Origin of the sequence: Xanthomonas sp. WHRI 10207, assembly GCF_040202975.1 — a bacterium.
Classification (GTDB): domain Bacteria; phylum Pseudomonadota; class Gammaproteobacteria; order Xanthomonadales; family Xanthomonadaceae; genus Xanthomonas.
Window position 1 is genome coordinate 25017 of the sequence record NZ_JBEGDX010000010.1, and the last position, 57671, is coordinate 82687.

Below are 57671 nucleotides of genomic sequence, written 5' to 3' on the forward strand. Positions count from 1 at the left end.
CCCTCATCCGGCGCTGCGCTCCACCTTCTCCGGACGGGAGAAGGATCTGCTACCTCCGCGACCTCCGCGGGTCTTGTTTGCTTGGAGGAAAAGGCTGCCAAACCTGCCTGTGCATGTCCCGCTAAACTAGCGCCCCCAAACCGCTGCACCGCCACGCCTTGAAGAAGTCCGATTTCAACTATTCGCTCCCCGACGAGCTGATCGCCCAGGCGCCGCTGGCCGAGCGTGCGGCCAGCCGTCTGCTGGTGGTACCCAAAGCGCCTGCAGACTTCAGCGACCGCCAGGTGCGCGATCTGCCCGAGCTGTTGCAGCCGGGCGATCTGCTGATCTTCAACGACACCCGCGTCATCCCGGCACGGCTGTTCGGGCAGAAGGCCAGCGGCGGAAGGGTGGAAATCCTGATCGAGCGCCTGCTGGGCGAACGCGAGGCGCGGGTGCAGATCGGCGCGAGCAAGTCGCCCAAGGCCGGCAGCCTGATCGCGCTCGACGCGGGTGGCCAGGCCGAAGTGTTGGGGCGCGATGGCGAGTTTTATCTGCTGCGCTTCGACATCCCGTTGCCGCTGGAGCAGTGGCTGCCCGAGGCCGGCCGCCTGCCGCTGCCGCCCTACATCCGCCGTGAGCCGGGGCTGGAAGATCGCGAGCGCTACCAGACCGTATTCGCGCGCGAGGTCGGTGCGGTCGCCGCGCCCACCGCCGGCCTGCATTTCGACGAGCAACTGCTGGCGCGCTTGCGCGAGCGCGGGGTCGAGTTCGGCCACGTCACGCTGCATGTCGGCGCCGGCACGTTTCAGCCGGTGCGGGTGGATGCGCTCGACCAGCACGTGATGCATAAAGAGTGGCTCAACGTCGGTGCCGCGCTGGTGGAGCAGGTGCGTCGCACGCGTGCCCGTGGCGGCCGCGTCATTGCCGTGGGCACCACGGTGGTGCGCTCGCTGGAAAGCGCCTGGCGCACCACCGACGCCGCACCCGATGGCGAACTGCTGCCGTTCGCCGGCGAAACCCAGATCTTCATCCTGCCCGGCTACCGCATCCGCAGCGTCGATGCGATGGTCACCAACTTCCATCTGCCCGAAAGCACGCTGCTGATGATGGTCTCCGCCTTCGCCGGCCGCGAGCGCATCTTCGCCGCCTACGCGCACGCCATCGCACAGCGCTATCGCTTTTTCTCGTACGGCGATGCGATGTTGTTGTGGGGCAGGGACTGGGGAATCGGGAATGGGGAATCGTAAGGCGGTATCCGCCGAACGATCAGCCACCTGCCAACCGCTCTTCCCATTCCCGATTCCCGACTCCCCATTCCCGGCCTTTCAATGTCCCGACTTCAGTTCCAGCTCCAGACCACCGACGGCCACGCGCGCCGTGGCCGCCTGACCTTTCCGCGCGGCACGGTGGAAACCCCGGCGTTCATGCCGGTGGGCACCTATGGCTCGGTCAAGGGCATCCTGCCCGAGCAGATCCGCGCGCTGGGGGCGGAGATCATCCTGGGCAACACCTTTCATCTGTATCTGCGCCCGGGGCTGGATGTGATCGGCGACCACGGCGGCTTGCACGGGTTTGCGCGCTGGGATGGGCCGATCCTCACAGACTCCGGCGGGTTTCAGGTGTTTTCCCTGGCCCACCGTCGCAAGATCACCGAGCAGGGCGTGACCTTTTCCTCGCCCACCGATGGTGCGCGGGTGTTCCTGGGTCCGGAAGAGAGCATGCAGATCCAGAAGGTGCTCGATTCGGACATCGTGATGATCTTCGACGAGTGCACGCCTTACCCGGCCACCGAAGAGGTCGCGCGGCGTTCGATGGAGCTGAGCCTGCGCTGGGCGCAGCGCTCGCGCGATGCGCATGACGGGTTGGGCAACGACGCGGCGCTGTTCGGCATCGTGCAGGGCGGGGTGCACCCGGACCTGCGCAGCCGCTCGCTGGAGGGCCTGCACGCCATAGGCTTCGATGGCTACGCCATCGGCGGTTTGGCGGTGGGCGAGCCCGAGCACGAGCGCAACGCCATGCTCGAACACCTGCATCCGCAGCTGCCGGCCGACCGCCCGCGTTACCTGATGGGCGTGGGCCGGCCAGAAGACCTGGTGGAAGGCGTGGCGCGCGGCGTGGACATGTTCGACTGCGTCATGCCCACCCGCAACGCGCGCAACGGCCACTATTTCACCTCGTTCGGCACGGTACGCATCCGCAATGCCAGATACGAACGCGACCTGGACACCATCGAGCCGGGCTGCGGTTGCCATGCCTGCAGCAGCGGCTACACGCGCTCCTACCTGCGTCACCTGGACCGCTGCAACGAAATGCTGGCCCCGATGCTGGGCACCATGCACAACCTCTGGTACTACGAAAAACTGATGGCAGACATGCGTGCGGCGATCGCGGCGGGAACCTTTGTGCAGTTCCGGCGGTCCTTCTATGCGGCACGCGGCGCCACCACGCCGCCGTTGCCGGGGGAAACCAGCTGAGCCCTGCCGTCCGTGCCCTTGGCGCGGACGGGGTGGAACCCGCGTGGCATAATTCCCGGCTGTTCCGCTCTGGCGGTACCTGAATAGCGAGTGGGCCCGTGGGGCGCGCTGGCACCAAACTAGGATGCACTGAATGAATTTGCTCGATTTCCTGATCCCGGTCGCCCAGGCGCAAGCCACCGGTGGCGCGCCGGCCGCCGGCCCGATGGGGAGCCTGTCCACCTTCGCGCTGCCGATCATCCTGATTGCGGTCATGTATTTTTTGATGATTCGTCCGCAGATGAAGCGTCAGAAGGAGCACAAGTCGCTGCTGGACAAGCTGGCACGCGGCGATGAAGTCATCACCTCCGGCGGCGTCGCTGGCGTGATCGCCGACATCGGCGACAACTTCATCACCGTGGAAGTGGCCGACAACGTCCGCATCCGCGTGCAGAAGAGCGCGGTGGGCCATGTGCTGCCGAAGGGCACGCTGAAGTCCGCCAGCTGAGTCGGGCTATCGGCATCGAGCACCGTCTGGCGCTGCCGGCCGGTGCTCGAAAACGCCAGGGGCCGCTCGTACACTCCGCTGTCGTCGCGCTGCCGATGCCTGCGTTGGGCTGCTCAAGACGTCGCTGCAATTGAAGGCCTGCAATACCACCGCTGCGCGCACCGTCAGGCGGGCGCAGTCGGTGCACGGAGTCGGAATGCGCCACTTGGCGTTTTCGCTCCGCGCACTGCCCGTATCCACCGGATGACCGCTCGCGACGTTGTATTGGCCGCTTGAAGTCGTTCTCACTGCTAGGCGCGGCGCCGGGATGGTGCTGTGCGGGACTGTCGCAATGCTCGAATTTCCTCGCTGGAAGTATTTCCTGATCCTGCTGGTGCTGGCGGTCAGCGCGTTGTATGCGCTGCCTAACATCTATCAGAAAGACCCGTCCGTGCAGATCACCGCCAGCCGCGGTGCACAGCTCGACGACGCATTGCGCAGCCGCATCGACGGCGAGCTCAAGGGCGCGGGCATCACGCCCAAAGCCGTCACCAAGGAAGGCGACAGCCTGATGGTGCGCCTGTCCTCGTTGCAGGCGCAGACCCGCGCCAACGATGTGCTGCGTCAGCAGCTTGGCGAGAACTACACGGTGGCGCTGAATCTGGCCTCCACCGTGCCGGAGTGGCTGGCCAAGCTGGGCGGCAAGCCGATGGTGCTGGGCCTGGACCTGGTCGGCGGCGTGCACTTCGCCATGCAGGTCGATCAGAAGGCTGCAGTGGAAAAGCGGATCGAAGGCTTTGCCGAAGACATCCGCACCACCTTGCGTGACGGCCGCATCGCCTATCGGGCGGTCGAGCGTCGCGGCGACAACAGCATCCAGATCAGCCTGGGCGAGGGCGCCAGCGCCGATGCGGCGCGCACCGCGCTGGCCAAGGCGCAGCCGTTGCTGACCTACGACGTCAGCGGCCAGAACATCGCAGTGAAGGTGCCGGAGGCCGAGCTCAAGCAGATCGCCAGCGGCGCGATCGAGCAGAACCTCACCACCTTGCGCAATCGCGTCAACGCGCTGGGCGTGTCCGAGCCGACCATCCAGCGCCAGGGCGAAGACCGCATCGTGGTCGAATTGCCCGGTTTGCAGGACACCGCCGAGGCCAAGCGCCTGATCGGCGCCACCGCCTCGCTGGAATTCCGCGCGGTGGTCGACGGCAATGCCGAAGACGCAGTGCGCAGCGGCAGCATCCCGCCCGAAGCCAAGGTCTACCGCGTGCGCGATACCGGCGCGCCGGTGTTGCTCAACAAGCGCGCGCTGGTGACCGGCGACCAGATGGTCAGTGCCAGCGTCAGCAACGACCAGAACGGCATGCCTGCAGTGTCGGTGACGCTCAACAACGTCGCCGGCCAGCGCATGCTCGACTACACCAGCGCCAACGTCGGCAAGCTGATGTCGGTGGTGTACATCGAGCGCATCCCCACCGTGACCATGGTCGACGGCAAGGAAGTGCGCAGCGTTCGGGTCAAGGAAGAAGCCTTGTCGCCGACCCGCATTGCCGGCGTGTTCGGCAAGAACTTCCAGACCACCGGTCTGGAGAAGGTGGAAGCGGAGAACCTGGCCAAGTTGCTGAAGTCCGGCTCGCTGGCTGCGCCGATGGATTTTGTCGAGGAATACGTGATCGGCCCGAGTCTGGGTGCGGAAAACGTGGAGCGCGGCGTCACTGCGGTGGTGTACTCGTTCCTGTTCACGCTGGTGTTCTTCACCATCTACTACCGCGTGTTCGGCGCGATCACCTCGGTGGCGCTGCTGTTCAATCTGCTGATCGTGGTGGCGGTGATGTCGCTGTTCGGCGCCACCATGACGCTGCCGGGTTTTGCTGGCCTTGCGCTGTCGGTCGGTCTGTCGGTGGACGCCAACGTGCTGATCAACGAGCGTATCCGCGAAGAATTGCGGCTGGGCGTGCCGGCCAAGTCGGCGATTGCCGCGGGTTATGAAAAGGCCGGCGGCACCATCCTGGACGCCAACCTCACCGGTTTGATCGTGGCGGTGGCCTTGTATGCGTTCGGTACCGGCCCGTTGAAGGGCTTCGCGCTGACCATGATGATCGGTATTTTCGCCTCGATGTTCACCGCGATCACCGTGTCGCGTGCGCTGGCGGTGCTGATCTACGGCAGCCGCAAGAAGCTGAAGACCGTCGCTATTTGAGATGCGAGTCCGGCCTCGACCCCTGCAGCAGAGCTGTAGCGGGCGAGGGATGAATCCCTTCGCAAGCGTTGCGCATCCCGAGGGTGTGCAACGTCTAAACGGAAGATCTTTTCCATGAAATTGTTCCCGCTCCATCTCATTCCCAACGACACCAAGATCGATTTCATGCGCCCGCGCAAGCCGGTGCTGATCCTGATGCTGATCCTGGCAGTCGCTTCGGTCGGCATCATCGTCGGCAAGGGCTTCAATTACGCGCTGGAATTCACCGGCGGCACGTTGGTGCAAACCAGCTTCCAGAAAACGGTGGATGTGGACCAGGTGCGCGAGCAGCTGTCCAAGGCCGGCTTCGAAAACGCACAGGTGCAAAACGCCCGCGGCGGCAACGAGGTGATGATCCGTCTGCAGGCGCGTGAGCAGCACAACAACCGGGACGATGCTGCGCGCACCGTTGCCGAAGAAGTGCGCAAGGCGGTCAGCACCGAGCAGAACCCGGCCACCGTGCAGCCCGGCGAGTTCGTCGGCCCGCAGGTCGGCAAGGACCTGGCCTTGAACGGCGTGTACGCCACGGTGTTCATGCTGGTGGGCTTTTTGATCTACATCGCCTTCCGCTTCGAGTGGAAGTTTGCGGTGGTGGCCAGCGTGACGGCGTTGTTCGACTTGCTGGTCACGGTGGCCTTCGTGTCGCTGACCGGTCGCGAGTTCGATCTGACCGTGCTGGCCGGTCTGTTGTCGGTGATGGGCTTTGCGATCAACGACATCATCGTGGTGTTCGACCGTGTGCGCGAAAACTTCCGCGGGTTGCGTGTGGAACCGCTGGAAGTGTTGAACCGGTCGATCAACCAGACGCTGTCGCGCACGATCATCACCGCGGTGATGTTCTTCCTGTCGGCCTTGGCGCTGTACATCTACGGCGGCGAATCGATGGAAGGTCTGGCCGAGACCCACATGATCGGTGCGGTGATCGTAGTGATCTCATCGGTGATCGTGGCGGTGCCGATGCTGAGCATCGGGCCGTTTGCGGTGACCAAGCAGGATCTGCTGCCCAAGGCCAAGGATGTGGAGGCGCTGGCGCGCCGCCCCTGATCGGTTGGCAAAAGGTGTGACGAAAAAACCGCGCATTGCGCGGTTTTTTCGTTTCTGGCGGTGGACGCCTGGTTCACGGTTGTGCACTGTGATGTCACGACTCAAGATTGTGAAAACCAGGGATTTCGTCGGACACGTGATGCCGATCGATACGCAATACGTTGCGGTAGAGAACCGTTGGCCAGGACGAAGCGCCGCATCCAACTGAGATACGTCTGCTCAGTGCAAAGGCTGTAGTGCCTAACGCGCAAGCGGTCGCGCACTCGATCAAGCAACTGCGTCGGCGGACGTGCTGTTACGCCATTGTTTTTGGGGGTGTATTTCATACGCCCGCGTCTTTGCTGGATAAGGCTGGATACCTCGCAATAGTAGAGTCCGTTTACCATCATGTAATCCCGTGATCGCGGCTAGAGATTTTCCCCCATTCACAAAGCGCCAGCGATCGAAGATACTCCATGCAACACCGCATTTCGGCGGGCCAATAGTAGTTAGGCCGCATGGACAGCATCGCATCGCGTCAGACATTAGTGCTCTCCCTAGTCCGCGCCCTCTGTGGCGAGGTCCACCCGGAATTGCGTCAAGCCTCGATCGAGGCCGATGAAAACGCCTTCATCGTTCGCCTCCGCTTCGAGTACGACGGTTTAGCTGCGGGTCTCGCGCAAGAGAACTGTTCTTGCGCAGCCACAGAGGTCATTGCGGACTTGGCTGCACCCTGGGACCTCGATGAGCAACATGTGTCTGTTCCCGCCCCTAGTGCCCTAAAGCCGCTGAGACATGTGGTCTACCGACGTTGGGAGCCTGAGGGTGCGGCCTAACAATTCATTCAATCCGACGCCGCTTCGCGGCGCGGCTTAATTCAGGCGTTAGGCCGCTCAGGCACATCTATGCAAACGTTCAAGTCTTGGCGTCCGATCGAACACGTCCCTGAATATCTTTCGGGTGTGTTTATCCTCCAGCACTTCGCCGGCTCCATGACTGTTGTGTGTGGTGGAGACTTTGGCAATGGTCAGTTGCTTGTCTTGCGCTTCGAGGGTTTCGAGGCCGTGGCAACGCACGAGGAGTTCGCCCATCAGTGGCCTGGCGAATCGGGAGTTCCGAAGCTACCAAAGTCACCCGGCGGCAACTGGACTTTCCCTTTCTTGCAAGTTGAGAACTCGGAGTGGGCGGCGGACTCTGTGCAGGCGGTTACTTTCGGACGGACGCCTTGCCACTACTCCATAGTCTCAGGAAGCGACATCGTCGATATCCTTTCTTTGGAACCACCTGACGTGGCCTGGACTTCTGTTGAGGCAGTAGAATTGGTCATGCAGGCCGCAGCCAACCTAGGTGCGGCCTAACAATTCGTCCAAGCCGACGCCGCTTCACGGCGAGATTTAACTCATTTGTTAGGTGTCGAATATCCGTTCACACCCTTTCACGGCTAGCATCAATCTATCTCGTATAGGACGCCTTCATGTATTTTCAAGTGGTCATCGAAACGAACGAAAAGGTCGGTAAGCAAAGCAAAAACAAGCAGTACTTCGAACTGGATAAAGCTGATCTCTCAGACATTGAGGCAAGAGTCTTAGTCCCGTTCTTTAAAGGTGAAGACTTTCAGTTCGATGGCTACTTCCTCAGCAAAGCAGAGGTCAAACGACTCGCCATTAAGCAGACTGAAAAGACGGTGGCCGAGCTTTCGAAATACGAGAACGATCACATGCCATCCAACGTGAGTATGTTCGTTTCGCCGAGCGATATTCTTAGGTACGAAAAGTACACCAAGGACATCACTAACGAAGTTTTCGACCGCGTCAAAGGCACGCTATCAAAGGCGGCCCCAGCCACATCTTCGGTAGCCGAGAAGACAAAGTCGGAAGTCCTTGATCAATCGAAGGTCTTCATAGTTCACGGCCGAGACGACTTAGCCAAGATATCGGCCGCAAGATTTGTGGAAAAGCTCGGGCTTAAAGCAATAATTCTTCACGAGCAAGTCAGTGGCGGCAAAACCATCATTGAGAAAATTGAGGAGCACACCAACGTTGGTTTTGCTTTGGTACTGTACACGCCTTGTGACTCAGGTGGCTTGGTGGGTGACCAGCCAAAGTCTCGCGCTCGGCAGAACGTAGTCTTTGAACACGGCTATCTGATTTCAAAGCTAGGTAGGCGCCACGTTTGCGCTCTTGTGAAAGACGGTACGGAAGTTCCCAACGACATTAGTGGCGTGGTCTACGTGCCACTAGACGACCATGGCGCTTGGCACCTTGCCGTTGCCAAGGAACTTAGGAATGCCGGCTACGGCGTAGACATGAACAAGGTTACTTAATGGCCACCGCCGCCGACATGCCCGCGACGCCTAACCCCTCCTTCAATTGGGTGCCTAACGCGCCGCTTAAGTCAAACGCTAGGCCGCAAGAGGAAGCTCATGGGCTACATTCCAAAACACGCTGATTTGCAGTCACTGTCAGATGACGACCTGATCGATCGTTACGACGCCGCCGCACACAACACCGTCGTGGGCACCGGCTTCTACCGTGACGAGATTGTCCGGAGACAAGTGGCTAGGGAGAGCGCTCGCATGCTGCAGCTAACTCAAACAATGCGCACCCTTACTTGGGTCATCCTCGCAGTCACAGCGGTTAACGCTGTGCTAGTGGGTTGGCAGATATGGGGCCAAAAGTGACCGGCTTTCGGCCTAACATTTCATTCAAGCCGATGCCGCTTCGCGGCTCGGCTTAATTCAGGCGTTAGGCAGTGGTGGGTAATAACAGCTTCGGTATCCGCTGTCGCGTGATCTTGCGTGGCCAGCGCTGGCTGCGCGCGACCGGATCGGCCGATAAAGCCTCATCGCGTGCGATCGCGCAGCGATGCGGCTCATCAAACTCGTCGGCCATATCCGGCAAATGCCCAGGCCAACCGAGTCGACGCAATGCGTTGCACTGCAGTCAGATGCAACGCACCCGCCACTCACTTCAGGCAGTGGTGCCCGCCAAGCATGCGCGCAATGCGCGCAGCTTCTCCACGGGTCACAAATTCCAATCGATCCGCATGCCCGCAATCAGCGCATTCTTCAGATCGTTGGTGCGGGTGGGTTCGTTGAACTGGTCCGGGTTGATCACGTAATGTAGGTTCGGCGCGATGCGCAGGCGCTTGGTGACCTGGATGCCGTAGCTCAGCTCCATCATGATCTGGTTGTCGGCGGGGGTGCCGGTGCCGCCGGCCGAGGCGCGGGCCAAACGCAGGTTTTCCAGCGCTTCGTCGCTGTATTTCTGTTGGGTGATCACGAAGGCGATGTTGTCCTGCGGGCGGCTGGCGAAGGTGCCTTTTTGCACCAGGCCCAGTTGCACGAAGTGATCTTCGATGGCCTGGCCGCCGGTGCTTTGCAGAATCGCGCCGAAGACGGTGAGGCCGCGGGTGCCGGACGGGTCGGGGTTGGTGACCTGCTGCTCGAAGCGACCGAACAGGCCCGAGCGGCCCTGCTTGTTTTCATAGCCCAGCCCACTGAGTACGGCGGGGTTGCCGTTGCGGTCGCGCAGCGGGTCGGTGTAGTCGGAGTTGTCCTGCCAGCCGCCGAGTTCGTACATCGCGGCCATGCTGCCGTCGCCGCCCTTGTTCTTGTAGCCCACCGCATAGGGCACCACCACGCCGGTGGTGTCGTCGGTGCTCCACTTCAAGCCGTGCTGGCCGTCCTGCGCCTGCACCGGGTTCACTTCATACGCGCCGACATGCACATAGACCTTGGGCGTGACCCAGGCGGTGGCGTGCGCGGCCCAGCTGGAGACCGGCCAATAGGTGAAGTTGCTGGTGCGGAATACGAAGGTGGGGTTGCCGCAGGCCGAGTTGCCCTGGAAGTACTGGCACAGGTCAGAGCCGAGGAAATGGATGTTGGCGACGCTGCGGCCGGCTTCCAGTTCCAGGCGGTCGTTGAAGAGTTTTTGCAGCAGGGTGAAGTTGGCCAGACGCGTGCCCTGGCCGCCGTAGATTTCCTGCACCGAGGTGCTGTTGCCGATGCTGCTGTTGGACAGATTGGTGCCGTGACGATTGGAGACGTAGAGCTTGATGGTGGCGCCGTTCCATCCGAACAGGCGGTCCATGTCGACATCGCTGCCGACCATCAGCTGGCCGGCGTAGGCATCGCCACTCTTGCGGCCGCCGTCGATCATCGAGGCGGCTTCGCCGGTGTAGCCCAGCTTGAGCTTGAAGGCATCGGCGGCGTCCTGCGCCTGGGCGAGTGGGGCGATCGCCAGCGCGAGCGACAGGCACAGCAGGCGGGGATGGGCGCGGCGGGAGGGCAGGGCAGTCATGGCGGGACTCCGAACAAAGAGGGCGTGGCCAAGGTGGCGAACGCGACAGCACGTGGGTGGGCAAGCCGCTGGCGGCGCACATCGGTACGCGGCGCAGCGGTGATCGATCAGGGGTGACGCGCATCCGGCGCATCGGATGCGGCGGCCATCGGCCGCCGCAGGGTGCTGACGTCAGGCGACGACGTCGGCTACCGGCTTCTTGAGCACGCGCAGCGCAATCGCGGTGACCGCTACGCCGGCCAGCAGTGCCAGCACATACATCGCCAGGTGGGTGACGGCATTGGGAATCAGCAGCACGAAGATGCCGCCATGCGGAGCTTTGAGCTCGGCGCCGACCGACATCGAAATCGCGCCGGCCACGGCCGAGCCGATCATCAGTGCCGGAATGGTGCGCAACGGGTCGCGCGCGGCATACGGGATGGCGCCTTCGGTGACGAAGGCCAGCCCGAGCACGCCGGCGGCGGTGGCCGAGCCGCGTTCTTCGACGGTGAAGCGGTTGCGGAACAGCCAGGTGGCCAGCGCGATGCCCAGCGGCGGAGTCATGCCGGCCACCATGGCGGCGGCCATCGGGGTGTAGACCTGGCTGGCGATCAGACCGGTGGAAAACGCGTAGGCGGCCTTGTTGACCGGCCCGCCCATGTCGAAAGCCATCATGCCGCCCAGCAACAGGCCCAGCAGCAGCGCGCTGCTACCTTGCATGCCACGCAACCAGGCGGTGAGCCAGGCCAGCAGGTCGGCGACCGGTTGGCCGAACACATACATCATCGCCAGACCGACCAACAGGGTGCCCAGCACCGGCAGGATCAATACCGGCTTGAGTCCTTCCAGGTTGCGCGGCAGCTTGATGTAGCGGTTGAGCGCGGCCACGCCGTAGCCGGCGATGAAGCCGGCGATGATGCCGCCGAGGAAACCGGCATTGAGATTGGCCGCGACCAGCCCGCCGATCATGCCGGGCGCGATGCCGGGGCGATCGGCGATGGAGTAGGCGATGTAACCGGCCAGCGCGGGCACCATCAAGGTGAAGCCGGCCTTGGCGCCGATCTGAAACAGCGACCAGGCCAGCGTGCCCTGATGCGCGTCGTCGCCGGCATAGATGCCGCCCAGCGCGAAGGCCAGCGCGATCAACAGGCCGCCGGCAGTGACGAACGGCAGCATGAACGACACACCGGTCATCAGGTGCTTGTAGGCGCCGGTGCGACCGTTGCTTTTGTTGTCCGATGTGGCGCTGGCGCCTGCGACCGGGGCTGCGCCGCCCTGCACGCCGGCCTCGGCCAGCGCCTTCTGGATGAGTGCCGGGCCATCGTTGATCGCCGGCTTGGTGCCGCTCTTGAACAGCCGCTTGCCACCGAAACGGGCCAGGTCCACTTCGCGGTCGGCGGCGATGATGACGACGTCGGCTGCGCGGATTTCCTCGTCGGTCAATGCGTCCTGCGCGCCGACCGAGCCCTGCGTTTCCACGCGCATCTGGTAGCCGAGCTTCTTTGCGGCCTGCTGCAGGCCTTCGGCGGCCATGAAGGTGTGCGCGATGCCGGTGGGGCAGGAGGTGATTGCAACGATGCGTTTGCCGCCTGCGCCGGATGCGTCGGTCGCTGCCGATGCAGTGGTCGCGCTGGGCACGGCGAGCTGGCTGACGGCGGCGGCCGGGTCGTCCAGCACCGCGCCCAGGCTCAGCTGCAGCAGTTGTGCGTCGCCGAAGCGTGCGGTGTCGGCATCGGCGTCGCCGACGATCAGGACCTGCGCGGCGGCGCTGGTCAGTTCGGTCGGTAGCGCGCCGAGCACGCCCTGGTCGCTGCGGATTTCGATCGTCACGCTGCGCCCGGCGGCGGTGGCCGCGCGGCGCAGCGCCTCGGCCGCCAGAACGGCTTCGGTACTGCGTTCGCCGGCGGCGATGACCACGATGGAAGAGGACATGGCAAAACTCCTGCTGTATTGCGGTCGCCGGTGTGGCCGGCGGGGGGAATTGGGGCGTTACGCGTGCGGGTGGCGCGTGCCGGGACGACGGCGGTCGGAATAAGCCGCGGACACCTGCGTGCCGGTCGTGACCTTGTGGAAGGCAGCGTTCACGACAGCGTCTCGATCACGACTTCGGTCGCAGCACGGCGCACGCCGTCGGCGCTGAGCCTGCGCGCGTCGCCACTTTCCAGCCGGCACATCGAAAACGCCGTGGCCAGCCGTGCGCACTGCTCCAGATCGGTGCTCGCATCCAGCAGCGCAGCGGCCAGGCCGGCCACCATCGCATCGCCTGCGCCAACGCTGCTGCCGTGCGCCAGGCGTGGCGGACGCGCGATCAGTCGCTGGTCGCGCTGCACGAACAACGCACCGTCGGTGCCCATCGAAATCACCACCAGCTGGATGCCGCGTGCCAGCAGTTCGTGCGCAGCGGCGCTGAGTGCGGCGCGATCGGCGAGCGGGCGGCCGGTCCAGGCTTCCAGTTCGTGGCGATTCGGCTTGACTGCGTAAGGCAGCGCATCGCGTGCTGCGCTCAGTGCGGCCACCAGCGGTGCGCCGCTGGTATCGAGCAGCACGCGTGCACCGGCGGCGCCGGCCTGCACCTGCAGCTGCGCCCAGCTGTCGTCGGGCAGGCCGGCTGGCAGGCTGCCGGACAACACCACCGGCAGGCCGGGGCGCAGCAGCGGCGCGAGTTGATCGGCCACGCTTTGCAGATGCGCGCTGGTCAGTTGCAGGCCGGGCAGATTGATGTCGGTGGTGTCGTTGCTGCGCGCTTCCACCAGTTTGAGATTGGTGCGGGTTTCGCCGGCCACGCGCTGGCAGTGGTCGACGATGCCGCGCTCGCGGAACAGCGCTTCGAACACGCCGGCATTGCCGCCGCCGAGCACGCCAAGTGCGGCCACATCGGTGCCCCAATCGGCCAGGCACGCAGCCACGTTGATGCCCTTGCCGCCGGCATCGTTACGCACGCTGCTGGCGCGATGCACTGCACCGGGCTGCAGGCTGTCGAGCCGGATGGTCTGGTCGATCGCCGGGTTCAGCGTGACGGTGAGGGCCTGCAAGCTCATGCCATGTCCTCGCGCTTGGCTTCCAAAGCGCGCACTTGCTCGGCGGTTTCGCAATTGAGCGCCTGCTCGGCCAGCTGCTGCAATTGGCCGAGCGAAGATGCCCGCAGGCGCGCCTTCACTGCGGGGATGTCGTTAGGTGTCATCGACAGTTCCTGCACGCCCAGGCCGGCCAGCAGGCTGGCACCGAACGCATCGCCGGCCAGGCCGCCGCATACGCCAACCCAGCGCTCGTGCTTGCGCGCGCCTTCGATGGTGCTGCGGATCATGCGCAGCACCGCCGGATGCAGGCTGTCGGCTTCGGCGGCCAATTCCGGGTTCTGGCGGTCGATCGCCAGCACGTACTGGGTGAGGTCGTTGGTGCCGATCGAGAAGAAGTCCGCATGCCGCGCCAGCACGTCGGCCTGCGCGGCGGCGGCCGGCACTTCGATCATGATGCCGATCGGAACCTCCGGTGCATCTAGCTCGGCGCGGATGCGTGCGCAGATTTCGCGCAAGGCGATCAGCTCCGGCACCGAGGTGATCATCGGGAACATGATCGACAGCCGCGCACCGTCCTTGGCCGCGCGGTATAGCGCCCGCAGCTGCGGCTCCAGCAGGTCGGGGCGACGCAGCAGCAGGCGCGCGCCACGCACGCCCAGGAACGGGTTTTCTTCGTGCGGCAATTCCAGATGCGCCACCTGCTTGTCGCCGCCGATGTCCAGCGCACGCACGATCAGCGGGCGGCCGTCCAAGGCCTGCGCCATGGCGCGATAAGTCGCGTACTGCTCGTCTTCGGTGGGCGTGCTGCCGCTTTCCAGGAACAGGAACTCGGTGCGCATCAGGCCGACGCCTTCGGCACCTTGGGTGAGCGCCATTGCCACCTGGTCGGGCAGGTTGACGTTGGCGCCGATGTCGATGTGGTGACCGTCGGTGGTTTCGGCCGGCAAGGCGCGCTGTGCGGCTTCGCGCTCGCGGATGGCCTGTTGTTCGGCGATGTGGCTGCGTGCCGCGTCCAGATCCTGCGCGGACGGGTTGATGTACAGGCGCCCGCTGCTGCCGTCGATGATGGCGGTGGCGCCGTCTTCGATCTCCAGCAACTGGCCGCCGGCCGCGACCAGCGCCGGCAGGCCCAGGGTGCGCGACAGGATCGCGGTGTGCGAGGTCGGGCCGCCCTGCGCGGTGGCGAGGCCGAACACACGTGCGGTGTCCAGGTTGGCGGTGTCCGACGGCGACAGGTCGCTGGCCAGCAGGATGCAGGGCTGGTCGGGCAAATCAGTCAGACCGGCGCCCGCTGCAGATGGGTCGAGCTGGGCCAGCACGCGACGGCCGACATCGCGCAGGTCGGCCGCGCGGCCGGCCAGCACCGGGTTGCCCAGCGCGGCCAGGCCGGAGGCGATCTGTTCCACTGCTTGGTGCCAGGACCACGCCACGCCATGGCCTTCGACCATCAGCTGGCAGGTGCGGGTGATCAGGTCGGTGTCGTTGAGCAGCTCGGCCTGGGCCTTGAAGATGGCCGCGTCCGAGGCGCCAAGACGGCGCTGGGTGTCGTCCTGGATCGCCGCCAGCTGCTGGCGGGTGCGGGTCAGCGCATCGTGCAGCTGTGCGCCGCCATCGCCCAGGCCGACCGGCTGATCGGCCACCTCGGTCTGCGCCGCACGCAGGCGGTGCACGATGCCGATCGCCACGCCCGGGCTGGCGCCGATGCCGACGATGGCCGGCTGCGCCTGCGGCGGGGTCCAGCCGACCACCGGTGCGGCGCGGCGTTGCGCGGCACGTTCGGCATCGGCCTTCTCCTGTGCGGTCAAGCTGTCCATCACCGCGCGCAGGCGCTTGAGCAGCGCCGCCGCATCGTTGCCTTCGGCCGAGACGGTGATGCTGTCGCCGGCACGCAGGCCCAGCTGCAGCAGGCCGACCAGGCTCTTGGCATCGGCGGCCTGGTCGCCAGCACGCACCTGCGCACGGGCAGAGAAACCGCGCGCGGTTTCGGCCCAGCGCGTGGCCGGGCGCGCGTGCAGGCCGCTGGGGTAGGCGATGGTCCACTCGAAGCGTTCGGCCAGATCGGTGGCCGGCGCGGCGCTGGTGTCGGGCGCGCGGTCGCCGGTGAGCGCGGCCACGATCACGCCGGGGTCGTCGGTGGTGAACAGCGCTTCCAGCTGCGCCGGGTCCTGGATCAACCGGGTCAGTCGGCGCAGCAAGGTGATATGGGTGTCGGACTGGGCGGCAATGCCCACCACCAGCCGGGTGATCTGGCCGGGGTTCCATTCCACGCCCTCGGGCAGTTGCAGCACCGCAATCCCGTCGCGGTGCACCAGGTGACGGTCTTCGCCCACCCCGTGCGGGATGGCCAGGCCATGGCCCAGGAAGGTATTCGCCAGGCCTTCGCGGCGTCGCATGCTGGCGTCGTAACCGGGTGCCACGCAGCCGGCGGCGACAAGCAGTTGCGCAGCCTGGGCGATGGCATCGTCCTTGTCGCGGGCGTGAGCACGCAGGCGGATGAGCTCGGGAGTGACGGGGGCTGGCGACGGAGAAGACAAGGCGGGCTCCGATGGGGGGATCAGGCTGGGAAGTATAGTGGGAACGTTCCCACGATCCAGGTCAATGTGCAGTGCACAAAATCCTTGTAGTGCTTTCGGGTTAGCATCGGAACTGACACCGCGCCTGGGTCAGGTGCGCAAATGGAGCGGGAACGGTCCCAGTGAGTATCAGCATCAATGACGTGGCCCGGGTGGCCGGTGTGTCCAAGTCCACGGTCTCGCGCGCGCTGGGCACCGGCCCGGTGAGCGAGGAGGTGCGTGCCAAGGTTGAGGCGGCCGTCCGTCAGACCGGTTACCGCCCCAATCTGATGGCGCGGCGATTGCGATCCCAGCAGTCCGGCATCCTCGGCGTGATCGTGGCCGATATCCGCAACCCTTACTTCACGTCCCTCATCCGTGCGGTGGAAGAGGTCGCTTACCGTGCCGGTATGCGCGTCACCCTGTGCAATACCGATGAAGATCCCGAGCGCGAGGCGCTGTATCTGGAGCTGATGCAGGAAGAACGCATCACCGGGCTGATCTTCGCCCCGACCCGGGTGACGGTGGGGCGCATGCACGAACTGGCCCTGGATTACCCCACGGTGCTGGTGGACCGTGCCGGCCCCGGCAGCCGCTACGACAGCGTGGTACTGGATAACGCCGCGGCGATGGGCGAGTTGGTCACGCATCTGCAGGCGCAGGGTTACCGACGCATCGGTGGGTTGTTCGGCAGCACCAGCACCACCGCGGCCGAGCGTCGCGACGGCTATCTGGTGGCGATGCGGAGGCAAGGACTGACCCCGGACTACCGCGAAGTGGCGCCGACCGCCGAAGCGGCGATTGTCGAATTGGAACAGTGGCTGGCGAGCGACAGCCGGCCCGAAGCCATCGTCACCAGTAATAGCCTGCTGCTGATGGGCGCGTTGAAAGCCGCGCGTACCGCCGGCCTGCGGCTGCCGCAGGACCTGGCCCTGGCCGGCTTCGACAACGAGCGCTGGACCGACCTGGTCGAACCGGGCATCACCGTGGTCGAACAGCCGGTCGAAGACATGGGTCGCGCCGCGATGTCGTTGCTGCTGGAACGCCTGAGTAACCCGCAGCTACCGATCCGCCGCATGGTCATGACCGGGCGTTGCGTGGTGCGCGGTTCGACCGCTGCCCGTGCACCCGATCAGACTTAGCGAGCGAGACACCACCGTAGGAGCGCACCCGGGCGCGACCGAGCCTTACCGCCAGCCCTGATCGCGGTCGATAAGGCCCCATCGCGCCCAGGTGCGCTCCTACAGTGCAGTGCCAGTGCGGATCGCAAAAATGCCAGTGCGGATCGCAATGCATGTGCGAGTAATGACCTGCGCGTGACGAGCGCTGGCGTTTCCGATCATCGCCATCTCGTAGGAGCGCACCTGGGCGCGACGGGCGTTACCGGTAGAGCGTTCGCGCCCGGGTGCGCTCCTGCAGTGCAATGCCAGTGCGGGTCGTAACAATGCCAGTGCGTATCGCAATGCATGTGGGAGTAACGACCTACGCATGACGTGCACTGGCGTTTCCGATCATCGCCACCTCGTAGGAGCGCACCTGGGCGCGACGGGCGTTACCGGTAGAGCGTTCGCGCCCGGGTGCGCTCCTACAGTGCAATGCCAGGGCGGATCGCAACAATGCCAGCGCCGGTCGCACCGCATGTGGGAGTAACGACCTGCGCGGCAGGTTGCTAGTGCGGGTGCCTGCCGTGTGCTGCCCCATGCCGAGTACAGCACAACAAAAAAGCCCCGGCAGTGCCGGGGCTTTTCGTCTTGCAATCAACCGATCGATCAACGATCCGGACGGTGCGTGCCGGAGTCGTTCTGTGCGACCAGATACTCCTTGGACTGTTCGTCCAGCTTGTCGCCCAGCATGCGGCGCACCACCACGAAGAACAGCGGGATGAAGATCACGCCGAGCACGGTGGCGAACACCATGCCGCCGATCACGCCGGTACCGATGGAGTGACGCGAGTTGGCGCCGGCACCGGTGGAGATCGCCAGCGGCAACACACCCAGGATGAAGGCGAACGAGGTCATCAGGATCGGGCGGAAACGCAGGTGCGCCGCTTCCAGGGTCGCCTCGCGCAGGGTCTTGCCCGCCGCGCGCTGCTCTACCGCAAATTCCACGATCAGAATCGCGTTCTTTGCCGCCAGACCAATCACCGTGATCATGCCGATCTTGAAGTACAGATCGTTCGGCAGGCCGCGCAGCATCGAGAACACGATCGCACCCAGCACGCCGATCGGCACCACCATCAGCACCGCCACCGGAATCGACCAACTCTCGTAGAGTGCGGCCAGGCACAGGAACACCACCACCACCGACAACGCCAGCAGCAGCGTCGCCGCGTTACCGGCAATGATTTCCTGGTACGACATGCCGCTCCAGTCGAAACCGAAGCCCGGCGGCAGATCGTTGTTGACGATCTCTTCCATCGCCGTCATCGCCTGACCGGAGCTACCGCCCGGGGCAGGGTTACCGACGATGTTCACCGCCGAATAGCCGTTGTAGCGATTCAGCGCCGGCGAGGCGTACGTCCATTCGGCCTTGACCACGTTGCTCAGCGGAATCATGCCGGGCTGGCCATCGGCACCCACCGCCGTCGTGCTCGGGCTGAAGAAGTTGCGCAGCGACTCGGGGCCGGTACGGAACTGATCATCGGCACGGATGTTGACGCGCTTGATGCGGCCTTCGGAGAAATAGTCGTTGACGTACACCGGTGCCAGCATCAGCTGGATCGAGCTGTAGATGTCGCTGACTTCCAGACCCATCGACTGCGCCTGCACGCGGTCCACATGCAACTGCAACTGCGGCGAATTTTCCAGGCCGTTCGGGCGCACGCCCACCATGGTGTCGGCCTTTTGCGCTGCCTTGCCGAGCACGATATTGCGCGCCTGGGTCAAGGCTTCCTGGCCTGCGCCGGAGCGATCCTGCAGCCACATGTCGAAGCCGCCGAACTGGCCAAGGCCCTGCACGGTCGGCAGGTTGACCACGAAGATCTGCGCGCCCTTGATGCCGTAGAAGGCACCGTTGAGTTGCTGGATCAACTGCTCGGCAGTGACGTCACGCTCGTCCCACGGTTTGAGCCGGATGAAGCCCATGCCGACGTTTTCGCCCGAGCCCAGGAAGCTGAAACCGGCAATCTGCAGCATGCCTTCCACGGCCGGCTGCTTTTCCAGCACCGCACGCATTTGCGCAAACGCTTCGTTGGTGCGGATCTTGGTGGCGCCCGGCGGCAACTGCACGATAGCCACCGCAAAACCCTGGTCTTCTTCCGGCAGGAAGCTGCCTGGCATGCGGGTGAACAGGAAGCCGCACAGCACCACCAGCACTACGAACACGATCATCCACGGCGGCGAGCGCTTCAGCGTGTGACCCACCACGCCGACATAGCGATGCGCCAGCTTGTCGTAGTACTTGTCGAAGGTGCGGTAGACCCAGTTCTTCTTGCCCGAATGGGTGGGCTTGAGGAAGCTGGCGCACAACGCCGGCGTAAAGGTCAGCGCCAGGAACGCGGAGAAACCCATCGACATGGCGATGGTCAGCGCGAACTGCTTGTAGATCGCACCAGAGGCGCCGGGCTGCAGCGAGGAGGGGATGAACACCGCCGCCAGCACCACGGTGATAGCCACCACCGCGCCGGTGATCTGGGTCATCGCCTTCTGCGTGGCTGCCTTCGGCTCCAGATGCTCCTCGCTCATGATGCGTTCGACGTTCTCGATCACCACGATCGCATCGTCCACCACGATGCCGATCGCCAGCACCATCGCAAACAGCGTCAGCTGGTTGATGGTGAAGCCGATGGCGTACATGCCGAAGAAGGTGCCCAGCAGCGCCACCGGAATCACCAGGGTCGGGATGACCGTGGCGCGGAAGTTCTGCAGGAACAGCAGCATCACCAGGAACACCAGCACGATGGCTTCCACCAGCGTGTGCACCACTTCCTCGATGGAGATGCGCACGAAGGTGGTCGATTCGTACGGCGCAAACCAGGTCACGCCCTGCGGGAAGGTGGGCTGCAGTTCGTCGAGCTTGGCACCGACCGCCTCGGACACGTTCAGTGCGTTGGCGCCCGGCAGCAACTGGATACCGAAGGCACCGGTGGGCTTGCCGTTGTACTGGGTATCGAAGCCGTAGTTGCTCGGCCCCACGGTGACCCGCGCGACATCCTTCAGGCGCACCGTTGCACCGTTGTTGTCGGTGCGCAGGATGATGTTCTCGAACTCTTCCGGCGAGCTGAAACGCCCTTCCGCCGACACCGTGGCAGTGAAGCTGATGCCTTGCGGCGTGGGGTCGGCACCGACCGAACCGGCCGCGAACTGCACGTTCTGGTTACGTACCGCGGTCAGCACCTGGGTGGCCGACAGGTTGTAGCCCTGCAGCTTCTCCGGGTTCAACCAGATGTTCATCGCGTACTCGGCGCCGAACTGGTTGGTGCTGCCGACGCCGGGAACGCGCGAAATCTGCTCGAGCACGCGCGAGCCGACAATGTCGTTGAGCGCATCGCGGTTGATCGACGGGTTGTCCGACCGCAGTGCCGCCACCATCAGGAAGCCGGCGTTTGCTTTTGCCACCACCACACCCTGCTGGGTGACTTCGGACGGCAGGCGCGGCGTGGCCAACGACACCTTGTTCTGCACCTGCACCTGCGCGATATCCGCGTCGGTGCCGGTTTCGAAGGTCAGGGTGATGGTCACGCGGCCGTTGGAGGCCGACGAGGAGTTGAAGTACAGCAGGTGGTCGATACCGGTGAGCTGCTGCTCGATGACCTGCGTCACCGCTTTTTCGGCGGTATCGGCGCTGGCACCGGGGAAGTTGGCGGTGACGGTGACCTGCGGCGGGGCGATCGTGGGGTACGACTCGATACCCAGATTCAGGATCGAGATCACGCCCGCAAGCGAGATCAGGATCGCCACCACCCAGGCAAAGATCGGGTGTTCGATAAAAAACTTAGGCATGTCCGGGTTCCGTCACTGCTGCTTTGACTGGGAGTCGGCCGGTTGCGCGGCCGCATCCTGCTTGGGCTGTTCCTGCGCTGCCGGTGCCGCGGCATCGGCTGCGTTTGCAGCCGGTGCGGCCTTCGCATCGTCAGCCTGGCCTGCGGCCGGAGCCGCGCCAGGTGCACCGGGCTGACCCGGCTGGCCACCGGCGGCCGGCTTGTTCGGATCCCACGGCACGCCCTTGGCCGGCTGGCCTTCCTTGGCCTTCTGCACGCCATCGACAATGATCTGGTCGCCCGGGGTCACACCGCCGGTCACGATCCACTGGCCCTTTTGCTGGCCGTCGACAGTGAGGTTCTTGCGCACCACCTTGCCGTCCTTGCCCAGCACCAATGCATAGGCGCCCATCGCATCGCGCTGCAGCGCCTGCTGCGGCAGCAGGTAGGCGTTGTTTCGCTGACCCAGGCTGGCCTTGAAGGTGACGAATGCGCCCGGCAGCAGCGCCAGTTCCGGGTTGGGCAGGGTCGCGCGCAACGACACCGCACCGGTGCTCGGGTCCACCGTCACTGCCGACACGTCCAGCGTGCCTGGGTGCGGGTACAGGGTGCCGTTGCCGAGTTCGACGTTGATGGTGGACTTGCCGTCGCCGCTGAGCTGCACATTGCCGCTGCTCTGCGCCTGGCGTAGCGCGGCGAGTTCTTCGCTGCTCATCGCAAAGTTCACGTACAGCGGGTCGATCTGGTCGACCGTGGTCAGCAGGGTGGCTTCACCCGAGCCGACCAGCGCGCCTTCGGTGACCCGCTGGATGCCGGCACGGCCGGTGATCGGCGAGGTGACGCTGGCGAAGCTGAGCTGGATGCGGGCGGACTCGACCAGGCCACGCGCCTGCTGCACGTTGGCGCCGGAGGAGCGCTCGGTGGCTTCGGCGTTGTCGATATCGGCGCGCGAGACGTATTGCTGCGGCGCCAGGCTACGCGCGCGCTTGGCGGCGACCTGGGCGTTGGCGTAGGTCGCCTGCGCGGCGGCCAGCTGGCCCTGCGCCTGCAACAGCGTGGCACGCAGCGGCATCGGATCGATCTCGAACAGCGGCTGGCCTTCCTTGACGTCGGTGCCTTCGGTGTACAAGCGCTTGAGCAGCACGCCGTCCACGCGGGCGCGCACGTCGGCCGAGCGGAACGCCGACAGGCGGCCCACCAGGTCGCGTTCCAGCGGCAGCGTCTGCGGCTTCATTTCCAGCACCGACACTTCCGGCGGCGGCGGCGCCTGCTGTTGTTCGGGCTTGCTGCAGGCAGCGAGCGCCACGGTGATGGCCAAGGCCAGGCCGAAGGTGCGGAGCGGGGCAATCATCAGGAGGAACTCCGTTAGGGTCTTGAAGTGAGAAGAGCAAGCGGGGCCAGCGCAGGCGCGGCGTTGGCCGCGGCAAACGCCCGCAAAAAGGTATCGACGGCGAACTGCGCCCACTGCTGCCTGGCAGCAAGGCCGGCGCGATGGGGAACCTGAAACCGTTGGCGATCGAAATCCAGCCCGACGATCATGCTGAGCAGCAGCTCGGCCATGAAGTGCGGATCGTCATGGCGCAGCTGGCCGGCGGCCATCGCTTGCTCGAAGCGATGCGCCAGGCGTTGCTGCATACCGACGACGCCCTCCTGGAAGATCTGCTGGGATTGATCGGGGAACCGGTGCGACTCGGCTTCCACCAAACGACAGGTCTGTAACACATCCGGGCTGTTCAGACGGTCAAGATGGGCCAGCGCAAAGGCCAGCAGATCTTCGCGCAGATCGCCGGACACCGCGTCCAGCGGTACCGTGGCCAGGTGCACGTGGTCCTGAAGGACATCGCGCAGCAGATTCTCTTTACAACCGTAATAGCTGTAGAGCGTTTGCTTGGAACAGCCGGCGCGCTCGGCCACCGCGTCCATGCTCAGTCGCATGCCGCGCTCGGCAAGCAACGTATGCACGGCAGCATGGATGCGGCGATCGCAGTCCGAACGCCGGGCAGCACGGGGGGAACGAGGAGTCATGGCGGTAGACTATACCGTCCAGTTTAGTTTTTAAACAGCCTTGACGATCGCAGTTTGGTCTGCGCAACGCCTTGTGTGCCAAGCATTCGACCGGACTTTGCCGGATCTGGCGATCCGGCGACCCTGCGGCCGGCCAGGGGCGGGGAAACTACAGAGCCATACGGCTTTTGCGCCACTGCCGCGCCTGCTAGGTGCCGCGCATTTGCGCTATGCAGCAAGGCGTTGTCACGGCGCATCGGTACAATTCAGGTTTTCCACCGAGCATCCCAGCTCTCTCATGACAGCCAAGAAAGCCGCTTCGAAATCGTCCACGACGTCGGTCAAACCGGTCGCCGAACGTGCCGTCCCCGTGCTTGCCACTGAACCGCAGGCGGTCACCCTCGAGCCGGTGTTTGCCGCGTTGCGCAAGCGCTACCCGGCGGCCCGACAGTCTGAGGTCCAGTTGTTCGCGGCCGATTTCTATCGGCGCATGGAAGAGGACGAGTTTCCGAACCATCCGCCCGAGCAGTGGGCAGCTTTGGCGGCCGACATGCTGGAATTTGCGCGCGTGCGCAAAGCCGGCACGGTCAATGTGCGGGTGTTCAACCCGGCCCTGAAGAGCCACGGCTACGAGTCGCCGCACACGCTGCTGCAGATCGTCAACGACGACATGCCGTTCCTGGTGGACTCGGTCAGCATGACCTTGTCGGACCTGGGCATCGGCGTGCATGTGCTCGGCCACCCGGTGTTGCGCATCGCGCGCGACAAGGCCGGCAAGCTGACCGCGGTGGGCGAGGGCAAGAGCGAATCGTTAATGGTGCTGGAGATCGACCGCCAGCCGGCCGATGAGATGGCCAAGGTGGAAGCGGCGGTGCGCAAGGTGCTGGGCGAAGTGCGCGCCATCGTGCACGACTGGGCCTCGATGCGCGAAAAGATGGTGATGCTGGCCGACGATCTGGCCACCCGCCGCCTGCCGATCGACGACATCAGCCGCCACGAAGCGCAGGAGTTCCTGCGCTGGGCTGCTGCCGACCATTTCACCTTCTTCGGCTACCGCGAGTACCGCGTGGAGAAGCAGGGCGGCCAGGACGTGCTGGCACCGGTGGAAGAAACCGGCCTGGGCCTGATGCGCGGCCACGACACCTCGCCGGCGCGCCCGGTGACCACGCTGGCGGCGCATGGCTTGAATGCGTCGTCCAAGCGCAAGGACGCGTTGATCCTGACCAAGACCAATGCACGTTCGCGCGTGCATCGCGTTGGCTACATGGATTACATCGGCATCCTGGAATTCGATGGCAAGGGTCGTATCGTCGGCGAGCAGCGCTTCCTGGGCCTGTTTACCTCCAGCGCCTACAACCGCCGTCCGTGGGAAATTCCGCTGGTGCGTCAGCGCCACGAATACGTGATGAGCAAGTCGGGGCTGACCCCGAGCAGCCATAGCGGCAAGGCGTTGCGGCATATCCTTGAGACGCTGCCGCGCGAAGAGTTGTTCCAGTCCAACGAAGAAGAGCTGTATCGCACCGCGATCGGCATCCTGGGCCTGCAGGAGCGCGTGCGTAGCCGCATGTTCCTGCGCCGCGACAAGTACAGCCGCTTCATTTCCGCGCTGGTGTACATCCCGCGCGAGCGCTTCAACACCGATGTGCGGTTGCGTATCGAAGGGCTGTTGAAAGACGCGTTGCATGGCGAATACATCGATTCGTCGGTGGTGCTGGGCGAGTCGCCGCTGGCGCAGCTGCATCTGATCGTGCGGCCCAAGAGTGGCGAAGCGCTGGAGTTCAATACCACCGAACTCGAATCGCGCCTGGCGCACCTGCTGCGCAACTGGCGCGATGCCCTGCGCGAAGCGCTGGTGGCACGTCACGGCGAGGCCAACGGCCTGCGCATGGCGGCCAACTTCGGCCGTGCGCTGCCGGCCGGCTACATCGAAGAGTCGTCGATCGAATCGGCGGTCTCCGATGTCGAACATCTGGCAACCCTGGATGGCCCGGACGATCTGCATCTGAGCCTGCAGGAAATCCGTCGCGACGACGGCGTGCGTCTGGATGCCGGCGAAGGCCTGCGGTTGAAGTTGTACCGTCAGCTCGACGACATCCCGTTGTCGGATGCGATGCCGATGATGGAAAACATGGGCCTGCGCGTGATCTCCGAGCGGCCGTATCGGCTGCAGGTGGGCGAGACGCCGGTCTATATCCAGGATTTCGAAGTCGAATCGACCGCGGGCAAGATCGACGCCGCGCATGCCGATGCCGGTTTCGGCGAAGCCTTCGAGCGTATCTGGAATGGCGATGCCGAAAACGACGGCTTCAACCGGCTGATCCTGGCCGCCGGTCTGCACTGGCGCCAGGTCGCTTTGCTGCGTGGTTACTGCAAGTATCTGCTGCAGACCGCGGTGCCGTTCTCGCAGACCTATGTCGAAGCCACGTTCACCCGTTATCCGCTGCTGGCACGCCTGTTGGTGGAACTGTTCGAAGCGCGCTTCGACCCGTCCACCGGTAGCGAAACCAAGGCGCAGATCTTTGCGGGTCAGGAACGTCTGCGCGAAGAATTGTTCGCGCTGGCAGGCAGCGACGAGGCCACGCGCAAGGCACTGGAACCGGTGCTCGCGGCACGCGGCGGCGACCGCACTGCGCAGCAGGAGGCCACCCGCGCCACCTTGCTCAAGCTGATGGACCGTGTGTCCAGCCTGGACGAAGACCGCATCCTGCGCAGCTTCATCGACGTGATCGATGCCACGCTGCGCACCAACTACTACCAGACCGACAAGCACGGCAAGTACGGCCATTGCATCAGCTTCAAACTGGATTCGGCGATCGTGCCGGACCTGCCCAAGCCGCGTCCGTATCGCGAGATCTTCGTCTACGGCCCGCGCGTGGAAGGCGTGCATCTGCGCTTTGGCGCAGTGGCGCGCGGCGGCTTGCGCTGGTCGGACCGTCGCGAGGATTTCCGCACCGAAGTGCTGGGTCTGGTCAAGGCGCAGATGGTTAAGAACACCGTCATCGTGCCGGTCGGCGCCAAGGGCGGTTTCTACGTCAAGCGCTCGCCGGTGGGTGGCGATCGTGACGCAATCCAGGCCGAAGGCATCGCCTGCTACAAGCTGTTCATCCAGGGCCTTCTCGACATCACCGACAACATCGTCGGCGGCAAGATCGTGCCGCCGACGCAGGTGGTGCGCCACGATCAGGACGACCCCTATCTGGTGGTCGCCGCCGACAAGGGCACGGCCACCTTCTCCGACATCGCCAATGGCCTGGCGCTGGATCACGGCTTCTGGCTGGGCGATGCGTTCGCCTCTGGCGGCTCGGTTGGCTACGACCACAAGGGCATGGGCATCACCGCGCGTGGCGCGTGGGAGTCGGTCAAGCGCCACTTCCGTGCGATGGGCCGCGATTGCCAGAGCCAGGATTTCAGCGTGGCCGGCATCGGCGACATGTCCGGCGACGTGTTCGGCAACGGCATGCTGCTTTCAACGCATATCCGTCTGCTGGCCGCGTTCGATCACCGGCACATCTTCCTCGACCCGTCGCCGGATGCGGCTGCCTCGTTCGCCGAACGCGAGCGCCTGTTCAAGCTGCCGCGTTCCAGCTGGGCCGATTACGACGCCAAGCTGATCAGCGCCGGCGGCGGTATTTATCCGCGCACGTTGAAGTCGATCGACATCAGTGCGCCGGTGCGTGAGGCGCTGGGGCTTGAGGCCAACGTCAAGCAGCTCTCGCCCAACGCGCTGATGAACGCCATCCTCAAGGCGCCGGTGGACCTGTTCTGGAACGGCGGTATCGGCACCTACGTCAAGGCCTCCAGCGAATCGCATGCCGATGTGGGCGATCGCGCCAACAACGGTCTGCGCGTCAATGGCGGCGAGCTGCGCTGCAAGGTGGTGGGCGAGGGCGGCAATCTGGGCCTGACCCAGCTGGGCCGCATCGAAGCGGCGCAGACCGGCGTGTTGCTCAACACCGACTTCATCGACAACTCGGCCGGCGTGGACACCTCCGATCACGAGGTGAACATCAAGATCCTGCTCAACGACATGGTGCAGGCCAAGAAGCTCACCTACGACGCACGCAACAAGCTGCTGGCGTCGATGACCGACGAAGTGGCCGACCTGGTGCTGTGGGACAACTATCGCCAGAACCAGGCGATCAGCTTGATGGAGCGCATGAGCGTCAAGCGCCTGGGTTCCAAGCAGCACTTCATTCGCACGCTGGAATTGCAGGGCCTGCTCGATCGCCAGATCGAATTCCTGCCGTCCGATGCCGAACTGTCGGCACGCAAGGCGCGCGGGCAGGGCTTGTCGCGGCCGGAACTGTCGGTGCTGCTGTCGTACTCCAAGCTGGTGGCGTTCCAGCAGCTGCTGGAATCGGATATTCCGGAAGACCCGTATCTGTCCAAGGAATTGCAGCGCTACTTCCCGCAGCCGCTGCAGAAGAAGTACGCCGATGCGATGGAGCGCCATCGCCTCAAGCGCGAAATCATCGCCACCGCGGTCACCAACACCACCATCAACCGCATGGGCGCGACCTTCCTGATGCGCATGCAGGAAGACACCGGCCGCAGCATTGGCGAGGTCGCCAAGGCCTATACCATCAGCCGCGAAACGCTGGACGCGCGCGCGCTGTGGACGCAGATCGACGCGCTGGACGGCAAGGTGCCCGAGTCGGTGCAGATCGATGCGCTGGAAGTGATCTGGCGCCTGCAGCGCTCGTTCGTGCGTTGGCTGTTGCTGCGTCCGGGCCAGATGCCGGGCATCACCGCAGCGGTGGAGCGTTACCACGGCCCGTTCAACGATATCCGTGTGGCCTCGGGCGTGTTGTCCGACACCCAGCGACCGCTGTACGAAGCCAGCGTGCAGGAGTGGCAGGACAAGGGCCTGCCGCCGGCACTGGCACAGCAGCTGTCCGAGTTGCGCTATCTGGAACCGGCGTTCGACATCATCGAGACCGCGCGCACCCGCAAGCTCAAGCCGGTGGAAGTGTCCAAGGTGCATTTCCGTTTGGGCGATGCGTTGCGGCTGCCGTGGTTGTTCGAGCAGATCGACGCGCTGGAGGTCAACGGCCGCTGGCATGCGGTGGCACGTGGCGTGCTGCGCGACGAACTGGCCGCGCATCAGCGTGCGCTGGTGGGACAGGTGCTGACCATGCCCGGCAGCAGTGCCGAGGACAAGGTGGCCAACTGGCTGGCACGCGACGATTCCAGCCTGCGCTTCACCCTGGCGATGTTGAGCGATGTGGCTGAGCAGAAGACGCTGGACTACCCGACCGTGTCGGTGGCCGTGCAGCGGTTGGGGCAGTTGGCGGCGCACGGGCTGTGAAAACCCATAACGAACTAACGAAAAGCTGGAGCATCTGCTCTCACAGATGCCACCCAGATTGATGTCTGGTGCAGCAAGGAGGCCGCCTTCGGGTGGTCTTCTTCAGTAAATCCACCCGAAACAACATGTCTGGCGTGGATCTAATGTCGGGAGCAGGCGCGCTATAGGGCCTAAAGGCTGCGTGATCGTATAAAGGTGACGGGGCGACGGTCGAACTAAAGGGGCCGAGCGCAGGATGCTTCGCTTTGAGCTGGTGATTACTGGTGCATTGCCCCATCGCGACCCGGCGTGTCGCTGGCTCGTGTCCTGGCGAAACTGGTGTTAAGTCCGAGTAGGCGCAGCAAGGCGTGTACTTGAAGGCGCAATGATGAAATTTTTATAGCGCGTTGACGACGAAAAGTGCGACGTGAGTCGCGGATCAAAGTTGCGGTGCACTTATCCCGCTGCCCTCAAAGTGAGTCGCTCTCTTCAGAGTATTCATCTTGATAAGCGACGTTCTAAATGGGATGCACCAAAAAGATGCTCGGCTTTGGAATTTTCGACGTCTATGGATTGGGGTAGGTCCGCCATAGGTAATCTACATAAATCGTCGAGAAATTTGATGAATTTATGCAAATTAGCACTTAGCAGTTGTCCGGCTGGCGTAACGATGAAGGCTCGAGTTGCATGTGCGTCACTACACTTTCCCGTGGACTGACGTTCACTTCATCAAGTGCTCGCGGGTAATGCACCAATGCGCCGCATGGTTTCTCATGAATTTGTAGTTGACGACGCACAAGTCACTTCAATCCATCAGGAAAAATGATGTCGCAGTGCTCTTGACTGCGAGTGAAAGTTGGGTGAAGCTCAGTTGCGCGGAAATAGGTATGTCAGGAAAAATCCTTCTTGTATGAAGTTTCAGTACTTCTAGCTCTGCGCTGTCAGTTGTGCGAGACGTGTGCAAAAGCGCCGTCACAATTGGTTCAATTTGGTCTGCCGACAAGGTCTTGAAAGCAATGGAAGCTTGGACTGATAGCCTGTTGGACATAGAGCGCGCGGTTCGAAAGCCGGTGCACGTCTGGGCACGTAAAATTATCGGCCAGCTCAGAGACGTTGGGAGGAGTGATCCCAACTTTCATGATGCTATCGCAGGCGCCTCCAACAACTATGCACTGATCGTTTATCTATTGGGCTGCCAAGATCAAGCGCAGCGGGCATGTCAACGTCAGATCGAGTTCGCAGATAGATATCTGCCCGCTTCAGGTCTTCAGCCGCGCATCAACCTCATCAGGCTCCATCGCGGTAGAGGAAACTATGAGCTTGCTGATCGTTCAATTGATGAGCTTATCCAAAAAGCCACTCCGACGTCCGCACTGATGAACGGCCAAGGTGCTAGCGATAGTGCCTTCGTCGAGAGAATTTATCTGCACGAAAAGTTCCTATTGGAACTCAAGATGTCTGGCCCGATCGGACTTCTGCCCTTGCTCAGAGAGATTGAAACAGACTTTCCGGCGTTGAAGAATTCCACTGCGTTCGCAGAGCGGCTCCTTATGGCTGGAATGCTTCAAATGGACGAGTCGATTGTACGCGAAGCTCTGAGTAGTCCTTCCTGGAAAATTTCATCGCAGGCAGGCCTTGTGAGGATGCTTTATGCCAGTTACTGGCTGGCTTGTCTGGGGGACGCAAAGCAGGCCATCCAGCTCGTCAGGCGGATGAGCGCACTGGGCGGCAAGGCTTACCAATGGAAAGATCACGTCATTCTTCGGATCCTCGAAAGGCTGGCTGGGCTTGCAAGGATGGTCGGTGAAGATCATTCGGCTGAACAGCTTCATCTGATTCGTGGTCAAGTCGCCCGCGGAATGGGCGACATTAGTGCTCTGGTGTCTGCTACTTATCAGCTTAGGAACTCTCATCCAAGGTATCGCCATCTTTGGTTGAGTTTCGCGGTACGTAGTGGTTATGGGTCGCTGCCTGGCATTCCAGCATTCGCTCCCAGGAAAAAAACAGTAGCGGCTGGTCGTGTTCTCCTGGAAATGACTGATCAGGCCATTCTTGCGAGCTACAAGTCTTATGCAGCAAAGGAAGCGTTGCGGTTCGAGTGTGATGAGGCGGCACTGGCATGAGTAGGAAAGTCGAAGTCCAGTACCAGTCCGAGACCAACGAGTGCGGGCTTGCGTGCGTTGCGATGATCTCTAGTTATTTTGGGCGCGAGTGCTGGCTTGAAGACATCAGATCGCGCTTTGTGCCATCAGGACGGGGAACCTCCGCTGAAACACTCATACTGATAGCGAGGGAGTTGGGCTTTCTCACAGGTGCCGTACGTCTGCGGGAGGGACATATAGATAGCAAGTACTTGCCTCTCATCATTCATTGGAATTCAGATCACTACGTGATCCTGGAGCGCATCACTGAACGCCATGCCGTTGTCGTAGATCCATCGCTTGGACGAAGAGTCGTTCGCAGGCCTGAATTTGATAAGTGTTTTGATGGTGTGGCGATAGCCATGCGCTTGCCGGCTGGTCCGGAGAAGCCTGCTAAGCGTGTACTGCGTTCCGGGCGTCTCAATCGTCTTTTACCCGTTCTGCGATTTCTTGGCTGGCAAGAGCTGCGTGGCCCTAGGGGGCTGGGCGTCTTGGTGCTCGTGCTATTGACCGAATTGGCCGGGCTGGCAAGTCCCATCTTCGTTGGCAGGGCGATCGGACTTCTCGCTGATCGTAGCTCGGGCTTGGTGACTCCGCTGGTACAGCTCGCTGCCATCTTCATTCTACTGAATCTTGTGCAGGGCGGCGCGATTTACATTCGTGGTTACTTGATTGGAAGGATGTCCAGTGAGTTGCTTTCACGCTGGACCGAGGTCGCTTATCGCCATCTGCTATCGCTGCCACTAAGCTATTTTCTCAGTCGAAGCGTCGGTGGCATTACATCGAGACTCTCTTCACTGCGATCCCTTCAAACCCTGTTGACGGGGAGAATCGTCACTGCAGCTCTTGATCTGCTGGTAGCATTGGTTGCCATGGTGGTTGCCTGGCATTACGCGCCCTGGGCAGTTGTCGTCATTCTGAGCGCCATGTCGGTGTATGCGATTGCACGTAGCGTCGTCAACAAGAAGTCAGCGTTCTATGCTGAAATGAGCTTGGTGCAGCTCGCGCAGCAGGATGCCGAGCTGATCGACAGCGTCAAAGGAATCGCGACCTTGAAGGCGGGTTTGAACGCCGAGCATCGCATAGCGCGGTATCGCAACATGGCGGGAAACGCTATCGATTATCAAAACCTCTCGCAACGTTTCGGCGTTGGTATCGATGCCCTTGCCAGCGTATTCGTCGGAATTCAACGCACTATCATTGTATCGCTGGGGGTCTACTTTATTTCGAAAGGTAGCTTCAATGTCGCTTACCTCGCCGCAATGCTGGCGTATCTTGACATACTAAGTAGCCGTGTTAGTCGCCTGATCGACACCTCAAACGATACGGTTAACGTAATGTTGCATCTGTCGAGGCTTAGGGATGTCGTCCAGGCTGAGCCCGAGACGAAGGCGGTAGACCTCCACTGCTTGGAATCAGAAGCAAGAGGTGTGCAGAGCGCACCCCGCCTGAACTTGGTCGAATTATCTTTTCGGCATGCGGGTGCGGGCAAAGATGTATTTTCGTCTGTCTCGCTAAGCGTTTACGCCAAGGAGCGGGTGGTGATCACCGGAAGATCTGGTCAAGGAAAAAGCACTTTGCTGATGGTTGCAGCCGGGCTGCTTAGAGCATCCTCCGGGCGAGTCGAAATAGATTCCTTTCCACTTGAGCACATCGGTCCTGCAAATTACCGTGACCGAATCGGCGTCGTGCTTCAAGAAGACTACTTGTTCCCAGGTTCAATTCTTGAAAATGTCTCTTCTTTTCATTTGAATCCGTCGCGGGAATGGGCCTTGGAGTGTTGCAAGGTGGCTGGGATCGCCGATGAAGTTCAGGCGCTTCCGATGGGAATGCTCACTCGTGTTGCAGATGGCGGAAGCAATTTCTCTGGTGGGCAGAGACAGCGTCTATGCCTTGCGCGTGCGCTCTACAAGAAGCCGGCAATTTTGTTGTTGGACGAATCAAGCAGCCATCTGGACTCGGAAACGGAAAGGTTCATTAACGATAATTTGCGCTCGCTCGATATCGCAATATTGAGTGTCGCCCATCGCGAGGAGACCATAAGTTATGCCGATCGCGTGTTCAATCTCGAAGATGGAATCTTAAGGTCGATCAAGTCGCCGTCGCAACGGAAGATTACTGGGCTAAAAGGAGTGATATGAATACTTTTGTTCAAAACAGCCTTAAGCTTATCCTGCTCCCGACAGAGAAGTGTAACTTTAGATGTACATATTGTTATGAAGATTTTATGTTGGGTCGGATGCCAAGGCCTGTGATCGATGGTGTCAAAAATTTGATTGCTCGTCGGATTGGGAGTGGGACGTTAAGTCATCTTGAGTTGGATTGGTTTGGTGGTGAGCCACTTGTCGCCAGGAACGTTCTATTTGAAATCTCAAAATACGCAAATGAGTTCTATGAGCGCGGCATCCTGAAGACTTTCAAGGGTTCATTGACCACGAATGCGTACTTTCTTTCGTTGGAGACGTTGCAAGAGCTGGTTGCACTGAGGCAGCAGAACTTCCAGATTTCGCTGGATGGGTATGGGGAAGATCATGACAAAACTCGTAAGCAGGCTGATGGATCTGGAAGTTTTGACGTTGTTTGGAATAACCTGCTTGCCGCAACAAAATGGAAGGAAGGGAATTTTGAAATTGTTTTAAGGTTGCATATCACCGAACAAAGTTACCGGAATATGCCTAAACTTTGTAGTGAAATCGCCACGGCATTTGCGGGCGATTCGCGGTTTATGGTTTTTTTTAAGAGGATTACCAATCTTGGGGGTCCGAACAAGGCGGGAATCACGCAGGTTCCGCTCGATATGGCGTCGGCTGCGGTGGCTGAGGCTGTTCAGCATCTTGAGGCGGCCGGTGTTCGCTATAGCAATGGCGTCAATAGCAAGTTCGAAAGTCAGGTCCCCGTAAGTACTATCAATATCAGAAGGGTCGGTGAGACGCCGCTTTCGGGGAAAGTGGTGTCTGCGCCATATATTTGCTATGCCTCCAAGCCAAATTCTTTTGTCATTCGCTCCAACGGCAGGCTAGCTAAATGCACTGTCGCGTTTTCTGATCCAAAGAACGATATCGGTCATATCGACGCGAACGGTGGAATGCATATTGCTTCTGAGAAAGTCGCCTTCTGGACGAGAGGCCTGCTTACCGGTGATCACGCCACACTCGGATGTCCAGCAGATGGCTAGTGATCAAACTTTCACTGCTAGGCGATTTAATGAAGACGGGAGTCGTTACTAATGAAGTTCCTTTGCGTCTCTTCGTGTTCTGTTTAAGAAATACTGGGCGCGTGACGTCTGGTAGAGCCGGGTCGATTGACCCACCGTTGGACGCGGAACGTCCTGTGTTAGTTGTAACTGAAAATTCAACAAGGAGTTTGCTATGAGTGGATCCAAAAGCAATGAGTTGATCAATTATCTTGACGATGGTACGTTCGAGATGATTTCGGACAGTGAACTTGCAGAGATTGTGGGCGGTATTGCGCAAGTTGCGGAGCCAACCAATTCTGGCTGTAACACTGGTTGTACTCCGACAAACGTCGGCTGTTAATTATTGGTATTGCCACACTATCGCAGCGATAGTGCTTCGGTAGTGTGGCTTTTTAGTGTATATTTAAAAAATATTTATCTAAAATTTGCGTTGGGATTGCGAAGACGATGCTTGCTTATTACTTTAGGATGGCATTGCACAACTTACGGATGAGCAAGGTCCTGAGTGCGGTGATGGTGTTTGCCGTTGCGCTCGGAATAGGGGCCTCGAGTACCATGTTGACAGTTCTACACAATTTGTCGGGGGATCCGATTCCAAGCCGTAGCGGCGTATTATTTCATCCGCAGATCGATCCTCGTCCGGTAGATATGGTAGGTGCGGGCAACGAGCCTCCGGATAATTTGACATGGCAAGATTCAATAAATATTTATGGTCTTTCCAAGGCGGAAGTACGGACATTGACTGGCGCAAATTGGCTGCCGGCACAGGTGGATCCCATAAATAATGCGTTGGCGATGGTCGATGCGCGCGGTGCGACGGCAAGTTTTTTTTCGCTTTTTGATGTTCCTTTTATCTACGGTTCCCCTTGGTCTGAGCAGGATGACAGCGCACGAGCATTAAAGGTTGTATTGACGAAGTCCATGAATGAACGGATATTCGGGGGCAAGAATAGCGTCGGAAGCACCATGATTATCGCGACGAAGATGTTTCAAGTTGCCGGCGTAATCGAAGATTGGAATCCGCAGCCGCATTTTTATGATCTGTCCGGCGGGCGAAGTGGTGCATACGGTGAGGGTCAACAGCTATTCATACCATTCTTCACTTGGCTTGATTTGCCTCAGGACTACGGCTACGGAACAATGGAGTGTTGGGGTCCTAATGCAGATGCCGGTAAGCGCAATCCAAAGAGTGAGCAGTGCGCCTGGATTCAAATGTGGGTCCAACTCAACGATGCGTCCGAAGTGCAGGAATATGAGCGAAAACTGAAAAATTACAGCGCCGATCAATTCACTGTAGGCAGATTTCAACGACCTCCCAATGTTCGCCTTCGCAACGTCCCTGAGTGGTTGGACTACAAACGGGTGATTCCTTCGATGGTTCGCATGCAGGCCTGGATTGCGTTCGGCATGTTATTTGTCTGTCTTGTTAATTCGATCGGGCTGTTAATGGCTAAGTTCATTCGGCGGGCCGGCGATATTGGAGTACGGCGCGCACTTGGGGCGACGCGAACTGCGGTATTTGCACAGTGCCTTGTTGAAGCAGGCATGATTGGATTACTCGGTGGACTGATCGGCATACCGCTATCCTGGGCTGGCCTTGCAGTTCTGAGGATGCAGCCAATTCCCTATGCAAAGCAACTTCATGTGGACGCAACGATGCTAGTTGTTGCTGTGCTGATCGCAGTGGGCGCCGCTTTGCTTGCTGGCATCTGGCCGGCTTGGCGTGCCTCACGGGTCGCCCCTGTGCTTCAGATGAAATCGCTATGAATGTCAGAATTCCAGTCCGTCCGATCTTAACCGCAATGCGTAGCCACCGTGCAGCAGTGGCGCTTCTGGTCGTCCAGATTGCGCTAACGCTAGCCGTATTATGCAATTTGGTGTTCATCATCAGGGGAACTGCGGAGCGAGTCGAGGTCTCCACAGGTGTCGATGAGGCCAATATCGCTGTTATCCAAAGTATCGGTGTGGTCGGGGCAGATAATCCGGGAACAGTGGGTAAAAGCCTCGCCGCTTTGAAAAATGTTCCGGGCGTACAATCTGCGGCATTTGGAGCGCCGCCACTATGGCGGCCAACCCTTTCGCCCATCTTCATCTCTCCTGATGCAAAGGAGCCAATAGCACAGGCCTACCAGCTTGCCGGGAGTACGGGTTACAGCCGCGTTATGGGTATTACTGTGCTGGAGGGTAGTGGTATCAGATCCGATGAAACTCCGTCGATTGTAGACATCATCGGCAACAAAGAAGGTCGGATACAGTTACCAGCATTGCTGACGCCATCTTTGGCCGCACGGCTTTTTCCCGATACCTCTGTCGTGGGGAAAACGCTGTATGGCAATATCTGGGGTATTCCGATACGTCTTCGCATCGTTGGCATCATGTCCCCGATACGTGCGGTGTTGACAGGGCGCGCGGAGGATGCCGATGCCGTGCTTACTGAGTTCCAGGTAAGCAGCGATCGGTTGGGGGGAGCATATGTGCTCCGTAGCACTGGTGGTCAGATGCATTCGGTTTTGCCGATCGCGGTACAGGCAATGCAAAGGACAAACCCAGGCCAAGTGCTGCAGGATGTGAAATCTGTAGCCCGGCTTCGCGAGGAGTACTTTCAGAGCGATCGTTTAACGGCTAAGCTGATGCTGACACTTGTCGCTGTACTTTTAACAGTCACCGCCTTAGGTATGGGCGGGCTTGCCGCATTCTGGGTCCAACAGCGCACCAAACAAATCGGTATACGGCGTGCGCTCGGGGCGACACGAGCCGATATTCTTCATTACTTCCAGGTCGAAAATTTCATCATCGTGACCGCTGGTGTCATATTGGGAGCGTTTTTTGCGTTTGCACTGAATGCTTTTTTGATGAAGCGGTTTGAACTTCAGCGGTTAGAGGTGTCGACCGTCTGCATCGGAATGTGCATGATCTGGATTCTGGGTCAATTGGCCATTTTGGGTCCTGCGCTTCGGGCTGCTTCAATTCAACCTGTAGTGGCAACACGACTTGGTTAGGCGGCGTTCCCTTTCTCTTCCTGTACGATATAGTTGCATCAATGAAGTGTATGATTAGGTAGCATTGATTGAGATACGATCGATCTTAGAACCTGTTCACGATCTTCCCTGGTCAGTGCAGACTATGCGGATGCGCAAAAAAACCTATCCGAGCGACATGAGCCGGGATCAGTTCGAACAAGTCCTGCCGATTCTGGAACAAGCGCGTAAGCGCACGAGGTGTGGTGCGCAGTGTTTTACGTACTGCGAACCAGCTGCCAATGACGAGCGCTACCCAGCGATTTTCCGAAGTGGCGGACCGTGCACTCGTACTTTGCCAAGTGGAGCGAGTGCGACGATGAGTGAGTGAGCCTGCTGGAGCAGGCACTTAAAAAAGCAGGTTGGCGTGGCCCGCGCCAGACAGGGGCGCAACGCTTGCACCAGGTTCTTGATCGTGGACGCGCAGAGCGTAAAGAACACGGACACAGCCGGGCAAAAGGGATATGACGCGGGCAAGAAGGTGTCGGGCATCAAGCGGCATATCGCCGTAGACACGCAAGGCTTGCCGCATGCCATCGCAGTGACGACGGCGGAGGTGACTGATCGCAAGGGTGCGCTGCTGGCACTCGAGCGCAACAAACGGAATGTGAAGCGCGTAAAAGGCTTGCTCTGCGACGGCGGCTATGTCAGTGCCCCATTTGCACAGGGAATGCAGGAGGTGGTGGGTAGGAAAGTCAAAGTGCAGATCGCGAAACGAAGCGAACTGCACACCTTCAAGGTCATGCCAAAGCGCTGGATCGTCGAGCGCAGCTTTGCATGCTTAGAGAAGAACCGAAGGCTATGAAAAAACTGCGAGCGTCAGCTCAACACAAGTTCGCAAATGATCCACTTGGCATTCCTGACGTTACTGCTTAGAAGACTTTGAACAGACTCTTAGAGCTGGCTGGCAAGAGCCGCATAGTTATATCTATCCATAAGGGTCCGTAAGTCGCTAGCCTTTTTAGGGCAGAATAACCAAGAACACTCCGGGCGCAGCGAAACGCCACGCATCAAAGAAAAACAAAATGGATCTTTACCTTTCACTATACTCCAGGGCCTGCTCTATGCCGGTTCGAGCGGGAACGCCTTGTCGATAGCGGGCGGATGAGTTCGGCTTCGGTCAATTCGCCGACTCTAGCCAGCTGCGCGTCATCCGGGCTGACGAACAGGAACGAGTAAGAGATGTCGCGCTTTCTGGCTAGGCGTTTGATCGTACGGTCCATCAGCACGAACACGAGCGTCAGCAGACCGTTCAGGCGTTGGGGACGGATGAACGTCGCATCCAGCGGCCCGAGCAGCGAGGCGATCTTGCCGCAGTTCCTAAAAATGCATACAGATTTTTTTTTCCAGCGCATCGCTCCGGCTGATGCCAAGCACCACGTCGTAGTCGCGCGGGACGTCCTGGAATTCCTTGGTTTTGTAGTCCACCGAAGCGGCGGCTCCAAGTCTGCGCAGCACCGGCACATTGCTGGTGCTGTTAGCGGTTGCCACATGCGCGCCGATCTGCTTTGAGAGCTGGATCACGAATTTGCTGATGCCGCCGGGGCCGGAAGAATGAAGAACTTCTGGCCCTGCTGCAGCCTGGCACGCTCTATCAGCTCCTGCTGAGGTGAGGCCGACACGGCAATGGACGGGGGCTTTAAGAAACCCAGACGCACCGGTTTCATCAGGGCATCGATTTTGGGCACCAACACAAATTCATCGAGCAAACGGGTGCCCAAATCGAACACGTTGGTCAAACATGGCATCGCCTTCTTTGAAGCGCGTGTCTCTACTGCCCACCACGTTGACGATACCGGCCAAATCGCCACCCAGCGTCGCGGTTAGGTCGAACTTGAGTACCGATTTTAGGCTTCCGGTCATGATCATGTTGTTGATCCGATTGACCACCGCCGTATGAACTTCGACCAGCACTTGGTTGGGATGCAAGGCGGAGCGCGGCAGCTCGGGAAAGCCGACTCCGGGCTATTCGCTATAGCGCTGGAAGGGAAGTGTTTTCTTCGGTGATCCGATGTGGTAGTCGTACTGCGAGACGTGCAGGGCAACGTGCTGGTCATGCAAGGAATGTGCAGGTCTACATGCGGTTTGATGCCAGTCCAGCGCGACGGCCGGTGTACGACCGTCGCGCTGGCACCGACTCAGGCCCTGGCGTGATAACGCTCGGCAGCATTGCTCTGCCGGATGTCCGACAGCAAACCCCGGCGCGCGCCATCCAGTGCGTCCCAGCGTTCGGCCACGTGCAGCGGCGGAATGGTGACCAGTTCGCGGCGATCGAAGCCGACCAGCGCGGCGTCGACCAGTTCGTTAACATCCATCAAGTCGCTCAGCGTGTTGATGTCGATACCGGCGCGCTCCCAGATCTCGGTGCGCGTGCCGGCCGGCAAGACGGCCTGCACATACACGCCCTTGGCGCCAAGCTCCACGTGCAAACCCTGCGACAGGAACAGCACGAAGGCCTTGGTGGCGCCATAGACGCTCATGCCGAATTCGGGCGCAAACCCCACGACCGATCCAATGTTGACGATCGCACCGCTGCCGGACTGCGCAAAGCGCGGCGCCACGGCGGCGGACAGGCGCGTCAACGCGGTGACATTGAGCGCAATCAGGCGGTCGATCGCCTCGGCGTCTTGCTGCACGATGCCGCCCGATTGCGCCATGCCGGCGTTGTTGACCAGGATGCCGATCTGCGCGTCGTCGCGCAGTCGGGTTTCCACAGTGCTCAGGTCGGTTGGCTGGGTCAGGTCGGCCTGCAGCACATCGACGCTGACGCGATGGTTGTCGCACAGGTGCGCGGCCAGGGCGTCCAGGCGTTCCTTGTCGCGTGCAACCAGCACCAGGTTGTGGCCGCGTTGGGCGAAGCGCTCGGCGTACACAGCACCGATACCGGTGGAGGCGCCAGTGATGAGGACAGCGGGAAGTGCGGTCATGGAAATTCCTTGAGTGAGAGAGGTGGAAATGCGCACGACGTGGCCGCAAGCGCCCCGGGCGCCGGCCCGACGCCTGCAAGTGACGTGTCACCGTGACCATCGCGATGCGATTGGTTGGCGTCAGGTTGCCCCGGGCAAAGGGGGCGGTCAGCGACGCGTGGGCATTGAGGGTGCTCAGAAAGACGGCGAATGCAAAGATTACGAATAAAATCTAAGGTGTCAATACTTTGATGACGCGCAACATCAAAGTATGCTGTCGCTGTCCCCATTCCCCCCAAGGAGCGTCGCAACCATGAAAGTGACCAAAGCACAGGCACAGGCGAACCGGGCGCATGTCGTCGAAACCGCTTCGGTGCTGTTTCGCGAGCACGGTTATGCAGGGATCGGTATTGCCGATCTGATGGCCGCTGCAGGGTTCACCCACGGTGGTTTCTACAAGCAGTTCGGCTCCAAGGCAGATTTGATGGCCGAATCGGCAGCCTGCGGCTTGGCCAACATCGCGGCTCAGTCCGAGCGCGTGGACAAGACGGATTTCGTGAACTTCTATCTGTCGCGCGGACATCGCGACAGCCCTGCCACCGGTTGCACGATGGCTGCGCTGGGCGCTGAAGCCGCGCGTCAGCCGGAGCAAGTGCGCGAAGCGTTTGCAGCCGGGGTCGAAAACCTGTTGGCCGCGCTCGACCGCAGCGGGGCCGCGCCCGGTACTGCCGAGGCAGCAGATGAGCGCGTCAACACGCTGAACATGCTGGCGCACGCCATCGGTGCCATCGTGCTGTCGCGGTCGTGTCCGAACGATTCGCCACTGGCCGACGAAGTCATTGCGGTATGTCGTGACCAGATCCTGTCGTCGTTGCAACTCTCTAACTGACCGAGAGAAGTGCAGCTGCGGCCGGCGTAGTCGAGGGATTGGCGGTAGCGCCGCGTGCCAAGAACGGCTAACAAACCGTAGCGAGCAGTTGTCAGGTGGCTGGCGCGCTCAGAACCGGAATGTACGCGTGGTACATGCCGCACCGAGCACCGGCCGCGCCCGCCTGGCGGTGAGCACAGTTGTTTTGTTAGCTGCTTTTAGCGAAATGTTTTATCGAAATGCATTTTTACTGCCACGCCAGCTCACGCGTGGCCACTCCTTGCAGAGGTGCCATGTGCTTGGCGCGACGCCGCTCACCCCGCTGTACGACGAGTCGCTGAAGCGACACGCCCACCGAGCAAGCGTTGCAGGCGATCAGCGCCGTCCACGTCAGCCCGACTCAAGCGACTGCGTTGCCGCAGCGGAACGCGTCTTGTGCCGCATGGTGGCACCGCATCACCGGAGATCCCGCACCGCACCGCCATCGCAGTCCCGTAGCGGCGTGATCGTCAACTGGCCGCAGCGTTGTCATTGACTGCAATCAAGGACGCGCTCACCCGCGGCCTCAATCCATCCAATCAGGAGAAGACAATGACCTTCAATGCATTGCTCGCCACGCAAACCGGCGAGACGGTGACCACCGAACTCGTGCAGTTCAACGAAGACGACCTCATGCCGGGCGAGGTGACGATTGCCGTCGACTACTCGACCGTCAATTACAAGGACGCGTTGGCGGTCACCGGACGCGGCCCGATCATTCGCCGTTTTCCGCTGATTCCCGGCATCGATCTTGCCGGTGTGGTCGAAGCGTCCAGCGATCCCGGCATTGCGGTGGGAGACCGGGTACTGGCCAATGGCTGGGGCCTGAGCCAGACCCATCATGGCGGCTACGCGCAGAAGGCGCGGGTGCCTGGCGACTGGTTGATCAAGATTCCGGCGGCATTTTCCACCCACGATGCAATGGCGATCGGCACGGCCGGCTACACCGCCATGCTGGCGGTGATGGCACTGGAGCACGGCGGGCTGACCCCCGAACGCGGCGACATCCTGGTCACCGGCGCAAATGGCGGCGCCGGCTCGGTGGCCATCGCCTTGCTGGCAGGTTTGGGGTATCGCGTGGTCGCCTCCACCGGCCGGCTGGAGCAGGTCGCGTATCTGCACAGCCTGGGCGCTGCCGAGGTCATCGACCGCAGCACTCTGTCCGAACCCGGCGCGCCGATCAGCAAGGAGCGCTGGGCAGGCGTGGTGGATGGGGTGGGCAGCCACACGCTGGCAAACGCGCTTGCGCAGACCCAGTATCGCGGCGTGGTGACCTCCTTCGGCATGGCGCAGGGAATTCAATTGCCGGCCTCGGTGCTGCCTTTCATTTTGCGCAACGTCACGTTGGCCGGTATCGATTCGGTCAACGCGCCGCAGGCGGTGCGCCTGCAGGCGTGGTCGCGTCTGGCGCGCGATCTGGAGTTGGGCAAGCTGGCATTGACCACGACGACAGTCGGGCTGGCGGAGGTGCCGCAGATTGCCGCCCAGCTGCTGGATGGCAAGGTGCAGGGACGTACTGTCGTGGATGTAAACGCATGAGCGCGCCCACTGCATCGCGGGCATTCCGCTACCTGGCCACGCTGTCGGCCCTATTGTTTTTCGCGCTGGGCGCTGTCTGGTTGCTGGCGCCTGCGACCATGCTGGCCAACTGGGGCGTCGCCTTCGACAGCAACGCTTTAGGCGTGGTCGGTCGCCGCGCCGCGCCGATGTATGCGGCCATCGGCGTGATGCTGTTGCTGGTACGCGCGGCACCGCCATCGCCGGGGCGCCGCGCGGTGATTGCCGGCTTTGCCACCGCGTGCCTATCGTTGGCAGTGTTGGGCGTGTCGGAATGGGCTGCCGGGCATGTCAACGCCGGTATTTTCCCGGCGGTTGCCATCGAAATCGGGCTTCCGCTGGCGTTCCTTTTGGTCACGCGTGCAGAGGCGACGCAGCGACGCAATAACCGCGCGCGTTGATCGATGCATGACGGCAGCCTGTTGCGTGCCGTCATGCAACTGAAAGGCTTGGACACGCGGCAAGAGGGTTAACACACTTTCTCGGCCCGGTGCTCCACCGGAATGGCGCGTTCAATAGCCACATTGGACAGCGCCGGCAGGACCAAGGCGACGGTGACCCGCACTGCACGGGCGCTGATGGTGAAGTGCAGGGGATCCAGCAGTTCAGCGCCTTTGACAAGCCCCAGACCAGCAACGTGGACCCAACACAGGCGCAAGGCTTGTCGATGCAGCAATACGCGGAAAAGATGGAGGTCACCCTTTCATCCCATCTGGTCAGCTACGCTTTTGCAGCCGAGCGCAGCGCCGAGCAGCAACAGGGGATATGCTTCCGTTTCGATCATGATCCAGCTTGGATTACAGCCGTATGCGTATCACTGCAGCCGCCAGTTCGCTTGTCGTGTTACTGACCATGGCGCCTACCGTCTCGGTCTCTGCGGCGGAAACTGACATATTCGGCATCAAATTAGGGGCGCCATTGACGCTGCCCGTTTGCCAACTATCCTTACCCGCTCCAGCTGCCCGCCGCCGCAGCACAGGATTAGGGGGTAGGGCGTTCAACAAGCTGACGGCCCCGCCGCCGGAGCCGCTGAAGGCCACTCCACCGGCAACAGGGTTGTGCGTCGCGCCCGGCACGACAAACATGGCCGTGGGCAATACCGAGTTCGGGCCAGGCGAATACGCTTACCTGGTCTTCGCCACGGCTGAGTTCCCGGCGTGGGTCGCGCCCATCGGCATGTCGATCGGCGCGGGCGCAGGTGACGCTTTTTCTCTGGAAGGTGCGGGCGGCCTGGTTTTACTGCAGAACGGGCGTGTGATCGCCTTGCGCTTCAACACCACGGGGTTCGAGGCGCAGCCGCGCGTGATGGAGCTGCTCAAGCGCAAGTTCGGTTCGCCCGGTTCGCAGAAAGCCGTGACCTGGAACAACGATCTGGGTGGCAGCCGCGAATCGATTTCCGCGCAATGGCGCACGCCCGATTTCTTTGCGGATTATTCTTCGGTCGTGCAAACGCAGGCCATGCAAGCACAAGGGCTGTCGGGCGGGATCGGGTTCCTCAACATCGGCAACAATCTGGGGCAGCAAGTGCTTCAACCTGCTAGCAAGGAAGCGGAATTCTAGAGAACTGACGACGTTCTCGCGGCGCCTAGAGCATGTTATGGACGTTGGAGCAGGTTGGCAGCATTCCCCCTGCATCAGGATGCTGAAGACCACGAAGTGGAGCCCTGCCAATATCTCAGGTAGGCGCTCGTAGTCCCGGGCCAACCGCCTGAAGCGGTTGACCCAGCCGAAGCTGCGTTCGGCCACCCAGCGACGTGGCAGAAGCACGAAACCTTTCTTCGCTTCCTGCAACGTCACCACATGCAGTTCGATGCTCTCTTCGTGCGCAGCAGCAGGATATCTGCCGTATGCCCTTAGTCGACAAAGGCCAGTTTCACGGGCTCGCCGTTCACATGCTGGATCTCTTGTGCCAGAGCGCCAACCTGGGCGCGCTGCACGCCCGCCGTTTAAGCAACAGGGGTTTCAGCCGCGCGAAGCCCGATGTCCGCTCATTTCCTGCCCGGCGTTCTTGTCGAAGCGCACATGCCACCAGGTGGCGCTGAGCGAAATCAGGCTGACCACGCAGAACGCCAGCGAAAAATCGCGTTGCGCCGGTTGGGTGTGATCGCCGGCCAGCATCGCCAGTTTGAGAATCATCGCGCCGGCGCAGACACCCACCGATAGCATCAGCTGCTGCAAGGTGGTGTACAGGCTGCTGGCGCGACTCATACGCACGCTGGGCACGTTTTCGTAGGCGATGGTGTTGTAGGCGGCGAACTGGAACGACATGAAGGCGCCGCAGCACAACAGCAGGCCGAATATCAGCGCCGGCGGCCAGTCGGGCCGGAACAGCGCGCACACCATGTAGCCCAGGCTGGCCAGTACGCCGTTGCCGATCAGGCTGTTGCGGTAGCCGAAGCGGCGCAGCAATTGCGGGGTGATGGTGCGCATCAGCAACGCACCGAGTGCGGTGGCCAGAATCAGCCGCCCGCTGTTCGCGGCGCTGAAACCGAAGCTGATTTGAAACAGCAACGGCAACAGGAACGGCTGCGCGCCCTGGGTGATGCGCATCAGCGCACCGCCGATCACCGACAGCCGGAACGAGTCGATGCGCAGCAGGGTCAGATCCAGCAGCGGTGCCGGGTGGTGGCGCGCATGCCACAGATATCCCACCGACGCGGCCGCGCCGGTGGCCAGCAACCAACTGGCCATGCCGATGCCGTCCTGCTGGCTGACCATTTCCAGGCCGAACAACAAGCAGCCCAGCGCCATGCCGCACAACACGAAGCCGCGCAGGTCGAAGCGTGCCGGTGCGGTGTCGGTAGGAATTTCCGGGATGAAACGGCGCACCAGCAAAAAGCCGGCAATGCCGATCGGTACATTGATATAGAAAATCCAGCGCCAATCCAGATACGACACGAAAAAGCCGCCCAGCGGCGGGCCCAGCATCGGGCCGATGAAGGCGGGGACAAGCGTCCAGGCCATCGCCGACACCAGGTGGCGGCGCTCCACGGTGCGCAGCAGGATCAAGCGCCCGAGCGGGGCCATCATCGCGCCGCCGGCGCCTTGCAGTACGCGCGCGGCCACCATGGTGGGCAGGCTGTCGGCCAGCGAACACAGGATCGAGCCGCCCACGAAAACCCAGATCGAAGCGCCGAACACCCGGCGCAGGCCGAAGCGGTCTGCGATGGCACCGCTGGCCGGGATCAGTACCGCCAGCGCCAGCAGATAGCTGGTCATGGCGATACTCATGGCGGGCGCGGCAACGCCGAAGTCGCGCGCCAGCGTCGGCAGCGCGGTCGCCAGCACCGTGGCGTCCATCTGCTCCATGAAAATGGCACACGCCAGGATCAACGAAATGATGCGGTAGTCGGGATAACGCGGCGGCGTGACGCCGGCCTCGGACACGCTGGAAGACATCGGACTCTCGGTTGCCGGGCCGCGTCCACGACGCCTGGAGGCACCGGATCGGCCCGCGTCGCACGGTGTTGTGCGGCGCAGCATGGGCATTGTCCGCCTGCGTGGCGCACGGTTCAAGCGCGTGGCGGCAACGCTGCGTGCGGTTGGGAGTGTGGCTGGCGTGGGGGGCAAGCTGCTGCGGGGGCAGGGCGCGCGCGGTCGTCCTCAGTGGATGGATGCGCTCCGGAGCGCTGCTTCCTCTCTCGCAGATTGGCCGCGTTCTCGGTCGGAAAGGATGCGCCAATGTTCGAGCCGGTCGTGTGGTGGCGCGCGGGATAGCAACGGCACTGCGTGGAGGCGACAGCTGGGGGCGTGGTGGTGATGGCTGCGTCGTACCCTCATCCGGCGCTGTGCGCCACCTTCTCCCGGTGGGAGAAGGGAATGCAGGTTTCCGTGCGGGTGGCTGTGGTTGCTAGGCAGCGACAAAGCGACTGGCATAGCGCGCAAAGCAACGCCCAGGTTCATTGGATGGCGATGGCTGCGTCGTACCCTCATCCGGCGCTGCGCGCCACCTTCTCCCGGTGGGAGAAGGGAGGTGATATGCATGCCGACCGTGCTGCGATGGCGAGCACCAAGCACCAAGCACCAAGCACCAAGCACCAAGCACCAAGCACCAAGCAACAAGCAACAAGCAACAAGCAACAAGCAACAAGCAACAAGCAACAAGCAACAAGCAACAAGCAATGTGCAGCCGGCAGCGCTTCCTGAAGTGTGGGATCAGCGCTGTGCGGTCGGGCTGTCCCAGGCCTCCTTGACCAGCAGGATCCTCGCCAGGGACTCGCGGAAATGCTGCACCAGACGCGGTTCCAATTGCTTGCCCGACATGCTTTCCAACTTGCGCATCGCGTCTTCCACCGTCCACGGCGCCTTGTAGGCGCGCCGTCCGCACAGCGCGTCGAATACATCGGCTACTGCGACGATGCGTGCCGATTCCGGAATGGCCTCGCCGGCCAGGCCGGTGGGATAGCCGCTGCCATCCCAGCATTCGTGGTGATGCAGTGCGATTTCGGCGGCCATCTGGAAGACCGGTCCGCGGCCGTGCCGTAGCAGGTCGTGTCCGGCCTGCGGGTGCTGCCGCACCACCGAGCGCTCGTGCTCGTCCAGCGTGTCTGGCTTGTGCAGGATGCTGCCGGGCACGGCGATCTTGCCGGCGTCGTGCAGTGGCGCGGCATCCTGCAGCATCTGCGCCTGCTGCGGCGACCAGCCGGCGGTTTCGGCCAGCACTCGGGCATACACCGCCATGCGCCAGATATGCGCGCCGGTGTCGGCGTCCTGGGCTTGGCCGGCGGTGCCCAGCAGATGGATCGCATCGCGGTATTGCTGCGCCAGGCGCGCGCTTTCGGCCAGCCTGAGCTGGGTATTGATGCGCACCTTGAGCAAGGCCGGCGAATAAGGTTTGCTGACGTAATCGGCTGCGCCCGCTTCCAGCCCGGCGCGCTCGTCGTGCTCGCTGTTGCGCGAGGTCACGAACAGGATCGGGATGGCATTGCTGGAGGGTTGCTGCTTGAGCGTGCGCGCCACCGCATAGCCATCCATGTCTGGGAGTTCGACATCCAGCAGGATCAACGCAGGCGCGTGGCGCGCCACCGCGTCCAGCGCCTCGCCGCCGGTTTTGGCGAACACCAGCGGAAAGTCGTCACGCAACAGCTGGCGCAGGGTCGCCAGGTTGCTGGACTCGTCGTCGACACACAGCAGGGGACGGGACGGCATGGGTGGTCCTTGCCGACGGCACGGGAGATCGCCGTCAGCGTGGGTGGGTGGCTTGCCAGTCGTGCAGGGTGGCCTGCGCGCGGCGGAAATCGAAGTCCTCCACGGCGCGTTGCAGTTCTTCCTGCAACGCAGGCGGCAGGTGCGGTGCGCAGATCAACAGCGCGTGGTCGATCTTGTCGGCGTCGTCGGTGGAAAGAGCCACCTCCAGGATCTGCAGGCTGCCGGCGTCCAGCGCGACTGCGTCGTCTTTGGCTGCCGCAGTGGTTTCGTCGTCTTGCAAAAAGACGCCAATCGCCTCGGCGGTGCGCTGCATCACATCCTTGAGCGCAATCAACGAGGCGGTGATGTCTTGACCATCTTCGATACGCGTTTCCAGATCGCTTGCAGCACCGGCCAGTGCCGGCAGCGCCAGCGAGCCCGCCGCACCACGCAACTTGTGCGCCATTGCGCCGATGGCAGGCAGTTCGTTGCGGCGCAGGTGTTCGGCCGCGACTTCGGCCGGGTCCGGATTGTCGCGCAGCAGCTTGCTCAGGTAACGCGCGTACGGCTCGCGGTCGCGCCACAGGCTGCGCGCGCGCGCGGCGTCCAGTAGCTCGGGATCGTCGTGCTGCCACTCGGGGCCGGCCGCCATGTCGGTTTCGTGCGGCAGCGATGGAATGCGCTTCATCCCGGGATGCATGAAGTGACGAATGGCGGTGACCAGTTCCTCGACATTGAAGGGCTTGGCGATAAAACCATTCATGCCCGCTTCCAGCGCTTTTTCCTGTTGCGGGCGGAATGCGCCAGCGGTCAGCGCGATCACCGGCAGGCTGGCCAGGGCAGGGATCTGCCGCAGCCGGCGGGTGGCTTCGTAGCCATCCACCACCGGCATCTGCACATCCATCAACACCAGATGGAACAGATCCGGCGCGCGCTTGAGGGTGTTGACCGCCTGCTCGCCATCGTGGGCGACGGTGACCATGGCGCCTTCGCCCTCAAGAATGCGCTGCGCCACCTCGCAGTTGATCTCGCTGTCGTCGACCAGCAACAGGTGCGTGCCTTCCAGCCGCCGTGCCACGAAGGTGGGCGTGACCGGACGTGCACCCGGGCGCTGGTCGACCAACTGTTCCACCAGACGATGCAATGCCGCGCTGGTCACCGGCTTGGTCATTACCGCGTCCAGATCCTGTTGCTCGGGATGCTGTTCCAGCAGACGTCGCTCGTAGGCGGTGACCATGACGATCACCGGATGCGGACCAGGGGCGGCACGTGCGCGGATTTCGCGCGCGATCGCCACGCCATCGATGTCGGGCATGCGCCAGTCGAGCAGGAAGATGTCGTAGGGCTCGCTGGCCTGTTCGATCGCCTGCAGCGCGGCCTGGCCGCTGGCCACTGCATCCACGCGCCAGCCCAGGTCGGTGGTGATCCGCACCAGATTGCTGAGCGCGGCATCGTGGTCGTCGGCGATCAGCACGCGCGGCATCGCTTCCGGCGGTAGCGCCGGCAGGTCCTGCTGCGCCTTGGGTGGCGCGGCCTTCTCCAGGGTCACCACGAAATAGAACTCGCTGCCGCGGCCGGGCACACTTTCCACTTCCAGCTCGCCGCCCATCAGTTCGATCAGCCGTCGGCTGATGGTCAGGCCCAGACCGCTGCCGCCATAGCGCCGGCTGGTCGAGGTGTCGGCCTGCAGAAACGGCGAGAAGATCAGGCTTTGCTTTTCCTTGGAAATGCCGATGCCGGTGTCGCGCACGGAGAACAGCAGCTTGACCTTGTTGGGATCGCCGCTGGGAAAGCGCCGCACCGACAGCACCACTTCGCCCTGCTCGGTGAACTTGATCGCGTTGCCGACCAGATTGACCAGCACCTGGTTGATGCGCAGCGCATCGCCCAATAGCCAGCGGCTGTCGCGCGGCAGCGGCTCGACAATCATCTCCACCGGTTTGGCGCTGAGCGAGGAGCGCATCAGGTCGGCGATGTTGTCGAACAGTTGGTTGAGATCGAACGGCGCGCGTTCCAGATCGATGCGCCCGGCCTCGATCTTGGAGAAGTCCAGGATGTCGTTGATGATTTCCAGCAAGGTGCGTGCGGAGCGATCGATCTTGGTGACCATGTCCTGCGCCGCGCCAGGAAGCTCGCTGCGCTGAAGCAGATACAACATGCCCAGGATGGCGTTCATCGGGGTGCGGATTTCGTGACTCATGTTGGCCAGGAAATCGGACTTGGACTGATTGGCGCTCTTGGCGGCATCCATTGCCAGACGCAGCTGTTTTTCGTGCAGTTTTTGCTCGGTGAGATCCACCGCAACGCCGAGGTAACCGATCACCTGATCGTTGTCGTCGCGCAGGGTGCTCAGGGTCAGCAACACCGGCAGGCGGCGACCGTCGTGACCGACATAGGTCCATTCGCTGGTGTCGCTGCGGCCGAGGCTGGTGAGCGCGGCCACCGCTTCCAGCGTGTGCGCCACCGGCACCCCGGTCTGCTCGGACAGCAGGTGCGCGCGCTCCTGCAGTTCTTCCGGTTCGACGAACTGGCTGGCCTTGCGCCGGCCGATCACATCCTCTGCGTTATAGCCGAGCAGCTTTTCTGCGGCGCGATTGAACAGCGTGACAAAGCCGCTGGAGTCGGTGGCGATGATGGCGTAACCGGCATGCGCCAGAATCGCGCGCTGCAAGACCGAGAACTTCACCAGCTCGCTGGTGCGCTCGGCCACCTGATGTTCGAGCGAGGCATTGAGGTCGACGATGCGTTGATGCGACCTTACCCGCTCGGAGATATCGCGGAAAAAATGCGAGTGCCCGCTGAGCGTGCCATCCGGTTCGATGATGGGTGCCTTGCTCGCCAGCACATGCACCTGATGACCATCGCGGTGGCGCATGCTCTGTGCGGCCGAGGCATTGGTCGGGTACGCTTCATCGGCGTGCTCGATCTGCGGCATCGCATACGGTTGCGGCGATAGCAGCAACGTCAGGTCCTGGTCGATCGCCTCCTCTGCGGTGTAGCCGAACATCGCTTCTGCGGCCGGGTTCCAGTGGGTGATGCGGCCATCCGGGGTTTCGGCCACGATGGCCTCGCTGGAATGGCTGACCAGTGCGGCCAGTTCCATCTGCTTGCGCAACACCTCTTCGCGGCGCAGCCCGTTGCTGAAGTACAGCCCCAGCAACGCCGCAAACAGTACGGATGCCGCCATGACCAGGCCGCCCACCAGCCACGGCGAGGTCTGGTTGAGCGACGCCACAAAGCTGGCCGTGGGGTGGGCGGTGACGATCCAGGTGCGCCCGTAGATGGGCAACAGCTGCACCACCGGCCGCCAGCGCGCGCTGTCGCCGGCCGGAGTGCCGCTGCGATAAAAGTTATGGGTCGGCTCGTTGCGATCGGACAGATCCAGCGCCACATCGTCGAGTTCGCCCAATGCGCTTTTCACCATCTGCTCGACGCTGAAAGGCGCATACACCCAGCCGTTGGTGGCAGCCATGCGTTGCTGTGGCGTTTGCAGCGGCATGCCTTCGCGATACACCGGCAGCAAGACCAGAAAGCCGCTCTCGTTGGGCACGCGATAGCCCGACAGCGAGACCGGCGAGGTCATGATCGGCTCGCCGCTGCGTGCGGCCTGCAATGCGGCAGCGCGGCGGCGCGGTTCGGACGCGATATCCAGACCGATGGGGCGATTGCCCGACGACTCGGGTTCGAAGTACAGCACGATGTAACGTTCGCCATCCCACGGCGCCAGCAAGCGGCGGTGGATATCCGGTGCTCCGTCGGCGCGCGCGGTCTGCAAGAACGCGTCCTCGTCGGCAGGCGCGACCCGATGGATGTAGCCGTAGCCCAGCACGCCGGGAAACTCGCGCGCGTAATCGCGCGAGCGGCTGTACAGGGTGAAGCGATCTCGACTGATGACCTCGCTGCCGGCACCGATCACCGCACCGCGCGCGCCGCGCAAGCCGTGCTCGAAGGTGTACATACGTTCGCTGATATTGCGGGCGAGGGTGCGCACGACATACTGAAAGCGCTGCTCGCGCTCGAGCTCGTTATGCCGCTGCAGCCAGACCCCCGTGACGATGGCGGCGATCAAACCTGCGGTAAGGATCAGCAGTGCGCTGATAAAGACGCGGCGCCCGTATTTCCTGCGCAGATCCCAGCGGCCATTCGGCATTTTCGTTCCTTCGCCTTGCCTGTTGCGTGCCCAGTGTCCTGGCCGACGGCAACGTCGACCTCGCGGTACCGCCTGACGATCATCCGGCTGCGTGCAGTCTCCCCAGTTGCTGCACGCTAGCCTGTTGGGCGATCAACGTCATCTCAGTGCATCAGAACGATAGCCAAATCGATAATGCATGAAGCGCAAGGCCGATCAATCCACCGACCAACGTCCCGTTGAAGCGAATGTATTGCAGATCGCGTCCGACACCCAATTCCAATTGTTCGACGAGGTGACGTTCGTCCCAACTTTTCACTGTCGATGCAATGTGCTCGGTGACCGATGCGCGCAGGCGCGTGGTGAGTTTGTCGGCTGCCTGCAGCATATGCTGGTTGAGTGCGTCGCGCAGTGACGGATCTTGCGACAACGCCTGGCCGAGCGATTGCATGGAGCGCTCCATGTGCGCAGCCATCGACGACTCTTCACGCGCCAGATCGTTGCGCAGCGCATCGCGGATCTCGCCCCACAGGCTCTGCACGTATTCCTGCAGCGCGGGATGTTGGATGGCACGTTGCTTGAGTTCTTCTACACGCGCAGCCATTTCCGGCTCGTCACGCAGGCGCGCGATGTAGCCTTGCAGCCACGCTTCATAGTCGAGCCTGATTGGATGCTCGGGCGTCTTGAGAATGTCCTGGAGTTCTTCGATGGCCGCACGCGCCATGCGGTCGGCCAGACTGTCGCCGATCTCTTCGATCGGCTTGATCCAGTTCACTGTGCCGACCAGCTTGGGCCATTCGCGGCGCGCATACCGCACGATCAATGCAGACGCGCGCGTCTTGACCTGTTCCTGGTCCAGCCATTCGCCCAACCGCAGCAACACTTCGTCGAGCAATTTCTGATGGCGCCCGTCGGTGGTGAGCAGCGCCATCACATCGCCAACCGTCGCGGCAGCATTCCACTTGCGCAGGCGGTCCACCACGAAGCGCTGGATGGCGCTGCGCACGGCGGCTTCGTCCAGCAGCTCCAGCGCCTGCAACATCCAGCCGCGTGCCATCTGCGCGAGCATGCGCGACTGCTCGGGTTTGGCCAGCCATTCGCCGAGGCGGCTGGCGGGGTCGAACACGCGCAGCTTTTCCATCAACGCAGCGGGCGCAAGGAACTGATCGCGCACGAATACCGCCAGCCCATCGGCCAGCCGCTCCTTGCCGCGCGGCAGGATGGCGGTGTGCGGGATCGGCAGGCCCATCGGACGGCGAAACAGCGCCACCACCGCAAACCAGTCGGCCAGTGCGCCCACGGTCGCCGCTTCGCAGAAGGCCGACACCCACGCCCAGATGCCTTGCTCGCCCATCAGGTGACTGACGATAAAGCCGGCAAACATCGCCAGCAGCAAGGCCACCGCCAACAGCTTCATGCGCTGCAGCTGGGCACGACGGGGATCGATGGGGCGGGGAGCGCTGAGACTGGGTTCCATCCGCGAAGTGTACCCACTCGTTTGACCAGGGCATGTCCACGGCAGGTGGGCGACGTCGCGGGCGGCTGCCGGTGGCCGTGACGTCGGTGCCTGTGCTCCAGCTGCGCTCGCAACGGTGCGACCAAGCGTCTGTTGCCGTCGTAGGAGCGCACCCGGGCGCGACGGGCTTTATCGGGACTGCCCGTCGCGCCCAGGTGCGCTCCTACGCGAGCTGTTGGCTAGTGGGTGCGCGAAGTCGGCCGCGCAGGCGCTGCAGCTGCGCTTGCAACTGGGCAACCTTCAAGCTGTGCAAAAGCGTCGATCACTGTCGTAGGAGCGCACCCGGGCGCGACAGGCTTTCCTGGGAACGCCCATCGCGCCCAGGTGCGCTCCTACGTGATGGCTGTTGGCTAGTGGGTACGTGTACGCAGCCATGCAGGCGCTGCAGCTGCGCTTGCAACGGGTGCGACCTCGAGCTCTGCCAAAGCATCGATGACTGTCGTAGGAGCGCACCCGGGCGCGATGGGCTTTCCTGGGAACGCCCATCGCGCCCAGGTGCGCTCCTACGTGATGGCTGCTGGCCAGTGGATGCGCGGACTCAGCCGCGCAGGCGCTCCAGCTGCGCTTGCAATGCGGTCACCTTGGACTGCAGTGCGGCGTTTTCGTTTTCCAGTTCGGTGACGCGGCGCTGCAAGGCCTTGACGTCGCGGCGCTCGGCTTCGCCGCCTTCGGCCTCGTCGGGCTTGGGTTTGCGCTTGGCGTCGCGCACGCGCTTGGCGGCCTGTTTGAGTTCGGCCTTACCGGCCTGCGCGGCGGCGCGTTGTTCGTCTTCCGACAGCGTGGCCACGGCGGCTGCGGCGCTGATCGAGATCTCGCCGGCCTTCACTGCCTGCACCACTTCCGGCGCGGCCTGTTTGTGGATGCGCTCGATCATCACCACCTGGTTGCTGCTCAGGCGTGCTTCGCGTGCCAGCTCGGCGCGGCTCACCGGGGTGGAGGTTTCCTCCCACGGCGGGCTGTCGGTGTCGTCGGTCGCGCGGGCCGCGCTGTCGTCGAGGCCGGTATCGGCCTGTGCGTCATCCACCACTGGCGCCTCGGCGGCGGCATCGGCCTCGCGCTGGCTACGCTGGCGGGCGGCCAGGATCTCGCGCTTGCGCAGCGCCAGCACGCCACGTTGGAAGTCGGACACGCTGCGCCGGCCAAGGTGCTGCTCGATCATCCACAGGTGCACGTCCTGCATCGACTGGAAGCGTGGGTTCTGCACAGTCTGGAACTCCAGCCCGTGCTTCTGGCAGATGCCGTAGCGGTTGTGGCCGTCCACCAGCACATCGCCCCACAACACCAAGGCATCGCGACAGCCTTCGGCCAGCAGGCTGCGCTCCAGCGCCTCGTGCTCGTCGGGTGTCAGCGGGTCGATGTAGGCCTTGAGTTCTTCTTTGACAACGATGTTCATGGGGCAACTGCGGGGGGAGTGCGGGGCCGGCATTGTAGAGAGCCTGCTCCGGCTTTGCGCGCTTGACGTGGTACCCGCGCCCGTGACACGCGAGCGCCGTCGTGGAATGCCCACGCGCGCCGTCACCGGCTATCTTCAGGCGAGCGGCGCGTACGGCGGGAGCCGACGCGGCGAAGCCCCTGCAGCGCGCAGCCAGGGCCCGCGTGCCTATGCCTGCAACGCACCCATGCCGCCGGCCGCGCTCAGTCCACCAGGCGCAGGATCCCGGCCAGCGTCTCGACCATCTGCCCGATCTGCTCGGGGGTGACGATCAACGGTGGCGACAGCGCGATGACATCGCCGGTGACCCGCACCAGCAGTCCGCCGTCGTGGAAGCAGCGCTCGAACACCTCGTAGCCGCGTGCACCAGGGGCGCCATCGCGCGGCGCCAGTTCGATGGCGCCGATCAGGCCGACGTTGCGGATGTCGATCACGTGCGGCAGGCCGCGCAGGCTGTGCAGCGCGTCTTCCCACTGCGGGCCGAGCGTGATCGCACGCGAAAACAGCCCGTCCTCGGCATAGGTGTCCAGGGTCGCAATCGCGGCCGCACAGGCCAGCGGGTGACCGGAGTAGGTATAGCCATGAAATAGTTCGATGGCGTTTTGCGGCCCGTGCATGAACGCGTCATGGATCGCATCGGCCACCAGCACCGCCCCCATCGGCACGGTGCCGCTGGTCAGCCCCTTGGCGGCGGTGATGATGTCGGGCGTGACGCCGAAGCGCTGCGCGGCGAACGCCTCGCCGACGCGGCCGAAGCCGGTGATCACCTCGTCGAACACCAGGAGGATGCCGTGGCGGTCGCAGATGGCCCGCAGCCGTTGCAGATAGCCTTCCGGCGGCAGGATCACCCCGGCCGAGCCGGACACCGGTTCGACGAACACCGCGGCGATGGTGGAGGCGTCGTGCAGGGTGATCAGCCGTTCAAGGTCGTCGGCCAGTTCCGCGCCGTGCGTCGGCAGTCCGCGTGAGTAGGCGTTGCGCTGCAGATCCAGGGTGTGGCGCAGATGATCGGTGCCGGCCAGCAGCGGGCCGAACCACTTGCGGTTGTTGGGCAGCCCGCCGATCGACATGCCGCCGAAGCCGACCCCGTGATACGCCTTCTCGCGGCCAATAAAGCGGGTGCGATGGCCCTCGCCGCGCAGGCGGTGGTAGGCCAGCACGATCTTCATCGCGCTATCCACCGCTTCCGAGCCGGAGTTGGTGAAGAACACATGGCCCAGGCCGGGCGGCGCGATGGCCGCCAGGCGCTGCGCCAGCACGAACGGCAGCGGTGAGCCCATCTGAAAGGTCGGGGCGAAATCCAGCGTGCCGGCCTGCGCGCGGATCGCCGCCACGATGCGTTCGCGCGCGTGTCCTGCATTGCAGCACCACAAGCCTGCGGTGCCATCCAGGATCTGCCGGCCGTCGACATCGCGGTAGTACATGCCGGCGGCCGAGGCGAGCAGGCGAGGGCGCGCCTTGAACTGCCGGTTGGCGGTGAACGGCATCCAGAACGCATCCAGCTGCGCCGGTGTCTGCAGCGCAGGCGCATCGTCGCGCGGAAGTGGGTCGTGCATGGCCGGCTCCGTCACGGGGGTCGCCCGACTGTACCCAGCCATCGCCTCGGGCGTCACCCCGCCGCGGGCAGGAATGGGCGATATGCCCGCGCAGGCCTGGCGGATGCCCATCGATCTAATGCATAAGAACTAGTCAATTAGTCGCAGCGCCGGCCGCTAATCTCAAGGAACGCTTGCGTGGCGTGTGTGTGGCAATGCGTTGGAACGCTGCGAGGCGTCGCCAAGCATTGCAAAGCTGCAAGGATTGCCGATGATGCGCCAGACAACCGCTGGTTGGGCCTGGTCGTCGCCGCTGCTTATATCGCAACACGCTAAACGATCGCAGCCGTCAATCGTCTTTATCGCAGTTCATCGCACTTTATTTTTGGGGAATGGGAATGACGCAAGGGTCCACCGTGGCGACAGCCAGTGGCGCAGACGCCGGTCTGCTATCCAAGGAGCGCATCATTGCGCGTCCGGGGTTCAATCGTTGGCTGGTCCCGCCGGCTGCGCTGGCGATCCATCTGTGCATCGGCATGGCCTACGGCTTCAGCGTGTTCTGGCTGCCGCTGTCCAAGGCGCTGGGGATCACCGAAGCGATTGCCTGCCCGGCCGACATGGGCCTGTTCGCGCGCATGGTGGCGACCACCTGCGACTGGAAGATCAGCGAGCTGCAGTGGATGTACACCCTGTTCTTCGTGCTGCTGGGCTGCTCGGCGGCGATCTGGGGCGGTTGGCTGGAACGTGCCGGCCCGCGCAAGGCCGGTGTGGTTTCGGCGCTGTGCTGGTGTGGCGGCCTGGTGATTTCGGCGGCCGGTATCCACTTCCATCAGATCTGGATGTTGTGGCTGGGTTCGGGCGTGATCGGTGGTATCGGTCTGGGGCTGGGCTACATCTCGCCGGTGTCGACCCTGATCAAATGGTTCCCGGACCGTCGCGGCATGGCGACCGGCATGGCGATCATGGGCTTTGGCGGCGGCGCGATGATCGGCAGCCCGCTGGCCGACGCGCTGATGCGCCACTTCGCCACACCCACCTCGGTGGGCGTGATGGAAACCTTCCTGGTCATGGCTGCGCTGTACTTCGTCTTCATGATGGCCGGCGCCTTCGGGTATCGCGTGCCGCCGAGCGGTTGGACCCCGGCTGGCTGGACTGCGCCGGTGGCCAGCACCAACGCCATGATCACCGCCAACCACGTGCACGTCAGCAAGGTCTGGGGCATTCCGCAGTTCTGGCTGCTGTGGGGCGTGTTGTGCCTGAACGTCTCGGCCGGTATCGGCGTGATCGGCATGTCCTCGCCGATGCTGCAGGAAGTGTTCGGCGGCCGGTTGATCGGCGTGGACATCGGCTTCGGCAGCCTGGATACGGCTCAGCTGGCCAGCATCGCGGCGATCGCGGCAGGCTTCACCGGTCTGCTCAGCCTGTTCAACATCGGTGGCCGCTTCTTCTGGGCCAGCATGTCCGACAAGCTCGGCCGCAAGAACACCTACACGCTGTTCTTCCTGCTGGGCATCTGCCTGTACGCAGCGGCGCCGTCGGCCGGTGGCGTGGGCGGCATCGCGCTGTTCGTGGGCATCTTCTGCATCATCCTGTCGATGTACGGCGGCGGCTTCGCCACCATTCCGGCTTATCTGGCCGACCTGTTCGGTACCCAGATGGTTGGCGCCATCCACGGCCGTCTGCTGACCGCCTGGGCCACCGCCGGCATTCTCGGCCCGGTGGTGGTGGGTTACATGCGCGAGTACCAGCTGGCACACGGCAGCCCGCCGTCACAGGTCTACAACACCACCATGTACATCCTCGCCGGCATGCTCGTGCTCGGCCTGATCTGCAATCTGTTGGTGCGCCCGGTGGCTGCGCGTCACTTCATGACGCCCGACGAACTGGCACGCGAGAAGCAGCTGGCGCACGAGAAGGTCGACCGCAGCGGGCATGCGGTGCTGCCGCCGGAACAGATGGCGCGGATCGG

General features: G+C 62.5%; 41 protein-coding genes, 1 other RNA gene and 2 pseudogenes (1 of these 44 only partly in view). 23 read left to right on the forward strand and 21 right to left on the reverse strand.

Translation table 11 applies throughout. The features are described from left to right. The first annotated feature begins 158 nt into the window (after positions 1-158). From queA to ABQU90_RS22470, 9 genes are all read left to right on the forward strand, one after another. A complete protein-coding gene (queA, locus tag ABQU90_RS22435; protein ID WP_115528003.1) occupies positions 159-1229 on the forward strand; it encodes a tRNA preQ1(34) S-adenosylmethionine ribosyltransferase-isomerase QueA in 1071 nt (356 codons plus the stop codon). 81 nt (positions 1230-1310) lie between these two features. Next, complete coding sequence (gene tgt / locus ABQU90_RS22440; protein ID WP_323523504.1) at positions 1311-2456, forward strand: tRNA guanosine(34) transglycosylase Tgt; 1146 nt, start codon at positions 1311-1313, stop codon at positions 2454-2456. Between the two features lie 133 nt (positions 2457-2589). After that, complete coding sequence (gene yajC / locus ABQU90_RS22445) at positions 2590-2943, forward strand: preprotein translocase subunit YajC (protein ID WP_055851709.1); 354 nt, start codon at positions 2590-2592, stop codon at positions 2941-2943. A gap of 331 nt (positions 2944-3274) precedes the next feature. Further along, a complete protein-coding gene (secD, locus tag ABQU90_RS22450; protein WP_055851713.1) occupies positions 3275-5119 on the forward strand; it encodes a protein translocase subunit SecD in 1845 nt (614 codons plus the stop codon). A 114-nt stretch (positions 5120-5233) separates the two neighbouring features. Continuing rightward, on the forward strand, positions 5234-6202 hold the full coding sequence (secF, locus tag ABQU90_RS22455; RefSeq protein WP_055851716.1) for a protein translocase subunit SecF: 969 nt from the start codon (positions 5234-5236) through the stop codon (positions 6200-6202). A 497-nt stretch (positions 6203-6699) separates the two neighbouring features. Beyond that, complete coding sequence (locus ABQU90_RS22865; RefSeq protein ID WP_503064248.1) at positions 6700-7017, forward strand: MafI2 family immunity protein; 318 nt, start codon at positions 6700-6702, stop codon at positions 7015-7017. 69 nt (positions 7018-7086) lie between these two features. Beyond that, positions 7087-7539 (forward strand): hypothetical protein, encoded by a 453-nt coding sequence (locus ABQU90_RS22460; RefSeq protein WP_323523503.1) that lies wholly within the window; start codon positions 7087-7089, stop codon positions 7537-7539. Between the two features lie 116 nt (positions 7540-7655). Next, positions 7656-8504: a TIR domain-containing protein gene (locus ABQU90_RS22465; protein ID WP_323523502.1), complete on the forward strand. Its 849-nt coding sequence runs from the start codon at positions 7656-7658 to the stop codon at positions 8502-8504. Positions 8505-8603: 99 nt separating this feature from the next. Beyond that, positions 8604-8861, forward strand: a complete 258-nt coding sequence (locus ABQU90_RS22470) for a hypothetical protein (protein ID WP_349780897.1) — start codon at positions 8604-8606, stop codon at positions 8859-8861. Between the two features lie 64 nt (positions 8862-8925). On the opposite strand, the gene ABQU90_RS22475 is transcribed toward ABQU90_RS22470, so the two are convergent. The 5 genes from ABQU90_RS22475 to ptsP all read right to left on the reverse strand — a co-directional run bounded on the left by ABQU90_RS22475 (position 8926) and on the right by ptsP (position 16012). Continuing rightward, on the reverse strand, positions 8926-9072 hold the full coding sequence (locus tag ABQU90_RS22475; RefSeq protein WP_323523501.1) for a hypothetical protein: 147 nt from the start codon (positions 9070-9072) through the stop codon (positions 8926-8928). Between the two features lie 132 nt (positions 9073-9204). After that, complete coding sequence (locus tag ABQU90_RS22480) at positions 9205-10482, reverse strand: carbohydrate porin (RefSeq protein ID WP_323523500.1); 1278 nt, start codon at positions 10480-10482, stop codon at positions 9205-9207. A 171-nt stretch (positions 10483-10653) separates the two neighbouring features. Continuing rightward, positions 10654-12393 carry a PTS fructose transporter subunit IIC gene (locus ABQU90_RS22485; RefSeq protein WP_323523499.1) on the reverse strand — a complete coding sequence of 580 codons (1740 nt, stop codon included), beginning with the start codon at positions 12391-12393 and terminating at the stop codon, positions 10654-10656. Between the two features lie 149 nt (positions 12394-12542). Further along, positions 12543-13499, reverse strand: a complete 957-nt coding sequence (gene pfkB / locus ABQU90_RS22490; RefSeq protein WP_323523498.1) for a 1-phosphofructokinase — start codon at positions 13497-13499, stop codon at positions 12543-12545. Continuing rightward, positions 13496-16012 (reverse strand): phosphoenolpyruvate--protein phosphotransferase, encoded by a 2517-nt coding sequence (ptsP, locus tag ABQU90_RS22495; RefSeq protein WP_323523497.1) that lies wholly within the window; start codon positions 16010-16012, stop codon positions 13496-13498. Before ptsP ends, pfkB begins: the two co-directional genes overlap by 4 nt. 161 nt (positions 16013-16173) lie before the next feature. Here ptsP and ABQU90_RS22500 point away from each other — a divergent pair, with 161 nt between their 5' ends. Then, positions 16174-17172 carry a LacI family DNA-binding transcriptional regulator gene (locus ABQU90_RS22500; protein WP_323523496.1) on the forward strand — a complete coding sequence of 333 codons (999 nt, stop codon included), beginning with the start codon at positions 16174-16176 and terminating at the stop codon, positions 17170-17172. 627 nt (positions 17173-17799) lie between these two features. On the opposite strand, the gene ABQU90_RS22505 is transcribed toward ABQU90_RS22500, so the two are convergent. Genes ABQU90_RS22505 through ABQU90_RS22515 form a run of 3 tightly spaced genes read right to left on the reverse strand, consistent with a single transcriptional unit; the run spans position 17800 to position 22973 of the window. Continuing rightward, positions 17800-20970, reverse strand: coding sequence for a multidrug efflux RND transporter permease subunit (locus ABQU90_RS22505; RefSeq protein ID WP_323523495.1), 3171 nt, complete (start codon positions 20968-20970; stop codon positions 17800-17802). Between the two features lie 12 nt (positions 20971-20982). Then, a complete protein-coding gene (locus ABQU90_RS22510; RefSeq protein WP_055851751.1) occupies positions 20983-22299 on the reverse strand; it encodes an efflux RND transporter periplasmic adaptor subunit in 1317 nt (438 codons plus the stop codon). A gap of 14 nt (positions 22300-22313) precedes the next feature. Next, positions 22314-22973, reverse strand: coding sequence for a TetR/AcrR family transcriptional regulator (locus ABQU90_RS22515; RefSeq protein WP_055851754.1), 660 nt, complete (start codon positions 22971-22973; stop codon positions 22314-22316). A gap of 277 nt (positions 22974-23250) precedes the next feature. On the opposite strand from ABQU90_RS22515, the gene ABQU90_RS22520 reads away from it, so the two are divergent. The 7 genes and pseudogenes from ABQU90_RS22520 to ABQU90_RS22550 all read left to right on the forward strand — a co-directional run bounded on the left by ABQU90_RS22520 (position 23251) and on the right by ABQU90_RS22550 (position 37479). Then, positions 23251-28260: an NAD-glutamate dehydrogenase gene (locus ABQU90_RS22520; RefSeq protein ID WP_323523494.1), complete on the forward strand. Its 5010-nt coding sequence runs from the start codon at positions 23251-23253 to the stop codon at positions 28258-28260. Between the two features lie 995 nt (positions 28261-29255). After that, positions 29256-30362 carry a hypothetical protein gene (locus ABQU90_RS22525; RefSeq protein ID WP_115553988.1) on the forward strand — a complete coding sequence of 369 codons (1107 nt, stop codon included), beginning with the start codon at positions 29256-29258 and terminating at the stop codon, positions 30360-30362. Continuing rightward, positions 30359-32521, forward strand: a complete 2163-nt coding sequence (locus tag ABQU90_RS22530; protein WP_115553987.1) for a peptidase domain-containing ABC transporter — start codon at positions 30359-30361, stop codon at positions 32519-32521. Before ABQU90_RS22525 ends, ABQU90_RS22530 begins: the two co-directional genes overlap by 4 nt. Next, positions 32518-33555, forward strand: a complete 1038-nt coding sequence (locus ABQU90_RS22535; protein ID WP_115553986.1) for a radical SAM protein — start codon at positions 32518-32520, stop codon at positions 33553-33555. Before ABQU90_RS22530 ends, ABQU90_RS22535 begins: the two co-directional genes overlap by 4 nt. Before the next feature lie 510 nt (positions 33556-34065). Then, the gene (locus tag ABQU90_RS22540; protein ID WP_323523492.1) at positions 34066-35343 is read left to right on the forward strand and encodes an ABC transporter permease; all 1278 of its coding nucleotides are present in this window, start codon (positions 34066-34068) and stop codon (positions 35341-35343) included. Then, positions 35340-36575 (forward strand): ABC transporter permease, encoded by a 1236-nt coding sequence (locus ABQU90_RS22545; RefSeq protein WP_115553984.1) that lies wholly within the window; start codon positions 35340-35342, stop codon positions 36573-36575. The genes ABQU90_RS22540 and ABQU90_RS22545 overlap by 4 nt, the downstream gene beginning before the upstream one ends. Before the next feature lie 130 nt (positions 36576-36705). Continuing rightward, positions 36706-37479, forward strand: a pseudogene (locus ABQU90_RS22550) (IS5 family transposase). Between the two features lie 157 nt (positions 37480-37636). Here the strand turns inward: ABQU90_RS22550 and ABQU90_RS22555 are convergent. From ABQU90_RS22555 to ABQU90_RS22575, 5 genes are all read right to left on the reverse strand, one after another. Continuing rightward, positions 37637-37948 carry a hypothetical protein gene (locus ABQU90_RS22555; protein WP_153066767.1) on the reverse strand — a complete coding sequence of 104 codons (312 nt, stop codon included), beginning with the start codon at positions 37946-37948 and terminating at the stop codon, positions 37637-37639. Beyond that, positions 37914-38117 carry a hypothetical protein gene (locus tag ABQU90_RS22560; protein ID WP_115553983.1) on the reverse strand — a complete coding sequence of 68 codons (204 nt, stop codon included), beginning with the start codon at positions 38115-38117 and terminating at the stop codon, positions 37914-37916. The genes ABQU90_RS22555 and ABQU90_RS22560 overlap by 35 nt, the downstream gene beginning before the upstream one ends. Next, positions 38114-38332, reverse strand: coding sequence for a hypothetical protein (locus ABQU90_RS22565; protein ID WP_323523491.1), 219 nt, complete (start codon positions 38330-38332; stop codon positions 38114-38116). Before ABQU90_RS22565 ends, ABQU90_RS22560 begins: the two co-directional genes overlap by 4 nt. Continuing rightward, entirely contained in the window at positions 38292-38507 is a 216-nt protein-coding gene (locus ABQU90_RS22570) for an alcohol dehydrogenase catalytic domain-containing protein (RefSeq protein ID WP_161964692.1), read from the reverse strand. Before ABQU90_RS22570 ends, ABQU90_RS22565 begins: the two co-directional genes overlap by 41 nt. Before the next feature lie 224 nt (positions 38508-38731). Further along, complete coding sequence (locus ABQU90_RS22575) at positions 38732-39520, reverse strand: SDR family NAD(P)-dependent oxidoreductase (protein ID WP_323523490.1); 789 nt, start codon at positions 39518-39520, stop codon at positions 38732-38734. Positions 39521-39812: 292 nt separating this feature from the next. On the opposite strand from ABQU90_RS22575, the gene ABQU90_RS22580 reads away from it, so the two are divergent. Continuing rightward, positions 39813-40388 carry a TetR/AcrR family transcriptional regulator gene (locus tag ABQU90_RS22580; RefSeq protein WP_323523506.1) on the forward strand — a complete coding sequence of 192 codons (576 nt, stop codon included), beginning with the start codon at positions 39813-39815 and terminating at the stop codon, positions 40386-40388. Between the two features lie 65 nt (positions 40389-40453). Here the strand turns inward: ABQU90_RS22580 and ABQU90_RS22585 are convergent. After that, positions 40454-40524: non-coding RNA, sX9 sRNA (locus tag ABQU90_RS22585), on the reverse strand. Positions 40525-40958: 434 nt separating this feature from the next. On the opposite strand from ABQU90_RS22585, the gene acuI reads away from it, so the two are divergent. From acuI to ABQU90_RS22600, 3 genes are all read left to right on the forward strand, one after another. After that, complete coding sequence (acuI, locus tag ABQU90_RS22590; RefSeq protein WP_323523505.1) at positions 40959-41945, forward strand: acrylyl-CoA reductase (NADPH); 987 nt, start codon at positions 40959-40961, stop codon at positions 41943-41945. Continuing rightward, a complete protein-coding gene (locus ABQU90_RS22595; protein ID WP_323523489.1) occupies positions 41942-42364 on the forward strand; it encodes a hypothetical protein in 423 nt (140 codons plus the stop codon). The genes acuI and ABQU90_RS22595 overlap by 4 nt, the downstream gene beginning before the upstream one ends. Positions 42365-42770: 406 nt before the next feature. After that, positions 42771-43523, forward strand: a complete 753-nt coding sequence (locus tag ABQU90_RS22600; protein ID WP_323523507.1) for a hypothetical protein — start codon at positions 42771-42773, stop codon at positions 43521-43523. Positions 43524-43642: 119 nt separating this feature from the next. On the opposite strand, the pseudogene ABQU90_RS22605 reads toward ABQU90_RS22600, so the two are convergent. Together ABQU90_RS22605 and ABQU90_RS22610 are read right to left on the reverse strand one after the other, a co-directional pair. Continuing rightward, positions 43643-43742 (reverse strand): annotated as a pseudogene (locus tag ABQU90_RS22605) (transposase); the annotation flags it as partial. Positions 43743-43925: 183 nt separating this feature from the next. Continuing rightward, on the reverse strand, positions 43926-45362 hold the full coding sequence (locus tag ABQU90_RS22610; protein ID WP_115553976.1) for a DHA2 family efflux MFS transporter permease subunit: 1437 nt from the start codon (positions 45360-45362) through the stop codon (positions 43926-43928). Between the two features lie 420 nt (positions 45363-45782). On the opposite strand from ABQU90_RS22610, the gene ABQU90_RS22615 reads away from it, so the two are divergent. Continuing rightward, positions 45783-46109 carry a hypothetical protein gene (locus ABQU90_RS22615; protein ID WP_323523486.1) on the forward strand — a complete coding sequence of 109 codons (327 nt, stop codon included), beginning with the start codon at positions 45783-45785 and terminating at the stop codon, positions 46107-46109. Between the two features lie 9 nt (positions 46110-46118). Here ABQU90_RS22615 and ABQU90_RS22620 read toward each other — a convergent pair whose 3' ends face one another. The 5 genes from ABQU90_RS22620 to aptA all read right to left on the reverse strand — a co-directional run bounded on the left by ABQU90_RS22620 (position 46119) and on the right by aptA (position 55723). After that, on the reverse strand, positions 46119-47111 hold the full coding sequence (locus ABQU90_RS22620) for an HD-GYP domain-containing protein (protein ID WP_115562284.1): 993 nt from the start codon (positions 47109-47111) through the stop codon (positions 46119-46121). Positions 47112-47145: 34 nt separating this feature from the next. Beyond that, positions 47146-51240 carry a CHASE domain-containing protein gene (locus ABQU90_RS22625; protein WP_323523485.1) on the reverse strand — a complete coding sequence of 1365 codons (4095 nt, stop codon included), beginning with the start codon at positions 51238-51240 and terminating at the stop codon, positions 47146-47148. A gap of 151 nt (positions 51241-51391) precedes the next feature. Continuing rightward, positions 51392-52696, reverse strand: coding sequence for a DUF445 domain-containing protein (locus ABQU90_RS22630; RefSeq protein WP_115560084.1), 1305 nt, complete (start codon positions 52694-52696; stop codon positions 51392-51394). Positions 52697-53273: 577 nt separating this feature from the next. Continuing rightward, positions 53274-54128: a plasmid replication/partition related protein gene (locus ABQU90_RS22635; RefSeq protein WP_323523484.1), complete on the reverse strand. Its 855-nt coding sequence runs from the start codon at positions 54126-54128 to the stop codon at positions 53274-53276. Between the two features lie 242 nt (positions 54129-54370). Continuing rightward, the gene (gene aptA / locus ABQU90_RS22640; protein WP_323517677.1) at positions 54371-55723 is read right to left on the reverse strand and encodes an omega-aminotransferase AptA; all 1353 of its coding nucleotides are present in this window, start codon (positions 55721-55723) and stop codon (positions 54371-54373) included. 377 nt (positions 55724-56100) lie between these two features. Between aptA and ABQU90_RS22645 the strand changes: the two genes are divergently transcribed. Continuing rightward, positions 56101-57671 carry the 5' portion of an OFA family MFS transporter gene (locus ABQU90_RS22645; protein WP_055851795.1) on the forward strand. It continues 109 nt past the right edge of the window, so only the first 1571 of its 1680 coding nucleotides appear in the window; the start codon lies at positions 56101-56103; its stop codon lies beyond the right edge, outside the window.

Excerpts from the sequence above, each read along its gene's own strand:
- ABQU90_RS22525 (WP_115553988.1), top strand. The coding sequence starts at position 29,256 with ATGGAAGCTTGGACTGATAGCCTGTTGGACATAGAGCGCGCGGTTCGA.
- ABQU90_RS22575 (WP_323523490.1), bottom strand. The coding sequence starts at position 39,520 with ATGACCGCACTTCCCGCTGTCCTCATCACTGGCGCCTCCACCGGTATC.
- ABQU90_RS22600 (WP_323523507.1), top strand. The coding sequence starts at position 42,771 with ATGCGTATCACTGCAGCCGCCAGTTCGCTTGTCGTGTTACTGACCATG.
- ABQU90_RS22630 (WP_115560084.1), bottom strand. The coding sequence starts at position 52,696 with ATGGAACCCAGTCTCAGCGCTCCCCGCCCCATCGATCCCCGTCGTGCC.
- ABQU90_RS22610 (WP_115553976.1), bottom strand. The coding sequence starts at position 45,362 with ATGTCTTCCAGCGTGTCCGAGGCCGGCGTCACGCCGCCGCGTTATCCC.
- ABQU90_RS22535 (WP_115553986.1), top strand. The coding sequence starts at position 32,518 with ATGAATACTTTTGTTCAAAACAGCCTTAAGCTTATCCTGCTCCCGACA.
- ABQU90_RS22580 (WP_323523506.1), top strand. The coding sequence starts at position 39,813 with ATGAAAGTGACCAAAGCACAGGCACAGGCGAACCGGGCGCATGTCGTC.
- ABQU90_RS22465 (WP_323523502.1), top strand. The coding sequence starts at position 7,656 with ATGTATTTTCAAGTGGTCATCGAAACGAACGAAAAGGTCGGTAAGCAA.
- ABQU90_RS22475 (WP_323523501.1), bottom strand. The coding sequence starts at position 9,072 with ATGGCCGACGAGTTTGATGAGCCGCATCGCTGCGCGATCGCACGCGAT.
- ABQU90_RS22555 (WP_153066767.1), bottom strand. The coding sequence starts at position 37,948 with ATGCGCTGGAAAAAAAAATCTGTATGCATTTTTAGGAACTGCGGCAAG.
- ABQU90_RS22865 (WP_503064248.1), top strand. The coding sequence starts at position 6,700 with ATGGACAGCATCGCATCGCGTCAGACATTAGTGCTCTCCCTAGTCCGC.
- ABQU90_RS22595 (WP_323523489.1), top strand. The coding sequence starts at position 41,942 with ATGAGCGCGCCCACTGCATCGCGGGCATTCCGCTACCTGGCCACGCTG.
- ABQU90_RS22510 (WP_055851751.1), bottom strand. The coding sequence starts at position 22,299 with ATGATTGCCCCGCTCCGCACCTTCGGCCTGGCCTTGGCCATCACCGTG.
- acuI (WP_323523505.1), top strand. The coding sequence starts at position 40,959 with ATGACCTTCAATGCATTGCTCGCCACGCAAACCGGCGAGACGGTGACC.
- ABQU90_RS22460 (WP_323523503.1), top strand. The coding sequence starts at position 7,087 with ATGCAAACGTTCAAGTCTTGGCGTCCGATCGAACACGTCCCTGAATAT.
- tgt (WP_323523504.1), top strand. The coding sequence starts at position 1,311 with ATGTCCCGACTTCAGTTCCAGCTCCAGACCACCGACGGCCACGCGCGC.
- pfkB (WP_323523498.1), bottom strand. The coding sequence starts at position 13,499 with ATGAGCTTGCAGGCCCTCACCGTCACGCTGAACCCGGCGATCGACCAG.
- ABQU90_RS22480 (WP_323523500.1), bottom strand. The coding sequence starts at position 10,482 with ATGACTGCCCTGCCCTCCCGCCGCGCCCATCCCCGCCTGCTGTGCCTG.
- aptA (WP_323517677.1), bottom strand. The coding sequence starts at position 55,723 with ATGCACGACCCACTTCCGCGCGACGATGCGCCTGCGCTGCAGACACCG.
- yajC (WP_055851709.1), top strand. The coding sequence starts at position 2,590 with ATGAATTTGCTCGATTTCCTGATCCCGGTCGCCCAGGCGCAAGCCACC.
- ABQU90_RS22540 (WP_323523492.1), top strand. The coding sequence starts at position 34,066 with ATGAGCAAGGTCCTGAGTGCGGTGATGGTGTTTGCCGTTGCGCTCGGA.
- ABQU90_RS22515 (WP_055851754.1), bottom strand. The coding sequence starts at position 22,973 with ATGACTCCTCGTTCCCCCCGTGCTGCCCGGCGTTCGGACTGCGATCGC.
- ABQU90_RS22625 (WP_323523485.1), bottom strand. The coding sequence starts at position 51,240 with ATGCCGAATGGCCGCTGGGATCTGCGCAGGAAATACGGGCGCCGCGTC.
- ABQU90_RS22620 (WP_115562284.1), bottom strand. The coding sequence starts at position 47,111 with ATGCCGTCCCGTCCCCTGCTGTGTGTCGACGACGAGTCCAGCAACCTG.
- ABQU90_RS22520 (WP_323523494.1), top strand. The coding sequence starts at position 23,251 with ATGACAGCCAAGAAAGCCGCTTCGAAATCGTCCACGACGTCGGTCAAA.
- ABQU90_RS22635 (WP_323523484.1), bottom strand. The coding sequence starts at position 54,128 with ATGAACATCGTTGTCAAAGAAGAACTCAAGGCCTACATCGACCCGCTG.
- ABQU90_RS22545 (WP_115553984.1), top strand. The coding sequence starts at position 35,340 with ATGAATGTCAGAATTCCAGTCCGTCCGATCTTAACCGCAATGCGTAGC.
- ABQU90_RS22470 (WP_349780897.1), top strand. The coding sequence starts at position 8,604 with ATGGGCTACATTCCAAAACACGCTGATTTGCAGTCACTGTCAGATGAC.
- ABQU90_RS22615 (WP_323523486.1), top strand. The coding sequence starts at position 45,783 with ATGCAGGTTTCCGTGCGGGTGGCTGTGGTTGCTAGGCAGCGACAAAGC.
- ABQU90_RS22485 (WP_323523499.1), bottom strand. The coding sequence starts at position 12,393 with ATGTCCTCTTCCATCGTGGTCATCGCCGCCGGCGAACGCAGTACCGAA.
- ABQU90_RS22505 (WP_323523495.1), bottom strand. The coding sequence starts at position 20,970 with ATGCCTAAGTTTTTTATCGAACACCCGATCTTTGCCTGGGTGGTGGCG.
- secF (WP_055851716.1), top strand. The coding sequence starts at position 5,234 with ATGAAATTGTTCCCGCTCCATCTCATTCCCAACGACACCAAGATCGAT.
- ABQU90_RS22530 (WP_115553987.1), top strand. The coding sequence starts at position 30,359 with ATGAGTAGGAAAGTCGAAGTCCAGTACCAGTCCGAGACCAACGAGTGC.
- secD (WP_055851713.1), top strand. The coding sequence starts at position 3,275 with ATGCTCGAATTTCCTCGCTGGAAGTATTTCCTGATCCTGCTGGTGCTG.